The following is a 44813-nucleotide window of genomic DNA, read 5'->3' on the forward strand; positions in this document are numbered from 1 at the left end:
AGCTCGGGCACCGGCGCGTGCACCGCGAACGCGCTCCGCACGTCCTGCGTGAACCAGAGGTGGAGCATCTCGCTGCCCTGAGCCTTCCTGGCGCCTTCGGGGCACGTGCCGTCGGGGCGCGGCGTGAGACCACGCTTGATCCCGTTCACGCAGACGATGTGCGAGTGCCACCGCGTCAGGGGGCCGCCCGGTGTCGGGCCGAGCACGCCTCGTGCGACGCTGAACATGACGCCGACGAGCCGCGGCTTCCGCCCTGGCTCGGTCGCGTAGATCAGCGACTCCGGCCGCTTCGGGTCGAGATCGTGGGCATCCGCGCTGTTGCGCCGGTGCTCCGCGTGAAGATATCCGACCGCATCGTCGCCGGGTGCGCGCGTGGCGAGGTGAGTGGCGAAGCCACTGCTCTCAACGAGGTCGACGTTGCGCCAACGGTCCGAGGCCTTCCGCGCCCGTTTGAGCAGATTGGCGGCGGCCCGACGCTGATTCGCCGTCACGAGCGATAGGTCCGGATACTGGCGCAGGTGGTGCGCCAGGCCGTGCATCGTCTCCGGAGGAAGCATCGTCTGTCCGGGCTTCAGCGTGCAGAGCAGTTGGCTGGGCTCTCCCGGCAGTGCCGATGGCACGCCGACGAGGCAAATCGCGGCGGCGACGAGCGATGAGAAAGTGAGGCGTGTTCCGGGCATCAGGGCCATCGGCTGAAAGTTGTTGCGCCGTGCGTCGGGCTGGACCGCTTCAATATGCGTACGCGGGTGTAGCTCAATGGTAGAGCCCCAGCCTTCCAAGCTGATTACGAGGGTTCGATTCCCTCCACCCGCTTTCGTTCCTCGCCTCGAGCCCGTCCCCTGCATCAGTGGTTGTCGCGCGGGATGCCCTTCGTCTCTGCAATGCGCTGGAAGGCGACTGCGGGTTTGAGGACCATCCCGTTCGCGAGCTCGTCGATGAGGGCGCGTTGGATCTCCTGCCAGGGTGTTTGGCTTTCGGGGTACGGGTAGTCGCCGGCCTGCTCGCGCCTCTCGCGCCGCTCTGCGAGCTCCTTGTCGGGGATGAGGATGTCGGCCGTGCGCTTGCCGAGATCGACGCGCACGCGGTCGCCCGTCTGGAGAAGGGCGAGTCCGCCTCCGGTCGCTGCCTCGGGCGAGGCGTTCAGGATCGAGGGACTCCCGGAGGTGCCGGATTGGCGGCCGTCGCCGATGCAGGGGAGCTCGCTGATGCCTCGCTTCAGCAGGTAGTCGGGTGGGCGCATGTTGACGACTTCGGCGGCACCGGGGTAGCCGATCGGACCGACGCCGCGGATCACGAGCACCGAGTTCGCGTCCAGCTCGAGAGTGGGGTCGTCGATCCGCGCGTGGTAGTCCTCAGGGCCGTCGAAGACGATGGCGGTACCTTCGAACGCGTCGGGGTCGTCGGGGTTTGCGAGGTAGCGGGCGCGGAAGTCGTCGGAGATGACGGATGTTTTCATGATCGCGCTGTCGAACAGGTTTCCTTTCAGGTTGAGGAAGCCGGCGTGCTCGATGATCGGTGTATCCCATGCTCTGATCACGTTGCGGTCGCTCGTGAAGCGGCCCTCGTTGTTTTCGCGGAGGGAGCGGCCGTTGACGGTGGTCGCCGTCGGGTCGATCCGTCCTGCGGCGATCAGTTCCGCGACGACGGCAGGAACGCCACCAGCGCGGTAATACTCCTCGCCCAGGTATTCGCCCGCGGGCTGCATGTTGACGAGCAGCGGCACGTCGTAGCCGAGCCGCTCCCAGTCGTCGTTGTCGAGCTCGACGCCGATGTGGCGGGCGATCGCGTTGAGGTGAATCGGCGCGTTCGTCGAGCCGCCGATCGCGGAGTTGACGACGATCGCGTTCTCGAACGCCGCCCTCGTCAGCACGTCCGACGGCTTCAGATCCTCGCGGATCATCTCCACGATCCGCTTGCCCGTCAGATACGCCATCTCCTGGCGGTCACGGTGCGGGGCAGGGATGGCGGCGCAACCGGGCAGGCTCATCCCGAGCGCCTCGGCGAGCGAGTTCATCGTCGACGCCGTCCCCATCGTGTTGCAATGCCCCGCCGATGGAGCAGACGATGCGATCAATGCGGTGAACTCCGTCGCATCGATCTCGCCGCGAGCCATCATCTCCCGCGCCGTCCACACGATCGTCCCCGACCCCATCCGGTTGCCGTTCAGCCAGCCGTTCAACATCGGGCCGCCCGACAACACGATCGCGGGAATATCGACGGTCGCGGCGGCCATCAGCTGCGCGGGCGTCGTCTTGTCGCACCCTGTCGTCAGCACCACACCGTCGATCGGGTAGCCGTAGAGGATCTCCACCAGCGAGAGGTACTGCAGGTTGCGGTCGAGCGCCGCCGTTGGCCGCTTGCACGTCTCCTGGATCGGATGAATCGGGAACTCGAACGGCACCCCACCCGCCTCGCGAATCCCGTCCCGCACCCGCGAGGCGAGCACGAGGTGATGGCGGTTGCAAGGCGTGATGTCCGACCCCGTCTGCGCGATCCCCACCATCGGCCGACCCGACTGAAGCTCCTCCAGCGTCAACCCGTAATTCATCATCCGCTCCAGATAGAGCGCCGTCATGTCGACGTTCTCCGGATTGTCGAACCACGCACGCGACCGCAATCCATCACGCCGGCCGTCAGAGGAACCCGTGAACACGAATCAGTCCTACCACGGATCGCGTGGGCCGGCGCCGACCGCCGCCTCTCAGCGACCTCTGGCCGAGAAGTGCTGGTAGTCCTTCACCCCTGACCAGCGACCTCCCCAGCCCCAGCCGATCCCGTCGAAGGCTCGCACGAGCGCATGGCCCTCTACAGCCATCCCGGGACGGAACCGCGTCCGTCGCAGGTACGGGCGACTCGCGGGGTGCGACGTTGCGCCCGACCGCGTGACGTACGGGTTCTCGATCGGGTTGACGTCGATGGCGCGACCGTACGCGTGCTCCGAGTAGCGCGTCGTGCCGTCGACGAAGCGGCAGTTGAAGGCCGATGTGTTGTCGGCCTCGATCGAGCGGAAGTCATTGCCACCGTAGGCGTCGATCGGCACCATGCGGCGGATCGGGAAGTCGTCGACGTAGAGGCGGCGCAGGGTTCCGAGGATGCGAGCCGCCACGTCCCGGTGGACGATCACGCGTCCGATGCGATCGCGGCCCTCGAATCCGCGGTGGGTCACGGTAACGACGCGCAGATCGCGCAGCGGAACCGGACACCCGGGGCGCCAGGAGACGCCGGTCATCTGGTGGGCGAGGGCTGGCGAGATCGGGGCGATCGAACCCTTGAATGCCATAGTCGCCTCCGCAGACGTACTGGGAAGGACAGCTACGACGATCGCCGCGGCGAGGAACAGGCTTGGCTTCATCGAAAAATCGGGGTGGTCGGAGTCGAACCGACGACTTCCGCGTCCCAAACGCGGCACTCTAACCAGGCTGAGCTACACCCCGTCTCCGTTCGAACGTCCGCACAGCATGACAGTTCGCGCAGACGAGCTCGCACTTCTCAATCTCCTCCAGGATAGCTCGACGGCCATGCCCGTTGACAAGCCGCCCGAGATCATCGCGTTTTGTTGTACCCGGCAGATGATCCCAGTGCATCGCCGCAGAGTGGAACCGACGGCCACAATCGACGCACGGTCTGTCCTTCAAGGAGCGGTACCACTTGCCGATAGCCCGCCTCCGTAACACCGACTGTCGGCGCCTGAGTACGGCGCGCTTCTTGTGGTACTCGGCGTCATAGACCTTCCGACATGGCTTGCACCACGCCTGCCTGCCTCGAGCAGACGAGACGTGAAACGCTGATTCGGGCTTGATCTCACCGCACTTGCCACACCGTCGATTCTCAGACATGTTGCCATTATAGACATCACCGTCGGACGAGGCTATGACGCAACGATCACAACGAGCCGCCGCGGGCCGTGGACGCCCTCGACGCGGGTCAGCTCGATGTCGCTCGTCGCGGACGGGCCCGAGACGAGGACGATCGGACGGCCCTCCCTCGCGCTCGGCTCGAGCGCTGCGATCAGCTCCGGTACGGTCTCCACGATCGCCTCGGCACGAACCACGCACACGTGCAGGTCGGGGACGAGGCTGAGAGCTCTCCGGCCCTGCCCCGGGCCACCGTCAAGGGCGATCGTGCCCGTCTCTGCGCAGGCAGACGCGCAGGTCGTCACGGCACCGTCGAGCGCATCGAGATCGCGAGAGTCGAGACCATAATCCTCGATGAGTTCCACGCTCGAGGGGCGGAGCCGGTGGTCGAGGTCCGGAGCAACGCCCACTCGTCGAGCGCCGGCCGCCTCGAGCGCCGACGCTACGGCCGCACCCGGATCATCCGCCACGACGACCGTCGCCTCGTAATCGCGAACCCGCTCGACGAAGAGCGCGATCACCGCCGCGGCACCGCTTTCTCCACGCAGGCGGTAGTTGCGCGGCGGAACGACATGCGGCGGGCCGTCGGCAAGCGAGGCCCGAACGCGCGCCAGGATCGCCTCACGTCCGCTGGTCACGACTCTCCCACCACTCGCGGAACGTCTGAGCCGGGAACGCGGGTAGATCGCGTGAACGACCCCAGGCGCCGAGCGGCCCCGGCGGGAAGTGAGTGATCCAGCCGTCCCGTGCGACCGGTCGCTGCAGTGACCGACCGAGCCGCTGCGCCCGCTCGTACCCGGCCCGCGTCGCGAAGGCCTTGCCGAGCAGCTTCAGAGACCGGCCCTCGACCCCTGGGCGCTCGTGCGCGACCACCTTCCCACGCTCGTGCACGAGGATCGACGGAATGTCGATGAGAACCGGGCACACGTCGTAACACGCGCCGCAGAGCGACGATGCGAACGGCAGCGACGCAACGGCTCCCGTCTCGCCCGCGAGCTGAGGGGCGAGGATCGCGCCGATCGGCCCCGCGTACGGAGAGTGATACGCGTGGCCGCCGGTCTGCCGGTAGACGGGACATACGTTGATGCACGCAGAGCAGCGGATGCATCGCAACGCTGGCCGACCTGCTGGATCGGCGAGCACCCGGGTGCGACCCGCGTCCAGGAGGACGAGGTGGAAGCGCTGCGGCCCATCGCCGTCTCGCACCCCGGTCCAGAGCGACGTGTACGGGTTCATCCGCTCCCCGGTCGACGAGCGCGGGAGCAGCTGCAGGAAGACCTCGAGATCGCGAAAGCGCGGAATCGCTTTCTCGATGCCCATCACCGTGATCAGCACCTCGGGGAGCGTGGTGCACATGCGGCCGTTGCCCTCGGACTCAATGACGCAGATCGTGCCGGTATCGGCCGCAGCGAAGTTCGCGCCGGAGATCGCGACTCGAGACCGCAGGAATGCCTCGCGGAGGTGCAGCCGCGCGGCCTCGGCCAACTCGACAGGCTCGTCCGTGAGGCCCGGCAGCCCGAAGCGATCGCTGAAGAGGTCACGGATCTCACGCCGATTCTTGTGGATTGCAGGGACGAGCAGATGCGACGGCCGTTCTCCCGCGAGCTGCACGATCAGCTCGGCGAGATCCGTCTCGATGGGCCGGATACCCGCCCCTTCGAGCGCCTCGTTGAGGCGGATCTCGTCCGTCGCGAGCGACTTGACCTTGACGACCTCGTCGACCCCCTCGGCTCGGATCAGGCCGACGACGATCTCGTTCGCCTCTGCCGCATCACGTGCCCAGTGCACGGCACCTCCTGCAGCCCGAACGGACTCCTCGAGCTCGACGAGAACCGAGTCGAGCGACGCCAGCGCCTCGTCCTTGATCGCCGAACCGGCAATGCGAAGCAGCTCCCAGTCGGGCACCTCGGCGACGACTCCCGCCCGCTTGCGACGAATCGTCGTCGTCGCGTGTCGGATGTTCGCCCGTACCTGCTGGTTCGCGAGCGCAGCAGGCGCCGCACGCGGAAAGCTCTCCGGCCTCGCGTCTCGGGCCGCGGCGGCGTCGGACCTCGGCGCGTTCACGACGCGAGGATCTCCGCGAGATGAACGGGACGCACGGCGATGCCGCGCCGTCGAAGCCCACCGCCGATGTGCATGAGGCAGGAGCTGTCACAGGCGCAGACGCACTCCGCTCCCGAGGCGGTGATTGCCGCGATCTTCTCGTCGAGCATCGCCGCCGACACATCGGCGTTCTTCACTGCGAACGTGCCGCCGAAGCCGCAGCACTCCTCTGCGTCCGGGAGCTCGACCAACTCGACCCCGGGCACGGCCTGCAGGAGCCGGAGTGGCGCATCTCCGACGCGCAACAGTCGCAGGGAGTGACACGTCGGGTGATAGGCAACCGTTCCCTCGAACGTCGAGCCGACATCCTCGCGCGCGAGAACGCCCGTGAGGAACTGCGAGAGTTCCCACGTGCGCGCCGGCACACCTCGATCGTTGCCGTCGAGCAGATCGCCGAAGTGCTCGCGCACCTGAGCTGCGCACGAGCCCGAGGGCGTCACGATCGCGTCGAAGCCGTCGAACACGTCAACGAACCTCCGAGCCAGAGCCACCGCTTCACCCGGGTAACCGGAGTTGCCGTGCATCTGGCCGCAGCACGTCTGCTCGCCGGGGAAGACGACCTCGATACCGAGTCGCTCGAGAACGGTCACGGTTGCCTTCCCGACGTCGGGGTACAGCGTGTCGGCAAGGCAGGTCACGAAGAGGGCGACGCGTTCGACCATCGAGATTTCAGCCTACTGGTCTCGCTCGCACGGTCGGCCGGTACGGATACCCTGTCTGAGTGATCGAACGCGTCCTCCTCGCATCTCCTCGCGGCTACTGCGCCGGGGTCGAGCGCGCAGTGGACACGGTCGAAAAGGCGCTCGACCACTATGGCTCGCCTGTGTACGTACGCAAGCAGATCGTCCACAACATCCACGTCGTTCGCGACCTCGAGGCGCGCGGGGCGATCTTCGTCGATGAGGAGACGGAGGTTCCCGAGGGTGCGACGATCGTCTACTCGGCCCACGGGGTGGCGCCGGCCGTCCACGCAAACTCGGCGAACCTGCAGCACAACGTGATCGACGCGACCTGTCCGCTCGTGACGAAGGTGCACGTCCAGGCGCGACGCTACGCCGCTGACGGATACACCGTCGTCCTGATCGGCCATGAGGGGCACGAGGAAGTGGTCGGAACGATGGGGGAAGCACCGGACGCAACGATCCTCGTGCAGGACGTCGCCGAGGCAGAGGCTCTGTCGCTCGCCGCCGATGTGCGCCTCGCGTACATCACCCAGACGACGCTATCGGTCGACGAGACGTCCGAGATCATCACCGTCCTCCGCAGAAGATTTCCTCAGATCTACGCGCCTCGAAAAGAGGACATCTGTTACGCGACCTCCAACCGGCAGTGGGCAGTGAAGGAGATGCTGGCGGAGATCGACCTGCTACTCGTGCTCGGTTCGAAGAACTCGTCCAACTCGAACCGCCTCGTCGACGTGGCGAGGGCCTCGGGAGTCGCTGGCCACCTCATCGACGACGAAACCGAGATCGACGAACGATGGCTCGACGGAGTACGCACCGTCGGGATCTCGTCGGGCGCGTCCGCACCGGAGCGCCTCGTCACACGGCTGTGCGATTGGTTCCGGGAGCGCGGCGTCGACCGGATCGAGCCGTTCCAGCTCGTCGTCGAGGACGTGACCTTCAAGCTCCCGGTCGAGCTCCGTCGTGAGCTCGTGCTCGCCGAGACCCAGCAGCACTGAGCAACATCCCCTCACAGGCGGCTCGCCATGCGAGGCGCGATGCGGGACTCGGCTGTACGCAATCCATCAGCTGACCGCTGCCGCGGCCGTTCCCTTCGGCCTCGCGAAGGCTAGGGGCCGGCAGCTGCGGTCTCCGGGGCGCGAGGATGACAGGCGAACACTGCCACCCGGGCCGATTCAGAAGGCGTGTTATGCCCTCTCGATGACGGGCTGGTCGACAGTGCCACTGACGACCGCCGACGCGAGCGTCTCGCGCGCGATCCAGTCCAGATGGACGAGGAGTTCGTCGTCGGCAGCTGGGATCGTCAGGTTGATGCGATCGGTCAATTCGAGGCCTTCGTCCTTCCGCTTGGTGTTGACGCGATGGATGAGCTCGTACACGCGGCCCTCGAGAGCGAGCTCGTCATCGACTGCAATCTCGATCGCCACCGTCACGCCCGCGTCGCCCGCAACCGCCCATCCTTCCTTGCCTGCCCGCTCGACGAGAACCTCGTCCGAGGAAAGCTCATGCCCGGCGACACGGAATCGTCCGCCATCGAGCTCCTCGAAGTCGCCCGCCTGAAGCGCCTCACGAACGACGCCGAGCTCCTTCCCGAGCTTCGGCCCGAGCGCCGGCAGGTGCGGCTTCACGCGCAACTCCGCGTCGACGTGGCCGAACTCGACCTCCTTCACGCGGAGCTCCTCCGCGATCTCGGCGGCGTGGGCGGCCGCGAGTGGGGCACCCTCGACCACGATCCGTCGGAGCGGCTGCCTCAGCTTCAGCCCGGACGCCGATCGTGCCTGGTGGCCGAGCGCGACGACGCGGCGGAGCTCCGCCACCTCGGCGAGCAGTGCGAGATCCGGGGTACGTGCCTCCGGCCAGCCGGCGAGGAAGACTGAATCCGGCGCCCCCTGGACGACATCGGTCACGAGGGCTTGCCAGAGGTGCTCGGCGAGAAACGGCATCACGGGCGAGATCACGCGCAAGCCCTGGACGATCCCGAACCAGAGCGTGCGGAGCGCAGCCTCCTCGCCATCCCAGAAGCGCCGCCGCGAGCGCCGGATGTACCAGTTCGAAAGATCGTCCACGTACGCCTCGAAGGCCCGCGTCACGTCGATCGTCAGCCAGCGCTCGTAGCCGGCCTCGGCCTCGGCGACGAGCTGCGCCGCGCGCTCGACGAGCCAGTTGTCGAGCGGCTGCAGGTCGGCGTCGGGCCTCCCGAGCTCGAGATCGGCGTAGGCGGGCTGGAACGATTCGATGGCGCCGTAGTCGCCGAGGAACTTGGCCGAGTTCCACAGAGTGAGGAGCCGTCGCTTGATCTCCTGCGCCGGGCCGAAGCCGAAGAGAAGGTTGCGGTCGGGCGGCTGAGCGCAGTACTGCCATCGCATCACGTCGGCACCCATCCGCGCGAACGCGTCGGTCGCGCTGATCATGTTGCCCCACGACCCGTGCATCTCCTTGCCGTGCTCGTCGAGCATCTTCTCGTAACCGAGCACCTTACGAAACGGGGCGCGGCCGGTGAGTGCCACCGACATGAAGAGCTGCGAGTAGAACCAGAGCCGGATCTGCTCTCGCATCTCGGAAACCCAGTCCGCCGGGAACCACTCCTCCCACGTCGCGTGCGTGGGCAGATCGGCGGTCGTCAAGCCCTTGGCAGCCCCGGTTCCATACCCCCCGGCGACGAACTCTTCGTTCTCCCACCCGAGCGTCGAGAACGGCACGATCCCGGCGTCGAGCCAGACGTCGCCGACCTCCTCGATGCGCGTGGCGGACTCGCCGCAGGCCTCACAGCGGATCGGCACGGCGTCGATCCACGGGCGACGCAGCTCCTCGAGTTGATCGAGCCCTTCGACCGCGCGCTCCTCGAGCTCGGCGCGAGAGCCGATCACGTTCAGATGGCCGCACGAGCACGGGTAGAACGGCAACGGCAGGCCGTAGTAGCGGCGGCGGGAGATGTTCCAGTCGCCCATGTTGCGCAGCCAATCGTCCATTCGCTTGCCCATGTACTCGGGAGTCCACTCGACGGTTCCGTTCGCGTCGAGCAGCGGCTGCCGTACCTCGTCGACGCCAATGAACCAGTCATCGGAGAGCCGGAAGATGAGGGGCGTGTGGCAGCGCCAGCACTCCGGGTAACGATGCTCGTGCCTCGTTGCCTCGACGAGCAGGCCGCGATCGTCGAGATCACCGATGATCTGCTCGGCGGCGTCACCGGTCGAGAGCCCGTGCAGCCAACCGAAGGTCGGGTAGAAGTGCCCGGCCTCGTCGACGGGCGCTATCACTGCGAGGTCGAGCGCCTTCGACAGCTCGAAGTCCTCGGCACCACAGCCCGGCGCGATGTGAACGACACCGGTTCCGTCCTCCATCGAGACGTCGTCCCACGGAATCACGCGATGCTCGACCTCGCCGCCCGGGCCGAGCGCGTCGAACGACCCTTCGTACCGCCAGCCAACGAGCTCGGCTCCCGGGAGCTGCTCCAGGAACTTCTCGTCGGGGTAGCGCGCGACCGCGACCCAATCCCCGTTCTCGAGGCGCCCGTAGGTCGACGTGGGGTTGACGGCCGCCGCGACGTTGGCCGGAAGCGTCCAGGGCGTCGTCGTCCAGATCACGACTGCCTCTCCGGGACGGTCGAGGAGCCTGAAGCGGACGAAGAGCGACGGATCGACGCGATCGACGTAGCTGCCGTGGAGCTCGTGCGCCGAGATCGAGGTGCCGCAGCGCGGGCACCATTCGGTCGCACGATGTCCCTTGAAGAGCCAACCCTTCTCGTGCACGATCCGCAGGAACTTCCAGATGTACTCGATGTTCGTGTCGGAGAAGGTGAAGTAGTCGCGGCCCCAGTCCATCCACTGGCCGAGCCTGATCGAACCCTCCGTGATCTCGGCCGCCGACTTGACGACGACCTCACGACACCGGCGAGAGAACTCGGCGAGGCCGAACTCCTCGATCTCGCGCTTCGAGTTGAGTCCGAGTTCGCGCTCGACGCCGACCTCGATCCAGAGGCCCTGGCAGTCGAAGCCGTTCTGGTAGCGCTGGTGATATCCGTTGAGCGCCTTGTAACGCTGGAAGACGTCCTTCAGCGTGCGTCCCCACGACGTGTGCACGGCAAGGGACTTGTTGGCGGTGACCGGGCCATCGAAGAAGCTGAAGCGAGGCCCATCGGCGTTCTGCTCCCTCAGACGGGCGAACGTCTCCTTGCTCTCCCAGAGCGCGAGGATCTCCCGCTCGAGCGCATCGTGGTCGGGTTTGTCCGGAAGGGGTGCGAACATCACCCGATTCTAGGGAACATGCGGCGACGGCCATTCGTTGTAATGGGGTGAACGCAACGTTTGAGTAACGATGCGCGGTAGCTCCGACACAGCTCAGCTCCACGAAGAATCGAAAGGACCCAATGGCAACTGCAGTCAAGAACGACACGTTCGAACAGGAAGTACTCAAGAGCGACATCCCCGTGCTCGTCGATTTCTGGGCCGAATGGTGTGGCCCGTGCCACGCCGTCGCCCCCGTCCTCGACCGCATCGTCGAAGAGCAGGCAGGCGGGCTGAAGCTCGTCAAGGTGAATATCGACGAGGAGCGTGAGCTGGCCGAGCGCTTCGGGATCGCATCGATCCCCACGATGATTCTGTTCCGCGACGGCGAGCCGTCCGTCTCGGTGATCGGAGCGCAGCCCAAGGGCGCGATCGAGCGCACGCTCGGCCTCACCGCCGCGTAGAACCGACACGACACCCCTCCCAGCGGGCCGGCTCTCGAGTCGTCTCGTGGGGTGTCCCGCAACGTGAGACCCGAAATGATCGTTGCGGGACACCCCACTCCATTGTTGATCGTGGTAGTGCGTTCGGGGTCGACACGGCCGTCGCTACCGTACGCGCATGAGCCCTCGCCACGTTCCCGCCACGGTCACAGAACTCCAGCGAATCGGCTTATTCGGATCGCTTCCCGGCGAGACGATCGCAAGGCTCGCCGAGCTAATGGTGCGCGAAGAGTTTCCGGGCGGGCGGAGGATCATCACCGAGGGCGAGAGCACCGACCGCTTCTACGTGCTTCTCTCCGGCATGGCCGGCGTCACACAGGACGGGCGCGGCGCAAGAGGCATCATGCGGCCGGGCGAGACGTTCGGCGAAGTGGCGCCCCTGCTCGGCGTCGAGCGCACTGCGACGGTCACCGCGATGACGACGTGCGTCGTCGCGAGCTGCGACAGGGATACGTTCAACGAGCTGCTGCGCCCGCTCTACGCAGACGACGAGTAGAGCTCGACCGCGCTCAGTACTCGTCGCGGTGCACTCGCACCGCTCCGGCCGCGAGGAATGCCGCAACCCACAACACGACGGACACGCCGGCCGCCGCGATCGGCAGCCCGTCGTCACCACCGCTGATCCGATCGAGGGAGCTCGCCAACGTCGCATCCCCCAGCGTGTCGTTCAAGCTGTACAGCAGGAGCAGAAGCGGGGTGAAGCCGATCGAGAAGACGAGCGAGATCGCGATCGCCGGCCCGTTCGACCGCAGGAGCGAGCCGATGCCCATGCTGATCAGCCCGAACACGACGGCCAGGAGAGCGGCCGTCCAGACGAAGTCCACAAGCTCTACCGCGGTGATGCTGTCAGCCGCGGTGTGCGGGAGCGCCACGGCGAGGACGGCGCCGAGCGTGAGCGGAACGGCAAGCATGAGAAGCACGGCGAGGACGACGGCGACGATACGTGCGGCGTAGATCTGCCCCCGGCGCGCACCCGTGATGACGAGATAGCGCATCGTCCCCTGCGCGACGTCGTACGAGCCTGCGAGCGACCCGATCAGGATCGCGACGACCACCCCGACGATGAACAAGGCGCCACCGACACCGTCGAGCATCGCCTGGCCTCCCATGGAAGGATTACGGCCGGGGCGCAGCTCGTGGATGACGACGTTTGCAGCGATCACGATCACCACCACGACGAGAACGACGGTCGCCCCCCCGAGGAAGCTGCCCTTCCGACCAGTGATCGTTCGGAGCGTCGCCGCGATCACGAGGCGTGCTCGCTTTCGCCTTCGAGCGGCAAGCTGGATGTGATTTCCAGAAAGCGCTGCTCGAGCGATTCGCTCTCGCGCGCGATCTCGATCACTCCGACGCCGGCCTCGACGAGAGAACGCGTGACCAGGATCGCCTTCGCGTCGTCGATCCGCTCGCCGGTGAGCTCGAGGTTGCCGTGCTCACCCTGCTTGATGCCGGATACGAGTCCGAGGCGATACAGCGTCTCCTCGGCGCGGACGGGATCATCGACCCTCAATCGCATCGACTGCCGCCCTTCGGCGACGAGTTGCTCGACAGAACCGTGCAGAACGAGCTTGCCGGACTGCACGATCGCGATGTCGTCAGCCATCTTCTGCACCTCGTCGAGGAGGTGCGACGAGATGAACACGGTTCGGCCATCGTCCTCCACGAACGAGCGGATCATCCGGCGGAACTCGACGATCCCCGCTGGATCGAGCCCGTTCGACGGCTCGTCGAGGATCAGGAGCTCGGGATCGTTGAGCAGGCTGCGCGCGACCCCGAGTCGCTGTCGCATCCCGAGGGAGTACTCCTTGACCTTGCTGCCGCTGCGGTCGGTGAGATCGACGCGCTCGAGCGCCCAGTCGATGCGCTTCGCGGCATCGCCGCCGACGAACTTTGCGGCCACCTCGAGGTTCGACTTCCCGCTCAGGTACGGGTAAAAGCGCGGCTCCTCGACAATCGCGCCGACACGCGTCAGCGCCTGGCGCACATCTCCCGGGATCGCGTGGCCACGCACGGTGATCGTGCCCTTGGTCGTGCGCGCGAGGCCGAGCATGCAGCGGATCAGCGTCGTCTTGCCGGAACCGTTCGGGCCGAGCCAGCCGACGCACCGGCCAGGCATCACCTGAAACGAGACGTCGCTGACCGCCTGGGTGGCGCCAAACGTCTTCGAAACCCCGTCGAGCGTGATGATCGGATCGGCCACGACCATGGGTTGTATCAGTCGTCGACTTCGCGGATCACTGCGTCCGAGAGGATGGGCCAGGCCGTTTTCGCCCAGTCACCGAACTCCCGCGTCGTCAGAGCAACGCAGGCGATCCCCCGGTTCGGGTCGACCCACAGAAACGTTCCACTGCCGCCGAAGTGGCCGAACGTGGCAGGCGAGGTGAGCGTACCCGACCAGTGGCCGTGCTTGTCACCCTTGAGCTCGACCCCGAGGCCCCAGTCCATGGGGCTGAATCGCCCGAAGTCTGGAAGGACACCATCGAGCCGAGGGAACTGGACGGCGATCATCTCGGCGTGGGTCTCGGGAGCGACGAGAACCGGCGCAAGCAACTCTCGTCCGAGCGCAAGCACGTCATCGAGGCAGGCGCGCATGTCTGCACCGGGATGCCCCGACGGGTCGAGAGCGAGCCCGAGCGGCTCACATACGGCCTCGCGCACGTAGTCCGCGAACGGCATCTCGGCCCGGGTGGCGACATGACTCCCGAGCACACCGAACCCTTCGTTCGAGTAGATGCGCCTCCGCCCGGGTGGTGCGATCGGCGTCGTCCCGTGAAACGGGAGCCCGGATGCGTGGGCGAGCAGGTGGCGCACTGTCGAGCCAGGCGGCCCCGCCGGCTCGTCGAGGTCGACGACTCCCTCCTCCGCCGCGACGAGGGTCGCGAGTGCGGTCACGGGCTTCGAGACCGACGCAAGGCGGACGACATGACGGGTGTCACCACGGGTGGCGATGGTCGCAGTGGCGCTCGTAACTCCAGCGGCGGCGAACGGGACGTCCCAGGCATCGATCTGACTCAGAGCGTCCACGTTCGATCAGTGATACTACCGGGCCATGGAGCGCCGCCTGATCTCGGGACACTCACCGTTCGAGCCGATCGCGGGTTACTCACGCGCAGTCGTCGTCGGTTCGACCGTGCACGTCGCGGGCACCGCACCGATCGCGCCCGACGGGTCCGCGACTCCCGAGGACGCGTACGAGCAGGCGAAGCTCTGCCTCTCGATCATCGCCGGGGCGCTCGCCCGGGCCGGGGCGAGCGTCGAGGACGTCGTGCGGACGCGCCTGTTCATCACCGACCCGACGGACTTCGAGGACATCGCGCGCGCCCACGGCGAGATCTTCGCCGATATCCGGCCCGCAACGACGTGCGTCGTCACGGGGCTCCTCGACCCGGCCTGGAAGGTCGAGATCGAAGCCGAGGCCGTCATCGGATGAGCAAGCAGCTGATTCCGGAGGACATCACCGGCAAGGGCTCGAGCGGAACGGGCTCCGCGGCCAGCGTGCTCGAACATCGTTTTGGCAAGAGCGATCCGTACACCCTCGGCGTCGAGGAGGAGTACCAGCTTCTCGACAGCACGTCGTTCGACCTCGTCCAGCACATCGAGACGGTGCTCGCAGCAATCGAGGGCCACGAGCTCGAGCCGCAGATCAATCCCGAGCTGATGCAGTCGGTACTCGAGATCGCGACCCCGGTGTGCCACACGCCGGCCGACGTGATGGGAGAGCTCGTGAAGCTCCGGGCCTACGTCTGCGGCGTTGCCCGCGAGAAGAACATGCGCGTCGGCTCTGCCGGGACGCATCCGTTCAGCCTGTTCGAGCGGCAGAGGATCACGGCACAGGACCGCTACCGCCAACTCGTCGACCAGCTGCAGTACATCGCGCGGCGCGAGCTGATCTTCGGGATGCACATCCACGTCGCGATCGACAATCCCGACAAGGCGATCAAGATCATGAACGGGCTCCTGCCCCAGCTCGCGCCGCTGCTGGCACTGTCCGCCAGCTCGCCCTTCTGGCGCGGCGAACCGACGGGGTTGATGTCGAGCCGGCAGATGGTGTTCGCGTCGTTCCCGCGCTCGGGACCGCCGCCGCGGTTCCGCGACTACGCGGACTACGCCGAGGTCGTCGGGCAGCTCGAGCGCACGGGCTGCATTGCCGACTACACCCACATCTGGTGGGACATCCGACCCCACCCGCGGCTCGGCACGATCGAGATCCGCATCTGCGACGCGGTGACCCGTGTCGAGGATGCGGTTGCGATCACCGCGTACTGCCAGGCGCTCGTCAAGCAACTGGCCGAGCGCTACGACGCCGGCGAGGAGATCCCGAGCTACCACCGCATCCTGACGACCGAGAACAAGTGGCTCGCCGCGCGCTACGGGCTCGAGGCACCCGTGATGGACCTCGCGACCGGGCGCCGCAACCGGATTCCGATCGCCCAGCTTGTGCGTCGCACGGTGCGGGAGATCGAGCCGCATGCCCGCGAGCTCGGGTCGGAGCGGGAGCTCGAGGGGATCGCCACGCTTCTCGCTCGCGGCAACAGCGCCGACCGACAACTGCGCATTTTCAACGCGAACCGCGACATTCGCGAGGTCGTCGAGGAGATCGCGATCGCAACCGAAACCCTGCCGACGGCCGCCGGCTAGATGCTCGGGCCCGGCGACCCCATTCCCGGCGCCGCCCGGGTCTGGGCTGCGACAAGCATGGGGCCAGTCTCGCTGCACGAGACCCTCTCCGGCGAGCGCCTGGTGCTGCTCTGCTTCTACCCATTCGACTGGTCGACGACCTGCACGAACGAGCTCTTCCTCCTCCGCGACCGGCTGGCCGATCTCGCAGCTGCGGGAGTTCGACCCATTGGAATCTCACGCGATTCCCCCTGGTCGCACGCGGCGTGGACGAGCACGCTCGGGGTGGAAGGCGTGTCCCTCCTCTCGGACTGGGACGGCGAGGCGACCCATGGATTCGGGATTGCGCGCGAGCTCGACGGGATGGCGGATGTCCCTGCCCGCAGCGCGTTCCTCATCGAGGGCGATACGGTCAGGGCGTCATGGCCCCTCGGGAGCGAGCTACCGGACATCGACGCCGTGATCGCGGCGGCTTCGTCGCTCCCGCGCTAGCGCTCTACGCCGCCTGCGCGATCTGGGCGACGTGGCCCGCCGTGCAGCACGTCGACGACCGGTACCTCGCCCGCCCCGCTGTCGGCTTCGGAGAGGCAGCCGCCGGTGACCACCTCCAGCTCGGCTGGGCCTTCTGGCTCCCCGGCCACCAGCTCGAAAACGGCGGGGCGCCCTGGGTGGATCCCTACTCTTTTCGCCCCGAGGCGAAGGCAGGGCCGAACCTGCAAGGTTGGCTCCTCGGAGCGCCGTTCTGGCCGCTCCGACATCTTCTCGGCAACATCTGGGCGTACAACCTGATCGTTCTGTTCTCCTTCGTCGCGGCGGGTGGAGTCGCCTGCTGGTGGCTCCGAGCGCTTGGTCTCGTGCGCTCCGCTGCGCTCGTCGGCGGCCTCGTGTTCGCGCTTGCCCCCTATCGCGTCGGGCAATCGACGGGGCATCTGCTCGGACTGATCGCGTTCCTCCTCCCCGCCGTTCTGCTCGCTCTCGAGCGGCGGCGATTCGTGTGGGCCGGACTCGCGCTTGCGGCGGTTCCTCTCTCCGGGCAGATCCATCTCGCGATGGGTGCCGTGATCCTCGCCCTCGGCTACGCCTGGGCCCGCGTTCCGCGATCGGAGTGGTGGAAGGCCGGCATCGCGGCCGGAGCCGCTACGACGGCGGCCGTCGTCGTCCAGCAGGTCGTTGTCGCGGGATCCGTCGTGGGGAGAGGCCGGCGCTTCACCGAGGTAGAGCACTACTCGGCCGAGATCTCCGATCTCTTCACGCGGGCTGTCGGCGCTGGTATCGAGGAGTTCGTCTTCCTCGGGTGGCTGACGCCCCTTCTAGCCCTCGTCGGGCTGTGGGCGATCCGTGAGAGGAGGGGCCTTGCAGTCTTCCTCGCGCTCGCCGCCGTCGTGCCGATCGTTCTCGCTCTCGGATCGAACGTGCCGCTCTACGAGCCCCTGTGGCGGGCGCTGCCCCCACTCCGATTCGCGCGCGTCCCCGAGCGCCTACTGCCGATCGCCTGCCTCGCGATCGCGGCGCTCGTCGCCTTCGCCGTCGCCTCTGTGTTGAATGGCCAGTTTGTGTTGAAACACAAGGCCAGCGGCTCCTGGAGTCGACCGTCGACGCTCTGGGGCGTGGCAATGCTGCTCGTCGTTCTCGCGCTCGACCTGCGCGTGCCGACGTTCGGCGCCGTAACGCCGGATCGCAGTAACGCCGCCTACGCGGCAATCCGGGGGGATGGCCGACTGTTCGAGCTGCCCGTGTTCAATCCGGGCCTCCACTTCGGGAGCGTCTATCTCGCCTATGCCCGGCAATCGCCGCGCGAGCGTCCGCAGGGGTACTCGACGACGGCGGCGATGGCTTCAGAGCTCCTCGCGCGAGACCTCCGACGCGTCTCGTGTGGGGTTGGATCCCTGCCGCCCGAGCTCGGAGTACGCTTCGTCACCGTGCATCGGGCGCTCTACCGGCAGAGTGGATGGTTTGCGCCCGACTGCGCCGATCGCGCGGAGGCAGCGCTCCTCCGCAGTGGCTGGTCGCTGCGCGCTCGCGACGGAGCGATCTCGAGCTGGGAGGCTCCCCGGTGAGCGACGCCGTTCTCGTTGGCTCCCGCCGAGCGCGTTCCCATGAGACCGTTCAGCGATCCCGAGGCAACCGTCCACGATCTCAGCGTCCTCTCGGCAATCCGGACAGACCAGCGGATCGAGGGGCTCTCATGCCCGCTCCGGACGGTACTGAGTCGATCGAGTCTCGACCAAGCTGGACCTCGACTTCGACACGAAACCACCCTGGCGAGCGCCTCGCACCAACTGACGTACGATGAGCGGCCGATGACACGCGCCGCGCCCGAGATCGACTACCTGGAGGCCATCCTCAACGCGAACGTCTACGACGTCGCGGTCGAGACGCCTCTGCAGGAGGCGCCGCTCCTGTCGGAGCGGCTCGGCAACCGGCTGCTGCTGAAGCGCGAGGATCTCCAGTCCGTCTTCTCCTTCAAGCTCCGTGGCGCCTACAACAAGATGTCAAGACTCCAGCCTGCAGCCCTGCGCAAGGGAGTCGTGGCCGCCTCGGCCGGCAACCACGCGCAGGGCGTCGCACTCGCCGCGCAACGGCTCGGCGTGAGGGCGACGATCGTGATGCCCATGACGACGCCCGAGATCAAGATCGAGTCGGTCGCCGCGCTCGGTGCCACCGTCGTGCTCGAGGGCGACTCCTACGACGACGCATACGCCGAAGCGATGCGGATCGTGCGCCGGAAGAAGCTGACGTTCATCCATCCCTACGACGACCCGGACGTGATCGCTGGGCAGGGGACGATCGCGATGGAGATCCTTCGGCAACTCCGCGATCCGATCGACACGATCTTCGTAGCGGTCGGCGGCGGAGGGCTGATCGGCGGAATCGCCGCGTACGTGAAGCGTCTGCGCCCGGAGATCCGCATCGTCGGAGTGGAACCGGAGGACGCAAACGCAATGGATCGCTCGCTCCGAATGGGTCGGCGGGTCACGCTCCCCCACGTCGGCCTCTTCGCCGACGGCGTCGCCGTGAAGCAGGTCGGCGTCGAGCCGTTTCGCCTCGCGCGCAAGTACGTCGACGAGATGATCCTCGTCGACACGGACGAGTTGTGTGCGGCGATGAAGGACGTGTTCGAGGACACGCGCGCGATCGTCGAGCCGTCGGCGGCGCTCGGTGTCGCGGGCGCGAAGAAGTGGGTCGAGCGGGAGAAGGCGACGGGTCGCAACCTCGTCACCGTGCTCTGCGGCGCGAACATGAACTTCGACCGCCTCCGCTTCGTCGCCGAGCGCGCCGATCTCGGCGAGGCGCGGGAGGCAGTTTTCGCCGCGACGATCCCGGAGCGGCCCGGCAGCTTCAAGACGTTCTGCAGCCTGCTCGGGCGCAGCAACATCACCGAGTTCAACTACCGCTACAGCGATCCGACCGAGGCGCACGTCTTCGTCGGGTTGAGCGTGCGCGACAGCGCGGAGAAGGGCAAGCTCCTGCGCGCGGTGGCGCGAGCGGGAATCACAACCCTCGACCTCACCGACAACGAGCTTGCGAAGACGCACGTTCGTCACCTCGTCGGCGGGCCGGCGAACGCGCCGAACGAAGTGCTCTACCGATTCGAGTTCCCGGAGCGGCCGGGTGCGTTGATGCGGTTCCTCGAGGCGATGAGTCAGGGATGGAACATCAGCCTCTTTCACTACCGAAACCACGGCGCAGACTACGGCCGTGTGCTCGCGGGGATCCAGGTGCCGCCAGGGGAGCGGCGGGCGTTCAGGGAGTCGCTGAAGGAGCTCGCCTACCCGTACACCGAGGAGACCGCGAACCCCGCGGCGCGGTTGTTCCTCGGCGCCTGATGGCGATCGGCGGGGGCGCGTTTCGATCCATCGCGTTCGGGGAATAGTCGAGTGACACCCCGCGTCGATGCAATGGAAAGGAATCAATGTCTATTCTCTGGATCGTTCTGATCGTCCTACTCGTGCTCATCGTGTTCGGCGGCTTCGGCTTCTCACGACGCCGGTAGCCGGAGGTCAGGCAGCGCCGCGCGAGAACAACGCGGCCTGCCCTTGGCCCACCCCGACGCACAGCGTCGCAAGACCGAGGTGACCCTCACGGCGACGCAGCTCGTGCAGGAGCGAGACGACGAGCCGCGCGCCACTCATGCCGAGCGGATGGCCGAGAGCGATCGCGCCGCCGTTCACGTTCACACGCTCCTCGTCGAGGCCGAGCTCGCGACAGACCGCGAGCGACTGCGAGGCGAACGCCTCGTTTAGCTCGACCAGATCGATCTCGTCTATAGCAACGCCCGTGCGGCCAAGGAGCTTGAGCACCGCTGGTACGGGGCCGATGCCCATCACTGCAGGATCGACGCCCGCCACGGCTGACCCGCCAAAAAACCCGATCGGATCGATCCCGAGCGCGCGAGCCTTCTCCTCGCTCGCGATCACGAGAGCGGCGGCGCCATCGTTGATCCCACTCGAGTTGCCGGCCGTGACGCTCCCAGATTCGCGAAACGCCGGTCGCAGGGAAGCAAGCTTCTCGGGCGTCGTGTCGGGCCGGGGGTGCTCGTCCCTCACGAGGGTGCCAGCGGGCACCAGCTCGTCGTCGAAGCGGCCGGCCTCGATCGCCGCCGCCCAGCGCATGTGCGAGCGAAACGCGAAGGCGTCCTGGTCGTCGCGCGTGACGCCCCAGCGCTCGGCGACGTTCTCACCGGTCTCGCCCATCCGTTCGGTCGAGTATCGCTCCTCGTAGCTGGGATTGACAAACCGCCAGCCGAGGGTCGTGTCGTAGGTCGGGCGCTCGGCATCCGGGTGCGCCGGGTCGGGCTTCGCCGTGACGAGCGGTGCGCGCGACATCGACTCGACCCCGCCGGCGACAAAGAGGTCGCCGTCCCCCGCGATCACGGCGTGGCAGGCACCGACGACCGCGGCAAGGCCCGAAGCGCAGAGCCGGTTGACCGTGACGCCGCCGACCGAGTCGGGCAGACCGGCGAGGAGCGCAGCGAAGCGCGCCACGTTGCGGTTGTCCTCGCCCGCCTGATTCGCGCAGCCGAGCCAGCAGTCCTCGATCTCCGAGGCGTCGACGCCGGCACGCTCGACCGCAGCAGCAACGGCGAGCGCAGCGAGATCGTCCGGGCGAACAGCCGAGAGCCCACCGCCGTAGCGGCCGATCGGCGTCCGCACCGCAGACAGAATGACCGCTCTCGTCACATTGCGCGTTGTATCAGCCATTGGTCGACCTGCAGAGCGCACTGACGGCCCTCGTTGATCGCCCAGACGATCAGCGACTGCCCACGCCGCGCGTCACCGGCCGCGAAGACGCCGTCCACCGACGTCGCGTAGCTCGGTGCGTCGACGTTGCCGCGGCCGTCGCGCTCGACTCCGAGCTGCTCGAGCAAGGTCTGCTCCGGGTGGAGGAAGCCCATCGCGAGCAGCACGAGCTCGGCCGGGCGCGACTCATCGGTGCCGGGGATCGCCGCGAAGGGTGGCGTTCCGTCGTTCTGCGCCCAGTGAATCTGGTCGACCTTGCCGCCCGACCCCGAGAGTCGCGTCGTCGAGATCGCGAAGTCGCGCTCGCCTCCCTCCTTCAACGCATACGAGGTGCGCAGCTTCATCGGCCACCGAGGCCAGGGAGTGAGGTCGTCGGGTCGTTTCACAGGCGGCTCCCCCAGCACCTCGATCTGGGTCACGGATGCCGCCCTCTCGCGGTGGGCATTCGCAACGCAGTCGGCTCCCGTGTCGCCGCCACCGATCACGACGACGTGTTTCCCGGCGGCAGTGATCGGCTGCTCCGGCGCAGGTGGCGCGAGCTCGCCCTCGGTCCCGACCTCGGCCGCGATCGCACGGGCGCGCTCGTAGAGATACTCCATCGCGTAGTGAACGCCCTCGAGCTCTCGGCCCTCGACAGGAAGGTCGCGCGGCACGCGCGAACCCGTGGCGACGACTACGGCGTCGTGGGTCGCGCGCAGCTCCTCCGCCGAGACATCCACACCCACCTCGACGCCGTAGCGGAGCCGGACGCCCTCGGCCTCGAGCTGTGCAAGGCGTCGCTCGATCAGGCGCTTCTCGATCTTGAACTCGGGGACGCCGAACCGGACGAGCCCTCCCGCCGCCTCATCGCGCTCGAAAACCGTGACGGCGTGCCCGGCGCGCGCGAGCTGCTGCGCGCAGGCGAGACCCGCAGGCCCCGAGCCGATCACAGCGACGGTTCGGCCGCTTCGATGCGCGGGCGGGCGGGGAACGACCCACCCCTCCTCCCAGGCGCGATCGACGATCGAGACCTCGATCTGCTTGATCGTGACCGCGTCGCCTTCTCGAATCTCGAGCACGCAGGCGGCCTCGCACGGAGCCGGGCAGAGCCGACCGGTGAACTCGGGGAAGTTGTTCGTGCGGTGCAGCTCGACGATCGCTTCGTCGAAGCGGTCGCGATAGACGAGGTCGTTCCAGTCGGGAATCAGGTTCCCGAGTGGACATCCGCTGTGGCAAAACGGCACGCCGCACTCCATGCACCGGGCACCCTGATTGCGCAGCTCGAGGAGCGGCAACAATCGCACGAACTCGCGCACGTCCCGGACGCGCTCGGCCGGGTCGCGCTCGAGGGGCTCCGCGCGGTCGAGCTTGAGGAACGCGCCGAGCTCGCCCATTAGCGTGCAGCCTCCGTCTCGGTCGTGAAGAATCCGCCGCCGCCCGCCGACACTGGGTGGTCGTCGCGCTCGATTGCGAGGTCGGCGAGGGCACGCTTGTAGTCGTGCGGCATCACCTTGACGAAGAGATCCGGAATCGCGTCTGCCTCCCCGAGCACCCGCGCCGCGGCGGTCGATCCGGTCCGCTGCACGTGCTCGGAGACGAGCGCGAGGATCGTGACGACATCCGCCTGCTCGATCGGATCGAAGCCCACGAGCTCCATGTTGCAGCGGGAGCCGAAGCTCCCGTCGCGATCGAGGACGTAGGCGATTCCCCCGCTCATCCCGGCGGCGAAGTTCCGGCCCGTTGGCCCGAGCACGACCGCGACGCCCCCGGTCATGTACTCGCAGCCGTGATCGCCGACACCTTCGACGACGGCCGTCGCGCCGGAGTTTCGTACCGCAAAGCGCTCACCTGCGAGGCCCCGAAAGAATGCTTTGCCCGAGGTGGCGCCGTAGAGAACGGTGTTGCCGATCAGAACGTTCTCCTCTGCCACGAACCCGGCGTCGTCCGGCGGTCGCACAGAGATCGTTCCGCCCGAAAGCCCCTTGCCGACGTAGTCGTTGGCGTCGCCGACGAGCGCGAGCTCGATCCCGGGAGCGAGCCAGGCACCGAAGGACTGCCCGGCGGAACCCGTGAGGGCGACGTGGATCGAACCGTCCGGCAGGCCGGTGCTCCCGTGAGCCCTGGTCACGTGGTGCGAGAGAAGGCCTCCGACGGTGCGGTTGAGATTGCGGATGGGCGACGACAGCTCGACGGGGTCGCCGCCCTCGATGGCCGGTGCCGCCGCCTCGATCAACTCCCAGTCGAGCGCGCCTTCGAGCGGAGAGTCCTGCGCCTGCGTTCTCCGCACCGGCGTGCTCTCGGTCACAGCGGTCGGAGCGAGAACCCGCGAGAGATCGATGCCCCGCTCCCGCCAGTGGGCAATAGCCTCGTCGGGCTCGAGGAGCTCGACCCGGCCGACGAGATCCTCGTAGCGCGCGATCCCGAGCCGAGACATGATCTGGCGGGCCTCCTCGGCGACGTAGAAGAAGAAGTTGACGACGTGCTCCGGCTGGCCGGCGAACCTCGCTCGTAGCACGGGATCCTGGGTCGCGATTCCCACCGGGCATGTGTTGAGATGGCAGGCGCGCATCATCACGCAGCCACTCGCGACGAGAGGCGCTGTCGCGAAGCCGACCTCGTCCGCGCCGAGCAGCGCCGCAACAACGACGTCGCGGCCCGTCTTGATCTGCCCGTCCGTCTGCACCCAGATGCGCGAGCGGAGGTCGTTCCGCACGAGCGTCTGCTGCGTCTCGGCGAGGCCGATCTCCCAGGGGATACCGGCAAAGAGGATGGAAGACAGCGGCGATGCACCCGTTCCGCCGTCGTGGCCCGAGATGAGAACGTGGTCGGCGTTCGCCTTCGCCACGCCTGCCGCGACGGTGCCTACGCCGACCTCGGCGACGAGCTTCACCGAGATGCGGGCAGTCGGGTTCGCGCAGCGGAGGTCGTAGATCAGCTGCTTCAGATCCTCGATCGAGTAGATGTCGTGGTGAGGCGGCGGAGAGATGAGACCGACACCCGGCGTCGTCAGCCGGACGCTCGCGATGTAGTGATCGACCTTGTGCCCGGGCAGCTGGCCTCCCTCACCCGGCTTCGCGCCCTGGGCCATCTTGATCTGGATCTCGTCGGCGTTCGTGAGGTAGTCGATCGTGACACCGAAGCGGCCGGACGCGACCTGCTTGATCGCGGAGCGGCGGAGATCACCGTTCGCATCGGGCGTGAACCGCACTGGATCCTCGCCCCCCTCTCCCGTGTTCGATTTTCCGCCAATGCGGTTCATGGCGATCGCGAGGTTCTCGTGGGCTTCGCGTGAGATCGAGCCGAGGGACATCGCACCCGTGACGAAGCGCTTCACGATCTCGCTCGCGGGCTCCACGTCCTCGAGCGGGATTCCACCGTCGTCGGCCTCGCGGAAGCGCAGCAGCCCGCGAAGCGTCAGCCGCCGCACCGCATCGTCGTTGACGGCCCGGGCATACGCCTCGTAGGTCTCGAAGCTTTCGTTGCGCACGGCGTCCTGCAGCAGAGAGATCGTCTCCGGGTTCCACTGGTGGTGCTCGCCGTCGCGGCGCCAGGCGTACAGGCCGATCACGGGAAGAAGCGTGTCGTTGTCACCCGGGTAGGCGCGAGCGTGACGGGCCAGCATCTCGCGCGCGATCTGCTCCGTGCCGATGCCACCGATGCGCGACGCGGTGCCCGTAAAGTGCCGATCGACGAGCTCGGAGGCGAGGCCTATCGCCTCGAAGATCTGCGCGCCGCAGTACGAGGGGACGGTCGAGATGCCCATCTTGGACAGCGTCTTGAGAATCCCCTTGGCGATCCCTTTCACGGCCCGCTGCTTTGCCACCTCGGCCGTCATGCCGTCCGGGAGGAGCCCGAGGGCGACGAGCTCGCCGAGCGTCTCGAGCATCAGGTACGGGTTGACTGCCGCCGCGCCGTATCCGATCAGGGTCGCGACGCTGTGCACGCTCCGCGCCTCACCCGTCTCGGCAACGAGGCCGGCCTGGAGTCGCGTTCCCTCGCGGACGAGGTGGTGGTGGACGGCGGCGACGGCGAGCAGCGCCGGAACCGGCGCACGGTCGGGGCCGACTGCGCGGTCGGAAAGGATGAGGATGTTGACCCCGACCGCGAGCACGGTGTCGGCCTCGCGGCAAAGGCGCTCGAGGGCGGCATCGAGCCCGGCCGGACCCTCGGAGACGGGCCATGTCGCGTCGAGGGTGTGGGCCTTGAAGATCGCGGAATCCACCTGCCGGAGCTGCTCGAGCTCGGCGTCAAGGAGAATCGGCGAGGGAAGGACGAGCTGACGTGCGTGCTCGGGCGTCTCTGCGAGCAGGTTCCTCTCCGAGCCGATGCTCGCCTGCACACTCATCACGATCGCTTCGCGGATCGAGTCGATTGGCGGGTTCGTGACCTGCGCGAAGAGCTGCTTGAAGTACGAGTAGAGGATCCGGTTGCCGCTCGAGAGCACGGCGAGCGGCGTGTCGTTCCCCATCGAACTGACGGCCTCCTCGGCATTCCGGGCGAGTGGCGCCAGGGTGACCTTCATGTCCTCCTGTGTGTAGCCGAAGGCGACCTGGCGCTGGCGTAACGTCTCGGTTGGCGCGGTCCGGGGCTCACGGGCGGGCAGATCGGCGAGCTCCACGACCTCGCTCTCGAACCACGCGGCGTACGGCTTGCGGGTTGCGATCGTGAGCTTCGCCTCGTCGTTCGGGACGATCCGACCCTGCTCGAGATCGACGAGGAAGAGCTGGCCCGGTTGCAGGCGGCCCTTACGGAGAACGTCGGCCGCAGGGATGTCGAGCACCCCCGCTTCGGAGGCGAGGACGACCCAGCCGTCGCGCGTCTCGAGCCAGCGACCCGGTCGCAGCCCGTTGCGGTCGAGCGTCGCTCCGATTACCCGTCCATCGGTGAACGAGACGGCCGCGGGACCGTCCCAGGCCTCCATCAGACACTGGTGATACGCGTAGAAGCCGAGGAGCTCCGGTGGCAGGTCTGTGCGCCCGACGGTCGCCTCGGGGATCATCATCATGATCGCGTGGGGCAGCGAGCGGCCCCCCAGGACGAGCAGCTCGAGCACGTTGTCGAACGTGGCCGAGTCGGAGCCGCCCTCCTGTATCACGGGTAGCACCTTGACGAGATCGTCGCCGAAGAGCTCCGACGCGAGCTGCGACTCGCGCGCCCGCATCCAGTTGATGTTGCCGCGTACCGTGTTGATCTCGCCGTTGTGGGCGATCATCCGGTACGGGTGCGCGAGCTCCCAGCTCGGAAACGTATTGGTCGAGAAGCGGGAGTGGACGAGTGCGAGCGCTGACGCCGTGCGCTCGTCCTGCAGGTCGGGAAAGTAGCCGCGCAGCTGCGGCGCGGTGAGCATCCCCTTGTAGACGATCGTGCGAGACGAGAAGCTCGGGACGATCGCGTCCGAGCCGAGCTCGAGCTCGAAGCGGCGCCGGATCACGTAGAGCTTCCGCTCAAAAGCGTCCTGATCGGCGACCACGTCGTCGCCCGCCGAGACGAAGAGCTGCCGAATCGCCGGCGCCGCGGCACCCGCCGTCACTCCGACGAAAGCCTGGTCGACAGGAACGTCCCGCCAGCACACGACCCGCTGCCCCTCTTCCTCGACGAGACCCCAGAGATGGCGCTCGAGCTCCGCGCGCCGTGCCTCGTCGACGGGCAGGAAGCACATCGCGACGCCGTACCGGCCGGACTCGGGCAGCTGCTCGCCGAGAACGGCGCGGAAGAACGTGTCGGGCAGCTGGAGCAGGATTCCGGCGCCGTCGCCCGTGTTCGCGTCGGCACCGGTGGCCCCGCGATGCTCCAGGTTGGCGAGCGCGAGCAACGCGCGCTCGACCGTCTCGTGCTGCGGCATCGCGTCGAGTCGCGCGACGAAGGCGACGCCGCACGCGTCGTGCTCGTAGTCGGCCGAGTAGAGGCCGGTCTCCGCCGGACGCACCGCGCTCACCGCGGCCTCCCCTCGTGGGGAGGGATCATCGCCGGCCTCGATACCGTGAGTTCACGCGCACACAGTCTCCCCGGCCTAGCGTTGTCGAGTGCGGGCGCGAACGTCAAGCATGCTTCAAAGAATAAAGCAACGGCCCGACCGGGGATGCACACCGTGTTCGCGACGCGGCAACACATCCTCGAGCGAGGCGCTGAACGCTGCAATCTCGACGGTACGATAGCTGGATGGGCGCATCGATCCTGGCTGATGGGGCGGCGGGGCGCACCCTCACGATCCGGGGCACGGCGTACCCGGTGCTCCTGCCGAAGATCCGCGACCCGCGGCTCCGCATCGCGGCCGTTATCACGTCGCTGCAGGTCATAGGCCAGACCGCCTTCGGATTCGAGCTCTCGATCGCCCAGATCCTCGTTTCGCTGCTTACCTGCGCGGTACTCGAGCTCGGGATCACGTTTCACCGGCGGCGCGTGATCATGTGGCCCGCAAGTGCCCTCCTGACGGGAAACGGGATCGCCTTCGTGCTCCGGGTGCCGGGAACCGAGCACGGGGACTGGTGGAGCATGAAGGGGTGGTGGATCTTCGCCGGCACGGCGACAGTCGCGATCCTCTCCAAGCACCTGATCCGGTTCCGCGGCCACCACTTCCTCAACCCGTCGAACGTTGCGCTCGTCCTCTGCTTCGTCCTCCTCGGGTCGACACGCGCAGATCCGCTCGCCCTCTGGTGGGGGCCGATGTCGCCCTGGATGGTGCTCGCGCTCGGCGTCATCGTTGTTGGGGTTTTCACGGTTCTGATCCGGCTCCACCTGCTTGCCATCGCCGCCACGTTCTGGATCACGTTCGCGATCGGCATCGGCGTGATTGCCGTAGCCGGCCACGAGATGACGGCGCGCTGGCACCTCGGGCCGATCACGGGCTTCGAGTTCTGGCGCGTGCTCGTCTTCTCACCCGAGGTGCTCATCTTCCTCTTCTTCATGATCACCGACCCGAAGACGACGCCGACCGGGAGCCGTCAGCGCCGCGTCTACGCCATGGCGATCGGGCTTCTCGCCGTCCTCCTGATCGCGCCGACGACGACGGAGTTCTGGACGAAGGTCGCGCTCCTCGCTGCGCTGACGATCGTCTGCGCGTCGCGTCCGGTAATCGCCCTGCTCTCGCCGCGGTTCGGGCCGATGTCGACCGCGCCGCGGCGACCCGTTCTCGGCGCCCTAGCGGTTGGTGGGGCCGTCGCATTCGCAGGCCTGCTCATCCTGGCCGGTCTCCCGGCGCGCCCGAGCGCTGCACTCGCGAGCCCCGCAGCCACGGGAGAGCTGCCGCCGGCGACGATCCTCCCCTCGAAGGGCGTCGCAACACAGCTGAATGCAGAGACTGCGCGCCAGATCACCGCGGATCTGATCACAAACTTCAAGCTCGAAGCGACGGCGCTTCGCAGTCGTGACAAGGACGTCGCCGCTACCGCCGCACGCGGCGAGCGGCTGCAGGGGCTCTGGCAGCAGATCGGCCTCGCGCGCAATCGTCCGCTCATCGTCCCCGAGCGCCGCATCGAAAGCCTGGAGCTCGGCCTCGAACCGGCCGTGAGCCAGTCGCCTCCCCTCGTCATCGCCACCGTGACAGGCACCGAACGGTTGCTCACGGTGGAGGGAAACCCGGCAACGGTCGCCTTCACCGGCAACAGGACGCCGTTCACCCGCACGCTCGAGCTTCAGCTCGATCGCGGTCGCTACGTGATCGTCGCCATGCGGGGAGGCACGCCTGAGGCGGCAGCCGCAGGGGCGTCGGCGCAGCTCGTCTCGTCCGGTCTCGGGGGCATCCAGTTCGAGAACGTGGCTCCGCAGGTCGGGATCGATTTCCAGCAGAGCGCCTTCCGCACCCCACAGACGACGGATGCGACCGGAATGATGGGCGGCGGCGTCTGCTGGGTCGATATCGACAATGACGGCTGGCTCGATCTCTTCGCGGTCAACTCGTATTCCGACCTCGATTACGGCTACTGGCTCGAGCACGGGGGGCAACCGCGAAGCGCACTGTTCAGGAACCGGAATGGCCGGTTCACCGACGTGAGCCGCCCCTCGAAGGCCGGGATCCGGATCCGAGGGAACGGCTGCGTCGCCGGCGACCTCAACGGCGACGGCTTCACCGACATCTATGTGACCGCAGCCGGAAACGACGCACTCCTCTGGAACGACGGCAAGGGGCACTTCATTGAGGGCGCCCGTGCGGCCGGGATCACCGCCTGGGGCTGGCATTCCGGGGCGGCGATCGGAGACGTGAACGGCGACGGTCGACCTGACCTCTTCGTCGCCGGCTACACGGACGTGAACGCCTTGATCCCTGGATCGTCGTCGGGGTTCCCGAACGATCACCTCGGTGTTCGCGACCTGCTCTATCTCAACCTCGGAAACGACCGGAGCGGCCACGCCCGGTTCCGCGAGGTCGGCGACAAGGCAGGCATCGACGCGCGCGTCGAGCACGGACTCGGAGCAGTCTTCACCGATATCAACAACGACGGTCGCCTCGATCTCTACGTCGCAAACGACGCAAACCCGAACCGCCTCTACATGAACGTCCCGGGAAATCGCAACGGCCTCGGCTTCCGGCTCGAGGAGCACTCAGGGCGCTTCGGGGTCGGCGACCCGAACGCCGGGATGGGAATCGCGGCCGCCGACTACAGCGGAGACAGCCGCACGGATCTTCTCGTGACCAACTCCCACAAGCAGCTCCACGCCGTCTTCCGGAGCGACGTTGCAAACGGGGTAGGCAGTACGTTCAGCGATGCGCGCTCCGATATCGCAGGGGCGTTCGATACGACTCTCGCCGGTTGGGGGGCATCGTGGGTCGATCTCGACCTCGACGGCAATCTCGACCTCGCACTTGCGAACGGGTCGATCCCGGTCGAGGGCCTGAAGAAAAGCGCCGAACCTGTACAGGTCTTCGAGAACCTGACAGCACATGACCGGCCGGGACAGTTCGCGGATGCAACCCGAGTCGTGGGGCTCGATGCCGTCCCGCGCGTGATCGGTCGCGGCCTTGCAGCCGCCGATTACGACAACGACGGCAGCATGGACATCGCTGTCGGCTCGATCGGCGGCAAGCTCATGTTGCTACGGAACACGGGCTCCAAGGGCAACTGGCTGGTCGTGAAGCCTGCACGATTTGCGCCCGGGACGGTCGTGACGGCAGTCCTGCCGAACGGACGTCGGCTCGTGCAGGAGCTGAAGGCTGGCAGCAGCTACCTCTCCTCGGAGGATCCGCGCGCACACTTTGGCCTTGGTCGCGAGAAGACGGTGAGCGAGCTGATCGTCCGTTCACCGGGAGGGCGCGAGCGGCGGCTGACAGACGTGAGGGCGAACCAGGTGCTCGACCTCGCGCGCTGACACGCGGGGACGGCGCGGTCGCGGATCAGGCTCCTGACTGAAGCGTCCAGGCGCCAGGAGCGCGGTCGGGCCGCCACGCTTCAACCTCGCGGCGGGAACGGCCTCCGTTCCCGCCGGGAGCTACATCCCCATCGCGTGGTACCCGGAGTCGACGTACAGCATCGTCCCCGTCACGTTCACCGCGTCGTCGGAGAGAAGGTATGCGGCGGCACCACCGACGTCGTCGGCGGCGATGTGGCGATGGAGCGGCGCACGCTGCTCGAACATCTCCTCCATCGTCGTGAAGCCTGCGATCGAGCGCGCGGAGAGCGTGCGCACGGGCCCGGCCGAGACGGCGTTGATCCGGATCCCGCTCTCACCGAGATCCCAGGCGAGGTGGCGCACGCATGCGTCGAGCGTGGCCTTCGCAACACCCATCACGTTGTAGTGCGGGACTGCCCGGACGCCGCCAAGGTAGGTCATCGTCACCATCGACCCGCCTCCGCGTGCCTGCATGAGCGGCTCCGCAGCCTTCGCGCACGAGACGAGCGAGTAGGCAGAGATGTCGACGGCCATCCAGAAGCGATCACGCGGCGTGTCGATGAAACGCCCCTCGAGATCCTCTGCTGCAGCGTAGGCAACCGAGTGCACGAGGAGATCGAGACCGCCCCCGAAGGCCTCGCCGGTCTCGGCGAAGACCCGGGCAACATCCACTTCGGAGCGGACGTCACACTCGGTGACGAGCTTCGCATCGACCGACTCGGCGAGCTCGCGAACGCCCTTCTCGATCCGCTCTCCCTGGAACGTGAACGCCAGCTCGGCCCCTTCCTCGTGGAGGCGCTTCGCGATCGCCCACGCGATCGACCGCTTGTTGGCGACACCCAGGACCAGCGCCTGCTTGCCCTCGAATCTCCCGGCCATGCGACGATCCTAGCTACTTCCCCCGGAGTGACGTTAGCGTCGGGCACGGGGCCGTTGTGCGGGGGAACTAGCTTCGATCTGAGGCCTCGCCACCATCTTTCGAAGCGGCAATGCGAACATCTTATATATCTAGACCGTCTAGATTTTTGCTACATTGAAAGAGATGATCTGGCAGCTCCAGACCGCGAAGCAGAAGCTCTCCGAGGTCGTTGACCGTGCCGTCGCCGAGGGGCCGCAGACGATCAGCCGCCACGGTCGGGAAACGGCAGTGGTGGTCTCAGTCGACGACTCCCGGCGGCTGACGGGAGACGACGGCTTCAAGGACTACCTCCTTTCCGGGCCGACACTCGATGGACTCGATCTCGAGCGGCCACCTGACCTTCCCCGCCCGGTCGAGCTCGACGGCTGAGTGTCATTCCTCCTCGACACAGAGGTCGTCTCCGAACTCCGGCGTCCGCGCCCCGACCCGCACGTCAGAGAATGGCTCGGGCGCGTCGCGTCCGTCGACCTTCATCTGAGCGTGTTGGTGACGGGGGAGATCCGTCGCGGCGTCGAGCTCCTGCGACCCCGGGAGCCAGAACGAGCGGCGTCGCTTGACGAGTGGCTCGAGGGCCTCGTGGTCGCCTACGGAGACCGGCTGCTCCCCATCTCCGCCTCGGTCGCGGACGCGTGGGGACGCCTCTCGAGCCTCCGGCCGCTGCAGGTGGCCGACGGGCTCATGCTTGCAACCGCAAAGGTGAACGGCCTCACGCTCGTCAGTCGCGAGGCCGCAGCACTCGCCGACCTGGGCGTGTCGACGTTCAATCCCTGGAAGGCGCTCGAGGGCGACGGCCCGGCGACGTGATCGCCGCGTGACGCTTCCAAACGCGCTGCAGACCGGTATCGAGGAGCTCGTCCACCGGATCAGCCCGAAGGAGCTCGAGCGCTCGGCGCGCGCTCTCTCCGATGCGTACCGCGCGGGAGGATCGTCGGCGGAGCGTGCAGCGCGGACGCCGGTTGACATCGCCGCATACCTCGCCACCCGCGCGCCTGCGACCTTCGCGGCGGCGGCAGACGTGTTCGAGCGGATTCGCGAACTCCGTCCCGACTGGAGTCCCACGTCGATGCTCGATCTCGGTGCAGGCCCCGGGATCGCAAGCTGGGCTGCCGCCGAGACGTGGCGCCAGATCGCGACAGTAACGCTCGTCGAGGCCGAGGTGGAGATGGCACGCGCAGGTCGGACGCTCGCGAGGACAGGATCCGAGGCGTTGCAGGAGGCGAGCTGGATCGTCAGCGACGCCGGAGCGCCAGGCAACAATGCAGATCTCGTCGTCGTCTCGTATCTGATCGGCGAGCTGCAGCCGGTCGCGCTCGACCAACTCGTTCGCGAGGCGTGGACGCGAACCACCGACACGCTCGTGATCATCGAGCCCGGCACGACGGCGGGCTACAGGCGGACGCTCGCCGCGCGCGACTCGGTGGTCGCGGCCGGGGGCTCGACGCTCGCGCCGTGCCCCCACGATGCCCCCTGCCCGCTCCCTGCCGACGACTGGTGTCACTTCTCGGTGCGGCTGCCGCGTAGTCGCACGCACCGGCTCGCGAAGGACGCCGAGCGCGGGTTCGAGGACGAGAAGTTCTCATACGCAGTGCTCTGCCGCGAGCCACACGAGCGAGCCGCGGCACGCGTGCTTCGACGCCCCGACCTCCGCCCCGGGCACGTCGTGCTCGATCTCTGCACGCGGTCCGGACTCGAGGGGCGCACGGTCTCGCGGAAGGACGGCGACGCGTACAGGCTCGCACGGAAGTCGGCCTGGGGCGACACAGTTCCCGGCGCCTGAGCCCGGCCCCTCGAGGTCATCTGCGTTACGTTGCCGAGATGGAGCGCATCGCGGTCGTCACGGGAGCATCGTCGGGGATCGGAGAGGCGATCGCCCGCAGGCTTGCGCGCGATGGATGGAGGTGCGTGCTCGTCGCCCGCCGCGAGGATCGGCTGCGCGCTCTCGCCGACGAGATCGGCGCGGAGATAGAGCTCTGTGACGTTGGCGACAGGGCCGCGGTCGAGGGACTCGCCGAGCGGGTACTCGAACGCCATCCTGCGATTCACCTCCTCGTCAACAACGCCGGGATGCCCGCTCGTGGGACGTTCCTCAGCGTCGACCTCGACCTCGTCGAGGAGGTCATGCGGGTCAACTACCTCGGCAGCGTCTGGTGCTCGAGAGGGTTCCAGCCAGGACTCGAGGCGGCCGCGAGGGTCGGGGGCGCCCACATCGTGAACCTCGTCTCCGTCGCAGGCACCGTGTCGTTTGCACCGGCAGGTGCCTATGCCGCCTCGAAGCACGCGCAGCTCGCATACTCGCGATCGCTCGGTGCCGCCTTGCGGGACTCGGGCATCCAGGTGCACTCGATCCTCCCCGGCTTCGTCGAGACCGAGGGGTTTCCGCAGAAGAAGGTGCTGAGGAGCCGGCTGCTGCGGTCGTTTGTGATCGAAGCGGACGACGTCGCGGTGACGGTCGTAAAGGCAATGGAGAAGGGCAAGAGTGAGTGCGTCGTGCCCTGGTTTCCCTATCGCTTCGTCGGGATCGCGCAGGCGATCGCACCGGGCCTCGTGGCGCGGTTCGTCGGCATGTCCGCCCACCGGGGCGAATCGGTCTGACGCTGCCGCAAGTGCGGCCGCTAGTGAACGAGCCCGCCGCGCTTGCGCGCGACGTACCAGCCGATCTCGACCTCGTAGAGCGCGCCCGGTGCCATGCCACTCACGCGGCGCCTCTCGTCGCCCTCGAGGCCGACGAGGTCGAGGTAGCGCTCGAGGTTTCGCTGTTCTGGCGCGATCTCGTTCGTCAGCACCTCGAGGTCGTTCGCATCGAGGTAGCCCCTGATGTCCACGTCCGGCAGCAGTCGGGTATGTGAAGAGTCGCGTGCCTGTTCGAAGCGGTCGGTCTCGGCGGCGACAACAGGGTCGACCGCACCGATCTGGTCGACGAGAAGGATCCGGCCGCCGGGACGCGTCACGCGGGCGAGCTCGGAGACGATGAGCTCGGGTCGACGCGCGTGATGGAGCACACGCATGCAGCCGACGATGTCGAACGAGCCGTACTCGAACGGCAGGGCCGTCGCATCCCCCACCATGAGCTCACAGTTCGCCGGAGCGAGCTCCCGGCCCGCTGCAACGAGATCCTCCGACAGGTCGACCCCGACGACGCTCCCGACCAGCGGCGCGAGGGCGAACGCGAAGGCGCCCGCACCACAGCCGCTGTCGAGCGCACGCTCGCTGCCATCGAGGGGCGCAAGAAGTTGCTGCACGCGATTCCGCAGGGCTGCGGATCGCTCCTCCTGCATTGCCACGCGGTATCCAACGCCATCACTCATCGACGATCACACGCTCCGATCGGGTAGCCCGCGAGACGATCCCGCAGGCGATCTCATAGGGGATGGTGCCAGAGACGCGCGCGTGCTCCTCCAGAACGACCCCCTCGCCGACGAGCGTCACGCGATCCCCGGCCTCGGCGCCGGCCGGGAGAGCAATGGCGATTGCATCCATCGAGACGGTTCCGACGACCACGGCCCGCGAGCCCGCGACGACCACCTCGGTGCCGGACATGCTCCGGCGAAAGCCGTCCGCATAGCCGACAGGAACGATCCCGATCCGGGTCGGCCGCGTCGCGACGAAGCGCCGACCGTAACCCGTGCTGTCGCCGGGACCGAGCGTCTTCACGAGGGCGATCGAGGACTCCCAGCGAAGAGCGGGCTGCAACCCATCCTCGGCAGCATCGGTGCCGAATGGCGAGATGCCGTAGAGCGCGATCCCGCAGCGAACGGCGTCCAGGTGCGCCTCGGCATACAGGAGCGTGCCCGCGCTGTTTGCGATGTGCCGCTGCAGATGGGCGACCGACGCGGTCGCCTCGAGGAAACGCTCGAGCTGAACCGCTGTGTACTCGGGATCGGTGTCGGCGGAGGCGAAGTGGCTCATCACGCCGACGACCCCGGAACCCGGTGCTGCTAGCTCGGAGACACCCCACCGCCCCATGCCCGTGTCGAGCTTCAAGTGCACCGGTACACCCGCGGGAACATCTGCGGTCGAGACGCCGAGCTCGAGACGGGCCTCGCGCGCAACGGTGAGGTCGGCGGAGCCAGTGTCCCCAAGAACGATGATCCGCGCCTCGGGGAGCACCGCTCGAAGCTCGAGCGCCTCGGGCACCGTCGCGACACAGAGTGCGGTGGCGCCCTCCTCGAGCGCAACCCGCCCCACATCGGTCGCACCGTGCCCGTAGCCGTCTGCCTTGACGACGGCCCAGAGCTCCGCGCCCGCGAGGAGCCCTCGCAACGTGCGAGCGTTATGGCGGATCGCCGCGAGGTCGATCGTGATCAGCGAGCGGTGCATGGGCTCCATTCTCTCCGTCAGACGTCGATCGTCATGCCATCCCAGGCGAAGGTCACGTTGCGACCCTCGCTTCGCAGGCGCTCCTCGACCTGCACCAGCTCACCGTAGGAGATGCAGTCCATTTCCTCGACGTGGCTCAGCACGACCTGCCCGGCGTCGAGCGCGTCGACGATCCCGAGCGTCTCGGCGAACGTCGCCTCGAAGACGAGCACCGGATGCTCCTCATGGATCAAGCGTTCACCGGTGAACAGGTCGAACTCGCAGATTCCCATGGGGAGGACCGCGACGTTGCACCCCTTGATGTGGCCGGGAGGAGACCAGCCGTTCAGCTCGTCCATGGAGACGAGCAGGCGTCTGTCGCCATCAGTCAACTCGAAGGCGTAGACATAGTCCTCGGCGAGCCTGAACGGGCGCACGGAGACGCCCTCGATGTCCACCACGTCTCCGTCGGCGAGTTCATGAACCCGGATCCAGCCGCGCTCGCGCATGAACTCGAGATGCTCCATGCCGCCGAGCCACCTCCGAAAGTCGACGGCGACCTGTTGCGGCAAGTAGATGTCCGTGACGAGCGGCTGCTTGGCCTCCCGCGGCCAGGTGCGGAAGTCGCCGTTCCGCGTCTCCCAGACCCGCTTCCCCATCGTGTGGTCGGGGTGCCAGTGCGAGTAGAAGCAGGCGTTGATCTCGCCGATCCCCGCCCGCTCGAGCTGGTACTTCGACTCCTCGGGCGTATCGAAGAGGATGTTCGGCCCGTGGACGAATGTCGATGGGCCAGTCCTCACCGAGCGGCCGCCCTTCGCGCGCGCGTCGACACACACGCGGCACTGGCAACCCGGGCGCGGGATGGTGGCCGCGCCGCCGGAGCCCAGGATCTCGATCCTCACAGGTTCGAGGCTACCAACCGCCCTCGAGCTCTCGAACGGGAACGGTCGGGTCGGCTGCGACCGGCTCGTGTCTCGGGTGCATCGCGGCGAGCGGCGGCGACCCGATCACCGCGACGTCTGGTCGGTCAACACCGAAGAGGTGTACCTGGAGGAAGGCGAGGCCGTGGACGCGCTCTTTGATCTCGAGCTCGCCGGTTAGGCCAGGTCGGCCGACGATCAGCCATTACCTGTCGTACGCGGCGCCACCCCTCGTTGACAGGATTGCCGGAAGCGTCCCGAAGACGTCGCCCGCAACCAGCCCGGCCTGATACGGCACCGCAGCGGCCGCGAGTCCGTGCGCCGTGGCGGCCGCCGCGGCAGCGGTCGTCGAGTCGAGTCCCTTGGCGAGAAAGGCCGCGACAATGCCCGTGAGGACGTCACCAGTGCCGGCCGTTGCAAGAGACGCCGGGCCTGCGTCGCAGACAACGAGTTCGCCCGTCGGCGCGTGCACGATCGTATCGGCTCCTTTCAGGAGGACGACGGCGCCGAACATCTCGGCCGCAGTTCTCGCCGCCTCCAGGCGATGTGCAGCAATCCAGTCCGAGTCACGGTCGAGAAGGCGCGCGAGCTCGCCGGCATGGGGGGTGAGAACGGTCGGGTTGGCGCGCGTCGTCGGACGAAGACCGAAGAGGGCATCGGCATCGACGACGACGGGCAGGTCGAGACGTTCGAGCAGACGCGCCACGAGCGCTTGCGCCTCGCGGCTCCGCCCCAGTCCCGGCCCGAGCGCAACGGCGTCGGCTCGTTCGGCTTCTGCCAGAATCGTCTCTTCGGCGTCTGCCCAGTCGAACCCGCGCTTGACGGGCTCGAGCGCGAGCGTTTCGACCACGGCGAAGCACTCCCGCGGGACGGCAATCGCGACGTATCCCGCGTCGGCCCGAAGCGCCGCCATCGCGGCGAGAACCGGTGCACCCGTCGTTCCCGGCGCGCCGCCGACCACGAGCACGGCACCTGCAGTGAACTTCGAGTCCCGGAGACCTCGACGTGGCACCCGGTCGAGCAACTCTCGCGTCGCCCGGCGAGCCGCAGTCACGGCAGGCGCGAGGCCGATGTCGGCGACAGCGAGCTCACCACGGTGAAACCGACCCGGAGTGACGTGAAGGCCGACCTTGCTCGCATGAAACGTGACCGTCAGCGTCGCGTTCACCGCCGACCCCGCGACCTCACCGGTCGAGGCATCGACGCCGGACGGAACGTCGACGGAGACGACCGGCCGGCCGCAGGCGTTGATCCGCTCGATCAGTTGCGCCGCCTCGGGCCGCGGAGGGCCCTCGAAGCCGGTTCCGAAGAGCGCGTCGATGACGACGTCGCATCCTTCGACTGCGTCCGTCTCGACCGCCTCCAGGCCTGCCTCCCGCAGACGGCGTGCGGCGATGCGTCCGTCTCCCCCGTTCGAGCCTCCTCCGCACACGACCGCGAAGCGCCGGGCCTCGGGGAATGCGCGGCGCGCCTCGTACGCGACGGCGGCACCTGCGCGCTCCATCAGCTCCGGAGCCGTCCCGGGAAAACCGGGATACGCCTCCTCTGCCGCACGCATCTCGGCCGCCGTGTAGAGCCACTCGAACCCGGGCTCGGCCACGCTACTCTCCCAACTGCACGACGCAGGACGCGCCCGCCATCGTGTGCGAATGTGTCAGCGAGACATCGATCTCGCGCATCCCGATCCGCGCCGCATACCCGGCAGTCCTCCCCGTGAGAGTCACCCCGGGCTTCGGCGGCCCGACGATCTCGATGTCCTTCCAGGTGAATCGCACGCCGCAGCCAAGCGCCTTGCCGACGGCCTCCTTGCCACAGAACCGAGCCGCATAGCTCTCGGCTGGGTTGCGTCTCGTCTCGCAGTAGTCCTGCTCGGCCTTCGTGAAGCACCGGTCACGGAAGCCGGGTCGTTCGAGCGCGCGAGCGATTCGCTCGATCTCGATCAGGTCCGTGCCGATCCTGACAGTCATCGAGGGCCTCTGGCGCCTAGAGCGACCGCTCGAGCCATTCGGGGAGGTGCGCCAGGGAGCTGAGGACGATCTCGGGCACGAGGCCTGAAGATTCGAGCGTCTCCGGCCGGAACTTGCCGGTGCGCACGAGCGCCGTCCGCATCCCGAAGCTCTGAGCTCCGCGGACGTCTGCCTCGACGTCATCGGTCACCATCCAGGTCAGCTCCGGCTGTGCGCCGAGAGCATCGAGTGCAGCCGCAAAGTAGGCCGGGCTCGGCTTGCCGAGGACCGTCGCATCGACCCCCGTCGCGTACTCGAGACCGGCGACGAACGCTCCCGCGTCGAGCAACGGTCCACGGCTCGTCTGCCACCACTTGTTCTTGTGCAGGCAGTACAGCTCCGCACCCATCTGCAGCTCTGCGAAGGCGCGCCCGAGGTTCATCCACGAGAACACCTGATTCGGCTCCGTCGTCTCGTCGCACCCGCCGAGGAGGACCGCATCCGCGCGATCTCCGACCAGCTCTATCCCCTCGAGGTCGGGCACGATCGCGCCCATCACGAGCGCAAGAACGCGCTTGCCGGCAAGCTCGCGCGCCGCGGCTCGTGGCGTCGTCTGGAGCTCGTCGTCCTCGAGCGCGAAGCCGAGCAGTCGCAACTCCTCCGCGAGCACCGCGCGGAGTCGCGTCGAGTTATTCGTCACGAAGCGGAGCGAGTGCCCCTGCTCCCGCAGGCGCGCAACGGCTTCGACGGCCCCGGGGATCGGTTCACCCGAGACATGAAGGACACCGTCGATGTCGAGCAAGATGCATGCCACGGCCGCCATTCTCCCAGAAGCTGCGCCCGCGCGACAGTGCCAGTGCTCACGTCGCGCTACCGTCTCACCATGGCGCACGCGCATCACCACGGTCACTCCCACAGCGCTTCGAGCAGCTCCCTGCGCTCGTTGACGCTCGCGCTCGTCCTCAACGCTGCCTACACCCTCGTCGAGGTGATCGCGGCGATCCTCGCGGGCAGCCTCTCGCTGCTCGCGGATGCGGGGCACAACCTCTCCGACGTCGTCGCGCTCGCCGTGGCGGCAGGCGCAGTCATGCTGGCGAGGAGACCTGTGACGCCGAACCGGAGCTTCGGGTTCAAGCGTGCGGAGATCCTGGCTGCTCTCTTCAACGCTGTCTCGCTAATCGTCATTGCGCTGATCGTGTTCGTCGGGGCTGCTCGGCGATTCTCGGATCCCGAGACGGTGCCGGGCGGCTGGCTCATCGTGGTCGCGAGCATCGGCCTGCTCGTCAACGCAGTCGGAGCTGCGGCCGTCTTCCGCCGCGACGGCGAGGACATCAACCTCCGTGCCGCCTACATTCACCTCGTCGGCGACGCGCTCGGCTCGGTCGCCGTCATCGTCACCGGCATCGTGATCGTCACAACGGGTTGGAGCTACGCCGATCCGATCATGGGCGTCCTGATCGGGGTCTATCTGATCGTGAGCTCCTGGGACGTCCTGCGCGAGTCGGTGCTCGTTCTGCTCGAGTCGACACCACGTGGGCTCGATGCCGAGGAGATCGGACACGCACTCGTCTCGCAGCCGGGGGTCGTCGAGGTTCACGACCTCCACGTCTGGCAGATCACGAGTGGGTTCCCCTCCCTCTCTGCGCACATGCTCGTGCGCGAGGGTGACGACTGCCACGGGATCCGTCGCCTGAGCGAGCACATGCTCGCCGAGCGGTTCGACATCACGCACACGACGCTGCAGGTCGACCACGACCACGTCGATGGTCTGCTAACGATCTCGCCGCCGGCGCGGCCGTGAGCGGCGACGAACGGACGAACCGTAGGGTCTCGCGCTCCGTTGTGCTCCCCCTGGCCGACATCGAGTTGCGCGTGTCTCGGTCGAGCGGCCCCGGTGGGCAGCATGCGAACAAGACCGAATCCCGGGTGGAGGCCGTCTTCGACGTCGAGGCATCAACTGCGCTGAGCGACGTGCAGAAGCGTCGCGTCCTCGCGAAGACCGGGCCGGTCATCCGAGCAGTCGCGCAGGACGAGCGCAGCCAGCTTCGAAATCGCGAACTCGCAATCGACCGTGTGGTCGCGCGGTTGGCCGAGGCGCTTCACGTGGAGCGCAAGCGGGTTCCCACGAAGCCGTCACGCGCGGCGCAGGCGAAGCGGGTCGAGACGAAGAAGCGTCGCGGCGAGACAAAACGGCTTCGCAGGGTCGACGACCGTGAGTGATCTCGCCCCGGGAGCCGTCCGGCCGCTCCTCCGCGGGTCGTTCGGTGAGCCCTACTTCTACGCGACCGAGACAGCCTCGACGCAGGACATGCTCGCGGGGAGCGACCATCCGCACGGCACCGTTGCCGCGGCCGAGCACCAGACCGCCGGGCGTGGACGTTCGGGTCGGCGGTGGGACGACGCGCCGTCGGCGGCGCTCCTCTTCTCGGTGCTCTTGCGGGCGCCGCCGGGAGCTCTGCTGCCCCAGCTCTCGCTCGTCGCCGGATTGGCGGTCGCCGCCGCTGTCGAGGGCGAGTTCTCGGTACCGGCAATGGTCAAGTGGCCGAACGATGTGCTCTTCGAGGGCCGCAAGCTCGCGGGGGTCCTGCTCGAAGCGTCCGGCTCCGTCGTCGTCTGCGGGATCGGGATCAACGTCAATCAAAGCGAGGGAGAGCTGCCGCCGGAGACGCGGCTGCCGGCGACGTCGCTCCGGATGGCAGCGCACCGCCCGCTCGATCGGGGAGTCGTGCTCGCTGCCGTTCTCACCGAGCTCGAGCGCCTCTACGACGCCTGGCTCGTCAGTGGTCTCGCCGTGCTGCTCGACGAGCTCGAGCGGCGCAACGCTCTCCGAGGACTCAGTGTTCGCGTGGGTGTCCGTGCAGGGACTGCAGGTGCGATTGCTCCGGACGGAAGGCTGACGATCGTGCTCGTTCGCGGCGACGTCGTGCTTGTGGAAAGTGGTGAGGTGGAGCTCGGGCCGGGCGCCACCCTGGCAACCGGCTAGAGCCGGCGTCCTAGGATCGGGCGCTGAGCGCAGCCCACTCCTCGGGCGTGTTCGCATTCTCAGCACCGTTCAGCCGTGGGTCGGCGGCGCCGAGCTCGGGATCGGAGATCAACTCCCACTCGCCCACCTGGCGCACCGCGCACGTCCGGGGTATGTCTTTGAGCCCGCCGGCACCGTCGTCGAGCAGCGCCTGCACCCTCGGTACGATCCGCACCCGGTAGGCAGCGAGGAGCGGTTGCGAACGGCCACCGATCGTCGGCACAACGGCGTCATCACCCTTGCGGAGCGCACGAACCACGGCACGGACGAAAGCCGGACCGAGCAACGGCGTATCGACGCCGCAGGCGAATGCGATATCAGCCATGCCCTCGAGAGCGACGAGCCCCGTGTGGAGCGCTGCGAGCGGCCCCTCGTAGGCGATCGTGTCCTCGACGAGTATCGCATCGAGTGGAGGCAACTCCTGGCCCGGTGCCCGAACGACACACACCGGGCCACCCCCGACACCGACGCGCACGACCGAGACCGCGTGTTCGACGGCCGTCATCCCGTGCCAGTCGAGCAGCGCCTTCGCCTGACCCATCCGACTCGATCGGCCGCCCGCAAGGACGATCGCTCCGACTCTCACCTCAGACGGAGTCGCGAGCCTGCACGTGCTGGAAGCCGAAACGACCCTTGATGCAGAGGTTACCGCGCGTGACGTCGTGGTCGTCCGGGCTCGTGACCTTGACGATCGTGTTGTCTTGCACATGAAGCTCGAGGTTGCAGCCGACGCCGCAATACGGGCACACAGTCGTCGTCACCGTCTGATCGTCCTGCCGCCAGTCGGCGGCCTGGCGGAGCTCGTACTCGGAGCGGAACATCAGCGCGCCCGTGGGGCAGACGGCGATGCAGTTGCCGCAATAGACGCAGGCCGACTCCGGCAACTCGGCGACGTACTCGGTCGAGATCCGCGCGTCGAAGCCGCGGCCGGCAACGTGGATCGCGAACGTGTTCTGGAACTGCTCCCCGCAGGCGTCGACGCACTTGTAACAGAGGATGCACTTCGAGTAGTCGCGCACATACAGTTCGTTGTCGATCTTGATCGGCGCGTACACCGTCGCGGCGGTCTGGCCGTCCGGCTCGACGTGGTGACCCGTTCGCTTGCGGTCACGATTCGCGTCGGGTGGAGCGGGCGGCCCGAACCGCTCGGGCTCCGCTTCATACCGTTCGAGGTACTCCGGGATCACGTCCGTCGTCGAGAGGTCGACCGACGAGGCGAGCAGTTCGAGCACCATCTTGCGCGAGTGGCGCACGCGCTCCGAATCGGTCTGGACCTTCATCCCGGCCTCGGCCTTGCGCGAGCACGCAGGTGCTAGCACACGAGATCCTTCGACCTCGACGACGCATACGCGACAGGCGTTCGCAGGCTCGAGCGTGTCGCCGTAACACAGAGTCGGGGTGTCGATCGCGAGCCGCCGGCAGGCGCCGAGGATCGTCTCTCCCTCGAAGACGCGGACCGACTGCCCGTCGATCTCGAGTTCGATCATCCGCCTCGGTGCCAGCAGCTCGCTCATGAGAAGACCCCCAGTCGTCCGATCGCAGATTCGATCGCGCTCGACGCAGTCTGGCCAAGGCCGCAGATCGAGGCATCGCGCATGCATTGCCCCACTTCGCCGATCACGGCGAGTTCCGTCTGGACACCGCCGCGCGTCCTCCCGGAGACGAGGCGTGCAAGCGCCTCCTGCTGCCGGACCGTACCGACGCGGCAGGGCACACACTGGCCGCACGACTCGTTGCGGAAGAACGCGGCGAGGCGCATCAGCAGTCGCGGCATGTCAACCGACTCGTCGAGCACGAGTACGACGCCGGAGCCGAGCGTCGTCTTCGCCTCGCGCACTGCCTCGAAGGTCAGGGGCAGATCGAGCTCGTCGGGCCGCAGGAAGCCACCGGCCGCGCCGCCCATCAGGATCGTCTGCAATTCCTTGCCGCCACTGACACCGCCCGCGAGGTCGTACAGCTCGCGAAGCGTGGTGCCGAACGGCACCTCGTAGACGCCGGGGCGCCCGACATGGCCACACACGCAGAACAGCTTCGTCCCCGTCGAGACCTCCGTACCGGTCTCCGCGTAGACAGGGCCGGAACGAGAGACGATGTCGAGAACGTTCACGAGCGTCTCGACGTTGTTCACCACGGTCGGCTTACCGAAGAGGCCCTCGACCACGGGGAACGGCGGCTTGTTGCGCGGCTCGCCGCGGTTGCCCTCGATCGACTCGAAGATCGCGGTCTCCTCGCCGCAGATGTACGCGCCGGCGCCCTTGCGAACCTCGATCTCGCACGAAAACCCTTCGCCGAGGATGTTCTCGCCGAGGTAGCCGCGTGCGCGCGCCTCGTCGAGTGCAGCCTCGAGTGCGTGCTGTGGCTCGGGGTACTCGCCCCGGATGTAGACGTAGCCGCGCTCGCACCCGGTCGCGAAGGCAGCGATCGTCATCGCCTCGATCAGTGCGAACGGGTCGCGCTCCATGATCACGCGATCCTTGAACGTGCCGGACTCCGACTCGTCTCCGTTGCAGACGAGGTAATGCGGTCTGGCCGGCTGGCGGGCAACCGCTTCCCACTTGATGCCCGTGGGGAACGCGGCGCCGCCGCGGCCCTGGAGCTTCGAGTCCTTCACCTCGCGGATCACTCCCTCCGGGCCGAGCTCGACGGCGCGACGCAGCGCTGCGTAGCCGCCGTGAGCGCGGTACTCGTCCAGGCTCACCGACCTGCCCGAAGCGGCGCGGCGGAGGAGGCGAAGCGACGGATCGCCGGCCTGCGGAAGCACCGTGACCGGCGCCGGCCCAGGATCGCCACCCGCGAGCGCATCGAGGACCGCGGCTGCAGTCGTCAACGCAAGCGTCCGCTCGTGCGGCTCGTCGCCGGCATCGCTGACGAGCGCCGCCGGGGCGCGGTCGCATTGCCCGAGACAGGGGCTGCGGAACCAGGTCGCGGAGCCGTCGTCGGACAGCTCGCCCTCGGCCCCGAACCGCTCCTCGATCTGCGCGATCAGGTCGTCGGAGCCGGTGCACTTGCAGGCGATGTCCTCGCAGACGTGAACGACGCGAGCCGGGCGCGGCTCGACGGCGAGCATGGCGTAGAAGGTGGCAACGCCGTAGACGTCCGCGGGCGGCAAGGTCAGCCTGCGGCAGAGCTCGTTCATCCCGCCGGGGCTGATCCAGCCGATCCGCTCCTGCAGCGCCCAGAGCGC

Annotated in this window: 40 protein-coding genes and 2 tRNA genes; 18 read left to right on the forward strand and 24 right to left on the reverse strand. The window is 67.7% G+C overall.

Annotated features, from left to right (window positions below; translation table 11 throughout):
• Positions 1-680: hypothetical protein (locus ABIR74_RS05425; RefSeq protein WP_348175706.1), on the reverse strand; the 680-nt coding region annotated here is incomplete at its 3' end.
• 62 nt (positions 681-742) lie between these two features.
• On the opposite strand from ABIR74_RS05425, the gene ABIR74_RS05430 reads away from it, so the two are divergent.
• A tRNA-Gly gene (locus ABIR74_RS05430) sits at positions 743-813 on the forward strand.
• Positions 814-844: 31 nt separating this feature from the next.
• Here ABIR74_RS05430 and ABIR74_RS05435 read toward each other — a convergent pair.
• From ABIR74_RS05435 to ABIR74_RS05460, 6 genes are all read right to left on the reverse strand, one after another.
• The gene (locus ABIR74_RS05435) at positions 845-2575 is read right to left on the reverse strand and encodes an IlvD/Edd family dehydratase (RefSeq protein ID WP_348175770.1); all 1731 of its coding nucleotides are present in this window, start codon (positions 2573-2575) and stop codon (positions 845-847) included.
• 126 nt (positions 2576-2701) lie between these two features.
• Positions 2702-3280 (reverse strand): M15 family metallopeptidase, encoded by a 579-nt coding sequence (locus tag ABIR74_RS05440; RefSeq protein WP_348175708.1) that lies wholly within the window; start codon positions 3278-3280, stop codon positions 2702-2704.
• A 79-nt stretch (positions 3281-3359) separates the two neighbouring features.
• Positions 3360-3434: transfer RNA gene (locus ABIR74_RS05445), tRNA-Pro, on the reverse strand.
• A 434-nt stretch (positions 3435-3868) separates the two neighbouring features.
• On the reverse strand, positions 3869-4492 hold the full coding sequence (locus ABIR74_RS05450) for an LUD domain-containing protein (protein WP_348175710.1): 624 nt from the start codon (positions 4490-4492) through the stop codon (positions 3869-3871).
• Entirely contained in the window at positions 4476-5918 is a 1443-nt protein-coding gene (locus ABIR74_RS05455; RefSeq protein WP_348175712.1) for a lactate utilization protein B, read from the reverse strand. Before ABIR74_RS05455 ends, ABIR74_RS05450 begins: the two co-directional genes overlap by 17 nt.
• Complete coding sequence (locus tag ABIR74_RS05460) at positions 5915-6619, reverse strand: (Fe-S)-binding protein (protein ID WP_348175713.1); 705 nt, start codon at positions 6617-6619, stop codon at positions 5915-5917. The genes ABIR74_RS05455 and ABIR74_RS05460 overlap by 4 nt, the downstream gene beginning before the upstream one ends.
• Positions 6620-6681: 62 nt before the next feature.
• Between ABIR74_RS05460 and ABIR74_RS05465 the strand changes: the two genes are divergently transcribed.
• Entirely contained in the window at positions 6682-7638 is a 957-nt protein-coding gene (locus tag ABIR74_RS05465) for a 4-hydroxy-3-methylbut-2-enyl diphosphate reductase (RefSeq protein ID WP_348175772.1), read from the forward strand.
• Between the two features lie 189 nt (positions 7639-7827).
• On the opposite strand, the gene ABIR74_RS05470 is transcribed toward ABIR74_RS05465, so the two are convergent.
• On the reverse strand, positions 7828-10884 hold the full coding sequence (locus ABIR74_RS05470) for a class I tRNA ligase family protein (RefSeq protein WP_348175715.1): 3057 nt from the start codon (positions 10882-10884) through the stop codon (positions 7828-7830).
• Between the two features lie 122 nt (positions 10885-11006).
• Between ABIR74_RS05470 and trxA the strand changes: the two genes are divergently transcribed.
• Positions 11007-11327, forward strand: coding sequence for a thioredoxin (gene trxA / locus ABIR74_RS05475; RefSeq protein ID WP_348175717.1), 321 nt, complete (start codon positions 11007-11009; stop codon positions 11325-11327).
• A 157-nt stretch (positions 11328-11484) separates the two neighbouring features.
• Entirely contained in the window at positions 11485-11862 is a 378-nt protein-coding gene (locus tag ABIR74_RS05480; RefSeq protein ID WP_348175718.1) for a cyclic nucleotide-binding domain-containing protein, read from the forward strand.
• Positions 11863-11875: 13 nt separating this feature from the next.
• On the opposite strand, the gene ABIR74_RS05485 is transcribed toward ABIR74_RS05480, so the two are convergent.
• The 3 genes from ABIR74_RS05485 to ABIR74_RS05495 are packed head-to-tail and all read right to left on the reverse strand — an operon-like array spanning position 11876 to position 14390.
• Entirely contained in the window at positions 11876-12616 is a 741-nt protein-coding gene (locus ABIR74_RS05485) for a hypothetical protein (RefSeq protein WP_348175720.1), read from the reverse strand.
• The gene (locus ABIR74_RS05490; RefSeq protein WP_348175722.1) at positions 12613-13566 is read right to left on the reverse strand and encodes an ABC transporter ATP-binding protein; all 954 of its coding nucleotides are present in this window, start codon (positions 13564-13566) and stop codon (positions 12613-12615) included. Before ABIR74_RS05490 ends, ABIR74_RS05485 begins: the two co-directional genes overlap by 4 nt.
• A 14-nt stretch (positions 13567-13580) precedes the next feature.
• A complete protein-coding gene (locus ABIR74_RS05495) occupies positions 13581-14390 on the reverse strand; it encodes a serine hydrolase domain-containing protein (protein WP_348175724.1) in 810 nt (269 codons plus the stop codon).
• A 25-nt stretch (positions 14391-14415) separates the two neighbouring features.
• On the opposite strand from ABIR74_RS05495, the gene ABIR74_RS05500 reads away from it, so the two are divergent.
• The 5 genes from ABIR74_RS05500 (at position 14416) to ilvA (ending at position 19810) form a co-directional block, all read left to right on the forward strand.
• Complete coding sequence (locus ABIR74_RS05500) at positions 14416-14796, forward strand: RidA family protein (protein ID WP_348175726.1); 381 nt, start codon at positions 14416-14418, stop codon at positions 14794-14796.
• Complete coding sequence (locus ABIR74_RS05505; protein WP_348175728.1) at positions 14793-16004, forward strand: carboxylate-amine ligase; 1212 nt, start codon at positions 14793-14795, stop codon at positions 16002-16004. Before ABIR74_RS05500 ends, ABIR74_RS05505 begins: the two co-directional genes overlap by 4 nt.
• The gene (locus ABIR74_RS05510; protein WP_348175729.1) at positions 16005-16475 is read left to right on the forward strand and encodes a redoxin domain-containing protein; all 471 of its coding nucleotides are present in this window, start codon (positions 16005-16007) and stop codon (positions 16473-16475) included.
• Positions 16406-18040 carry a hypothetical protein gene (locus ABIR74_RS05515; protein WP_348175731.1) on the forward strand — a complete coding sequence of 545 codons (1635 nt, stop codon included), beginning with the start codon at positions 16406-16408 and terminating at the stop codon, positions 18038-18040. The genes ABIR74_RS05510 and ABIR74_RS05515 overlap by 70 nt, the downstream gene beginning before the upstream one ends.
• 243 nt (positions 18041-18283) lie before the next feature.
• On the forward strand, positions 18284-19810 hold the full coding sequence (gene ilvA / locus ABIR74_RS05520; protein WP_348175733.1) for a threonine ammonia-lyase, biosynthetic: 1527 nt from the start codon (positions 18284-18286) through the stop codon (positions 19808-19810).
• A gap of 174 nt (positions 19811-19984) precedes the next feature.
• Here ilvA and ABIR74_RS05525 read toward each other — a convergent pair whose 3' ends face one another.
• The 3 genes from ABIR74_RS05525 to gltB are packed head-to-tail and all read right to left on the reverse strand — an operon-like array spanning position 19985 to position 27137.
• Positions 19985-21163, reverse strand: a complete 1179-nt coding sequence (locus tag ABIR74_RS05525; RefSeq protein ID WP_348175735.1) for an acetyl-CoA C-acyltransferase — start codon at positions 21161-21163, stop codon at positions 19985-19987.
• The gene (locus ABIR74_RS05530) at positions 21160-22596 is read right to left on the reverse strand and encodes a glutamate synthase subunit beta (RefSeq protein ID WP_348175736.1); all 1437 of its coding nucleotides are present in this window, start codon (positions 22594-22596) and stop codon (positions 21160-21162) included. Before ABIR74_RS05530 ends, ABIR74_RS05525 begins: the two co-directional genes overlap by 4 nt.
• On the reverse strand, positions 22596-27137 hold the full coding sequence (gltB, locus tag ABIR74_RS05535) for a glutamate synthase large subunit (protein WP_348175738.1): 4542 nt from the start codon (positions 27135-27137) through the stop codon (positions 22596-22598). The genes ABIR74_RS05530 and gltB overlap by 1 nt, the downstream gene beginning before the upstream one ends.
• Positions 27138-27361: 224 nt before the next feature.
• Between gltB and ABIR74_RS05540 the strand changes: the two genes are divergently transcribed.
• Positions 27362-30505 carry an FG-GAP-like repeat-containing protein gene (locus ABIR74_RS05540; RefSeq protein ID WP_348175739.1) on the forward strand — a complete coding sequence of 1048 codons (3144 nt, stop codon included), beginning with the start codon at positions 27362-27364 and terminating at the stop codon, positions 30503-30505.
• A 120-nt stretch (positions 30506-30625) separates the two neighbouring features.
• On the opposite strand, the gene ABIR74_RS05545 is transcribed toward ABIR74_RS05540, so the two are convergent.
• Positions 30626-31405: an enoyl-ACP reductase gene (locus tag ABIR74_RS05545; RefSeq protein WP_348175741.1), complete on the reverse strand. Its 780-nt coding sequence runs from the start codon at positions 31403-31405 to the stop codon at positions 30626-30628.
• A gap of 163 nt (positions 31406-31568) precedes the next feature.
• Between ABIR74_RS05545 and ABIR74_RS05550 the strand changes: the two genes are divergently transcribed.
• The 4 genes from ABIR74_RS05550 to ABIR74_RS05565 are packed head-to-tail and all read left to right on the forward strand — an operon-like array spanning position 31569 to position 34037.
• Positions 31569-31814, forward strand: coding sequence for a type II toxin-antitoxin system Phd/YefM family antitoxin (locus tag ABIR74_RS05550; protein WP_348175743.1), 246 nt, complete (start codon positions 31569-31571; stop codon positions 31812-31814).
• The gene (locus tag ABIR74_RS05555; protein WP_348175744.1) at positions 31815-32249 is read left to right on the forward strand and encodes a type II toxin-antitoxin system VapC family toxin; all 435 of its coding nucleotides are present in this window, start codon (positions 31815-31817) and stop codon (positions 32247-32249) included.
• A 7-nt stretch (positions 32250-32256) separates the two neighbouring features.
• Positions 32257-33222, forward strand: coding sequence for a small ribosomal subunit Rsm22 family protein (locus ABIR74_RS05560; RefSeq protein WP_348175746.1), 966 nt, complete (start codon positions 32257-32259; stop codon positions 33220-33222).
• 38 nt (positions 33223-33260) lie between these two features.
• The gene (locus ABIR74_RS05565) at positions 33261-34037 is read left to right on the forward strand and encodes an SDR family NAD(P)-dependent oxidoreductase (RefSeq protein WP_348175748.1); all 777 of its coding nucleotides are present in this window, start codon (positions 33261-33263) and stop codon (positions 34035-34037) included.
• Positions 34038-34057: 20 nt separating this feature from the next.
• Here the strand turns inward: ABIR74_RS05565 and ABIR74_RS05570 are convergent, their stop codons facing one another.
• The 3 genes from ABIR74_RS05570 to ABIR74_RS05580 are packed head-to-tail and all read right to left on the reverse strand — an operon-like array spanning position 34058 to position 36643.
• The gene (locus tag ABIR74_RS05570) at positions 34058-34720 is read right to left on the reverse strand and encodes a methyltransferase domain-containing protein (RefSeq protein ID WP_348175773.1); all 663 of its coding nucleotides are present in this window, start codon (positions 34718-34720) and stop codon (positions 34058-34060) included.
• A 22-nt stretch (positions 34721-34742) separates the two neighbouring features.
• Complete coding sequence (gene alr / locus ABIR74_RS05575; protein WP_348175749.1) at positions 34743-35762, reverse strand: alanine racemase; 1020 nt, start codon at positions 35760-35762, stop codon at positions 34743-34745.
• A gap of 17 nt (positions 35763-35779) precedes the next feature.
• Positions 35780-36643 carry an MBL fold metallo-hydrolase gene (locus ABIR74_RS05580; protein WP_348175751.1) on the reverse strand — a complete coding sequence of 288 codons (864 nt, stop codon included), beginning with the start codon at positions 36641-36643 and terminating at the stop codon, positions 35780-35782.
• Between the two features lie 67 nt (positions 36644-36710).
• Between ABIR74_RS05580 and ABIR74_RS05585 the strand changes: the two genes are divergently transcribed.
• A complete protein-coding gene (locus ABIR74_RS05585; protein WP_348175753.1) occupies positions 36711-36842 on the forward strand; it encodes a hypothetical protein in 132 nt (43 codons plus the stop codon).
• A gap of 24 nt (positions 36843-36866) precedes the next feature.
• On the opposite strand, the gene ABIR74_RS05590 is transcribed toward ABIR74_RS05585, so the two are convergent.
• The 3 genes from ABIR74_RS05590 to ABIR74_RS05600 are packed head-to-tail and all read right to left on the reverse strand — an operon-like array spanning position 36867 to position 39421.
• A complete protein-coding gene (locus ABIR74_RS05590) occupies positions 36867-38261 on the reverse strand; it encodes an NAD(P)H-hydrate dehydratase (protein ID WP_348175754.1) in 1395 nt (464 codons plus the stop codon).
• A 1-nt stretch (position 38262) separates the two neighbouring features.
• Positions 38263-38628: a holo-ACP synthase gene (locus ABIR74_RS05595; protein ID WP_348175756.1), complete on the reverse strand. Its 366-nt coding sequence runs from the start codon at positions 38626-38628 to the stop codon at positions 38263-38265.
• A gap of 16 nt (positions 38629-38644) precedes the next feature.
• Positions 38645-39421, reverse strand: a complete 777-nt coding sequence (locus ABIR74_RS05600) for a TIGR01458 family HAD-type hydrolase (protein WP_348175758.1) — start codon at positions 39419-39421, stop codon at positions 38645-38647.
• Positions 39422-39490: 69 nt separating this feature from the next.
• Here ABIR74_RS05600 and ABIR74_RS05605 point away from each other — a divergent pair, with 69 nt between their 5' ends.
• Genes ABIR74_RS05605 through ABIR74_RS05615 form a run of 3 tightly spaced genes read left to right on the forward strand, consistent with a single transcriptional unit; the run spans position 39491 to position 41590 of the window.
• On the forward strand, positions 39491-40408 hold the full coding sequence (locus ABIR74_RS05605) for a cation diffusion facilitator family transporter (RefSeq protein ID WP_348175760.1): 918 nt from the start codon (positions 39491-39493) through the stop codon (positions 40406-40408).
• Positions 40405-40827, forward strand: coding sequence for an alternative ribosome rescue aminoacyl-tRNA hydrolase ArfB (gene arfB, locus ABIR74_RS05610; protein ID WP_348175762.1), 423 nt, complete (start codon positions 40405-40407; stop codon positions 40825-40827). Before ABIR74_RS05605 ends, arfB begins: the two co-directional genes overlap by 4 nt.
• On the forward strand, positions 40820-41590 hold the full coding sequence (locus ABIR74_RS05615; RefSeq protein WP_348175764.1) for a biotin--[acetyl-CoA-carboxylase] ligase: 771 nt from the start codon (positions 40820-40822) through the stop codon (positions 41588-41590). The genes arfB and ABIR74_RS05615 overlap by 8 nt, the downstream gene beginning before the upstream one ends.
• Before the next feature lie 10 nt (positions 41591-41600).
• On the opposite strand, the gene ABIR74_RS05620 is transcribed toward ABIR74_RS05615, so the two are convergent.
• From ABIR74_RS05620 to ABIR74_RS05630, 3 genes are all read right to left on the reverse strand, one after another.
• Positions 41601-42215, reverse strand: a complete 615-nt coding sequence (locus ABIR74_RS05620) for a molybdenum cofactor guanylyltransferase (protein WP_348175766.1) — start codon at positions 42213-42215, stop codon at positions 41601-41603.
• A gap of 1 nt (position 42216) precedes the next feature.
• Positions 42217-43143 (reverse strand): 2Fe-2S iron-sulfur cluster-binding protein, encoded by a 927-nt coding sequence (locus tag ABIR74_RS05625; RefSeq protein ID WP_348175767.1) that lies wholly within the window; start codon positions 43141-43143, stop codon positions 42217-42219.
• Positions 43140-44813 (reverse strand): NAD(P)H-dependent oxidoreductase subunit E (locus ABIR74_RS05630; RefSeq protein WP_348175769.1); only part of this gene is annotated, 1674 nt, incomplete at its 5' end. The genes ABIR74_RS05630 and ABIR74_RS05625, both read right to left, overlap by 4 nt.

The sequence above is a fragment of the Gaiella sp. genome (assembly GCF_039915195.1).
GTDB lineage: Bacteria > Actinomycetota > Thermoleophilia > Gaiellales > Gaiellaceae > Gaiella.

What these genes read in the sequence shown, in the direction of transcription:
- alr (WP_348175749.1), bottom strand. Translation starts at nt 35,762, where the DNA reads ATGCACCGCTCGCTGATCACGATCGACCTCGCGGCGATCCGCCATAAC.
- ABIR74_RS05510 (WP_348175729.1), top strand. Translation starts at nt 16,005, where the DNA reads ATGCTCGGGCCCGGCGACCCCATTCCCGGCGCCGCCCGGGTCTGGGCT.
- ABIR74_RS05550 (WP_348175743.1), top strand. Translation starts at nt 31,569, where the DNA reads ATGATCTGGCAGCTCCAGACCGCGAAGCAGAAGCTCTCCGAGGTCGTT.
- ilvA (WP_348175733.1), top strand. Translation starts at nt 18,284, where the DNA reads ATGACACGCGCCGCGCCCGAGATCGACTACCTGGAGGCCATCCTCAAC.
- ABIR74_RS05595 (WP_348175756.1), bottom strand. Translation starts at nt 38,628, where the DNA reads ATGACTGTCAGGATCGGCACGGACCTGATCGAGATCGAGCGAATCGCT.
- ABIR74_RS05460 (WP_348175713.1), bottom strand. Translation starts at nt 6,619, where the DNA reads ATGGTCGAACGCGTCGCCCTCTTCGTGACCTGCCTTGCCGACACGCTG.
- ABIR74_RS05530 (WP_348175736.1), bottom strand. Translation starts at nt 22,596, where the DNA reads ATGGGCGAGCTCGGCGCGTTCCTCAAGCTCGACCGCGCGGAGCCCCTC.
- ABIR74_RS05480 (WP_348175718.1), top strand. Translation starts at nt 11,485, where the DNA reads ATGAGCCCTCGCCACGTTCCCGCCACGGTCACAGAACTCCAGCGAATC.
- ABIR74_RS05570 (WP_348175773.1), bottom strand. Translation starts at nt 34,720, where the DNA reads ATGCAGGAGGAGCGATCCGCAGCCCTGCGGAATCGCGTGCAGCAACTT.
- trxA (WP_348175717.1), top strand. Translation starts at nt 11,007, where the DNA reads ATGGCAACTGCAGTCAAGAACGACACGTTCGAACAGGAAGTACTCAAG.
- ABIR74_RS05440 (WP_348175708.1), bottom strand. Translation starts at nt 3,280, where the DNA reads ATGGCATTCAAGGGTTCGATCGCCCCGATCTCGCCAGCCCTCGCCCAC.
- ABIR74_RS05500 (WP_348175726.1), top strand. Translation starts at nt 14,416, where the DNA reads ATGGAGCGCCGCCTGATCTCGGGACACTCACCGTTCGAGCCGATCGCG.
- ABIR74_RS05435 (WP_348175770.1), bottom strand. Translation starts at nt 2,575, where the DNA reads ATGACGGCGCTCTATCTGGAGCGGATGATGAATTACGGGTTGACGCTG.
- ABIR74_RS05470 (WP_348175715.1), bottom strand. Translation starts at nt 10,884, where the DNA reads ATGTTCGCACCCCTTCCGGACAAACCCGACCACGATGCGCTCGAGCGG.
- ABIR74_RS05545 (WP_348175741.1), bottom strand. Translation starts at nt 31,405, where the DNA reads ATGGCCGGGAGATTCGAGGGCAAGCAGGCGCTGGTCCTGGGTGTCGCC.
- ABIR74_RS05515 (WP_348175731.1), top strand. Translation starts at nt 16,406, where the DNA reads ATGGCCCCTCGGGAGCGAGCTACCGGACATCGACGCCGTGATCGCGGC.
- ABIR74_RS05625 (WP_348175767.1), bottom strand. Translation starts at nt 43,143, where the DNA reads ATGAGCGAGCTGCTGGCACCGAGGCGGATGATCGAACTCGAGATCGAC.
- ABIR74_RS05565 (WP_348175748.1), top strand. Translation starts at nt 33,261, where the DNA reads ATGGAGCGCATCGCGGTCGTCACGGGAGCATCGTCGGGGATCGGAGAG.
- ABIR74_RS05605 (WP_348175760.1), top strand. Translation starts at nt 39,491, where the DNA reads ATGGCGCACGCGCATCACCACGGTCACTCCCACAGCGCTTCGAGCAGC.
- ABIR74_RS05540 (WP_348175739.1), top strand. Translation starts at nt 27,362, where the DNA reads ATGGGCGCATCGATCCTGGCTGATGGGGCGGCGGGGCGCACCCTCACG.
- ABIR74_RS05505 (WP_348175728.1), top strand. Translation starts at nt 14,793, where the DNA reads ATGAGCAAGCAGCTGATTCCGGAGGACATCACCGGCAAGGGCTCGAGC.